General features: G+C 72.1%; 50 protein-coding genes and 3 pseudogenes (1 of these 53 only partly in view). 17 read left to right on the plus strand and 36 right to left on the minus strand.

Annotated elements, in window-relative coordinates; genetic code table 11:
* Window positions 1-45: 45 nt before the first annotated feature.
* The gene (locus tag ACIP8W_RS09595) at window positions 46-1,743 is read left to right on the plus strand and encodes a hypothetical protein (protein ID WP_402202538.1); all 1,698 of its coding nucleotides are present in this window, start codon (window positions 46-48) and stop codon (window positions 1,741-1,743) included.
* 90 nt (window positions 1,744-1,833) lie between these two features.
* On the opposite strand, the gene ACIP8W_RS09600 is transcribed toward ACIP8W_RS09595, so the two are convergent.
* The 10 genes from ACIP8W_RS09600 to ACIP8W_RS09645 form a co-directional block, all read right to left on the minus strand.
* Entirely contained in the window at window positions 1,834-4,443 is a 2,610-nt protein-coding gene (locus tag ACIP8W_RS09600) for a hypothetical protein (RefSeq protein WP_401949867.1), read from the minus strand.
* A 139-nt stretch (window positions 4,444-4,582) separates the two neighbouring features.
* Window positions 4,583-5,398 (minus strand): TrmH family RNA methyltransferase, encoded by an 816-nt coding sequence (locus ACIP8W_RS09605; protein WP_401949870.1) that lies wholly within the window; start codon window positions 5,396-5,398, stop codon window positions 4,583-4,585.
* Between the two features lie 62 nt (window positions 5,399-5,460).
* Window positions 5,461-6,693, minus strand: coding sequence for a uroporphyrinogen-III C-methyltransferase (gene cobA, locus ACIP8W_RS09610; protein WP_401949872.1), 1,233 nt, complete (start codon window positions 6,691-6,693; stop codon window positions 5,461-5,463).
* Window positions 6,694-7,034: 341 nt separating this feature from the next.
* Window positions 7,035-10,277, minus strand: coding sequence for a nicotinate-nucleotide--dimethylbenzimidazole phosphoribosyltransferase (gene cobT, locus ACIP8W_RS09615; protein WP_402202540.1), 3,243 nt, complete (start codon window positions 10,275-10,277; stop codon window positions 7,035-7,037).
* Window positions 10,278-10,481: 204 nt separating this feature from the next.
* Window positions 10,482-11,702: a precorrin-6y C5,15-methyltransferase (decarboxylating) subunit CbiE gene (gene cbiE / locus ACIP8W_RS09620; protein WP_401949878.1), complete on the minus strand. Its 1,221-nt coding sequence runs from the start codon at window positions 11,700-11,702 to the stop codon at window positions 10,482-10,484.
* Between the two features lie 56 nt (window positions 11,703-11,758).
* Window positions 11,759-12,436, minus strand: coding sequence for a GNAT family N-acetyltransferase (locus tag ACIP8W_RS09625; RefSeq protein WP_401949881.1), 678 nt, complete (start codon window positions 12,434-12,436; stop codon window positions 11,759-11,761).
* A gap of 106 nt (window positions 12,437-12,542) precedes the next feature.
* Entirely contained in the window at window positions 12,543-13,400 is an 858-nt protein-coding gene (locus ACIP8W_RS09630) for a MetQ/NlpA family ABC transporter substrate-binding protein (protein WP_401949884.1), read from the minus strand.
* Between the two features lie 65 nt (window positions 13,401-13,465).
* A complete protein-coding gene (locus ACIP8W_RS09635) occupies window positions 13,466-14,137 on the minus strand; it encodes a methionine ABC transporter permease (protein WP_401949887.1) in 672 nt (223 codons plus the stop codon).
* A complete protein-coding gene (locus tag ACIP8W_RS09640; RefSeq protein ID WP_402202543.1) occupies window positions 14,134-15,207 on the minus strand; it encodes a methionine ABC transporter ATP-binding protein in 1,074 nt (357 codons plus the stop codon). The genes ACIP8W_RS09635 and ACIP8W_RS09640 overlap by 4 nt, the downstream gene beginning before the upstream one ends.
* A 411-nt stretch (window positions 15,208-15,618) precedes the next feature.
* Window positions 15,619-16,263, minus strand: coding sequence for an HAD-IA family hydrolase (locus ACIP8W_RS09645; RefSeq protein WP_401949893.1), 645 nt, complete (start codon window positions 16,261-16,263; stop codon window positions 15,619-15,621).
* A 93-nt stretch (window positions 16,264-16,356) separates the two neighbouring features.
* On the opposite strand from ACIP8W_RS09645, the gene ACIP8W_RS09650 reads away from it, so the two are divergent.
* Together ACIP8W_RS09650 and ACIP8W_RS09655 are read left to right on the plus strand one after the other, a co-directional pair.
* A complete protein-coding gene (locus tag ACIP8W_RS09650; protein WP_401949896.1) occupies window positions 16,357-16,716 on the plus strand; it encodes a hypothetical protein in 360 nt (119 codons plus the stop codon).
* A gap of 1 nt (window position 16,717) precedes the next feature.
* Complete coding sequence (locus tag ACIP8W_RS09655; protein WP_402202545.1) at window positions 16,718-17,131, plus strand: hypothetical protein; 414 nt, start codon at window positions 16,718-16,720, stop codon at window positions 17,129-17,131.
* A gap of 37 nt (window positions 17,132-17,168) precedes the next feature.
* Here the strand turns inward: ACIP8W_RS09655 and ACIP8W_RS09660 are convergent, their stop codons facing one another.
* The 3 genes from ACIP8W_RS09660 to ACIP8W_RS09670 form a co-directional block, all read right to left on the minus strand.
* Window positions 17,169-17,669, minus strand: coding sequence for a GNAT family N-acetyltransferase (locus ACIP8W_RS09660; RefSeq protein ID WP_402152715.1), 501 nt, complete (start codon window positions 17,667-17,669; stop codon window positions 17,169-17,171).
* A 37-nt stretch (window positions 17,670-17,706) separates the two neighbouring features.
* Window positions 17,707-18,273 carry an RNA polymerase sigma factor gene (locus tag ACIP8W_RS09665; RefSeq protein WP_401949902.1) on the minus strand — a complete coding sequence of 189 codons (567 nt, stop codon included), beginning with the start codon at window positions 18,271-18,273 and terminating at the stop codon, window positions 17,707-17,709.
* Window positions 18,274-18,347: 74 nt separating this feature from the next.
* On the minus strand, window positions 18,348-19,490 hold the full coding sequence (locus tag ACIP8W_RS09670) for a glycerophosphodiester phosphodiesterase (RefSeq protein WP_401949905.1): 1,143 nt from the start codon (window positions 19,488-19,490) through the stop codon (window positions 18,348-18,350).
* A gap of 292 nt (window positions 19,491-19,782) precedes the next feature.
* On the opposite strand from ACIP8W_RS09670, the gene ACIP8W_RS09675 reads away from it, so the two are divergent.
* Window positions 19,783-20,412 carry a lysophospholipid acyltransferase family protein gene (locus ACIP8W_RS09675; protein WP_401950455.1) on the plus strand — a complete coding sequence of 210 codons (630 nt, stop codon included), beginning with the start codon at window positions 19,783-19,785 and terminating at the stop codon, window positions 20,410-20,412.
* A gap of 34 nt (window positions 20,413-20,446) precedes the next feature.
* Here the strand turns inward: ACIP8W_RS09675 and ACIP8W_RS09680 are convergent, their stop codons facing one another.
* Together ACIP8W_RS09680 and ACIP8W_RS09685 are read right to left on the minus strand one after the other, a co-directional pair.
* Window positions 20,447-21,982 (minus strand): MFS transporter, encoded by a 1,536-nt coding sequence (locus ACIP8W_RS09680; protein WP_401949908.1) that lies wholly within the window; start codon window positions 21,980-21,982, stop codon window positions 20,447-20,449.
* A complete protein-coding gene (locus tag ACIP8W_RS09685; RefSeq protein WP_402202548.1) occupies window positions 21,979-22,527 on the minus strand; it encodes a TetR/AcrR family transcriptional regulator in 549 nt (182 codons plus the stop codon). The genes ACIP8W_RS09680 and ACIP8W_RS09685 overlap by 4 nt, the downstream gene beginning before the upstream one ends.
* 124 nt (window positions 22,528-22,651) lie before the next feature.
* Here ACIP8W_RS09685 and ACIP8W_RS09690 point away from each other — a divergent pair.
* Window positions 22,652-23,157: pseudogene (locus ACIP8W_RS09690) on the plus strand (hypothetical protein).
* 6 nt (window positions 23,158-23,163) lie between these two features.
* On the opposite strand, the gene argH reads toward ACIP8W_RS09690, so the two are convergent.
* Together argH and ACIP8W_RS09700 are read right to left on the minus strand one after the other, a co-directional pair.
* Window positions 23,164-24,591, minus strand: coding sequence for an argininosuccinate lyase (argH, locus tag ACIP8W_RS09695; protein WP_401949917.1), 1,428 nt, complete (start codon window positions 24,589-24,591; stop codon window positions 23,164-23,166).
* Window positions 24,592-24,713: 122 nt separating this feature from the next.
* Window positions 24,714-25,907 (minus strand): argininosuccinate synthase, encoded by a 1,194-nt coding sequence (locus ACIP8W_RS09700; protein ID WP_401949920.1) that lies wholly within the window; start codon window positions 25,905-25,907, stop codon window positions 24,714-24,716.
* Between the two features lie 253 nt (window positions 25,908-26,160).
* Here ACIP8W_RS09700 and ACIP8W_RS09705 point away from each other — a divergent pair.
* The 6 genes and pseudogenes from ACIP8W_RS09705 to ACIP8W_RS09730 all read left to right on the plus strand — a co-directional run.
* Window positions 26,161-26,973: pseudogene (locus ACIP8W_RS09705) on the plus strand (hypothetical protein); the annotation flags it as partial.
* A 519-nt stretch (window positions 26,974-27,492) separates the two neighbouring features.
* Window positions 27,493-28,133: pseudogene (locus ACIP8W_RS09710) on the plus strand (pyridoxamine 5'-phosphate oxidase family protein).
* A complete protein-coding gene (locus ACIP8W_RS09715; protein ID WP_401949923.1) occupies window positions 28,097-28,771 on the plus strand; it encodes a L,D-transpeptidase in 675 nt (224 codons plus the stop codon). Before ACIP8W_RS09710 ends, ACIP8W_RS09715 begins: the two are co-directional and overlap by 37 nt.
* Before the next feature lie 174 nt (window positions 28,772-28,945).
* Entirely contained in the window at window positions 28,946-30,277 is a 1,332-nt protein-coding gene (locus ACIP8W_RS09720; protein ID WP_401949926.1) for a ferric reductase-like transmembrane domain-containing protein, read from the plus strand.
* A gap of 10 nt (window positions 30,278-30,287) precedes the next feature.
* A complete protein-coding gene (locus ACIP8W_RS09725) occupies window positions 30,288-31,184 on the plus strand; it encodes an FMN-binding protein (protein WP_402202551.1) in 897 nt (298 codons plus the stop codon).
* Window positions 31,184-31,960, plus strand: a complete 777-nt coding sequence (locus tag ACIP8W_RS09730; protein WP_401949931.1) for an FAD:protein FMN transferase — start codon at window positions 31,184-31,186, stop codon at window positions 31,958-31,960. Before ACIP8W_RS09725 ends, ACIP8W_RS09730 begins: the two co-directional genes overlap by 1 nt.
* A 35-nt stretch (window positions 31,961-31,995) precedes the next feature.
* On the opposite strand, the gene ACIP8W_RS09735 is transcribed toward ACIP8W_RS09730, so the two are convergent.
* The 5 genes from ACIP8W_RS09735 to argC all read right to left on the minus strand — a co-directional run bounded on the left by ACIP8W_RS09735 (window position 31,996) and on the right by argC (window position 37,062).
* Window positions 31,996-32,532 (minus strand): arginine repressor, encoded by a 537-nt coding sequence (locus ACIP8W_RS09735; RefSeq protein ID WP_401949934.1) that lies wholly within the window; start codon window positions 32,530-32,532, stop codon window positions 31,996-31,998.
* Between the two features lie 14 nt (window positions 32,533-32,546).
* A complete protein-coding gene (locus ACIP8W_RS09740; RefSeq protein WP_401949936.1) occupies window positions 32,547-33,740 on the minus strand; it encodes an acetylornithine transaminase in 1,194 nt (397 codons plus the stop codon).
* Window positions 33,737-34,642, minus strand: a complete 906-nt coding sequence (gene argB, locus ACIP8W_RS09745; RefSeq protein WP_401949939.1) for an acetylglutamate kinase — start codon at window positions 34,640-34,642, stop codon at window positions 33,737-33,739. The genes ACIP8W_RS09740 and argB overlap by 4 nt, the downstream gene beginning before the upstream one ends.
* On the minus strand, window positions 34,639-35,820 hold the full coding sequence (gene argJ / locus ACIP8W_RS09750; RefSeq protein ID WP_401949941.1) for a bifunctional glutamate N-acetyltransferase/amino-acid acetyltransferase ArgJ: 1,182 nt from the start codon (window positions 35,818-35,820) through the stop codon (window positions 34,639-34,641). The genes argB and argJ overlap by 4 nt, the downstream gene beginning before the upstream one ends.
* Before the next feature lie 204 nt (window positions 35,821-36,024).
* Window positions 36,025-37,062: an N-acetyl-gamma-glutamyl-phosphate reductase gene (argC, locus tag ACIP8W_RS09755; RefSeq protein WP_402202554.1), complete on the minus strand. Its 1,038-nt coding sequence runs from the start codon at window positions 37,060-37,062 to the stop codon at window positions 36,025-36,027.
* 113 nt (window positions 37,063-37,175) lie between these two features.
* On the opposite strand from argC, the gene ACIP8W_RS09760 reads away from it, so the two are divergent.
* The gene (locus ACIP8W_RS09760; protein WP_401950458.1) at window positions 37,176-37,643 is read left to right on the plus strand and encodes an ATP-binding protein; all 468 of its coding nucleotides are present in this window, start codon (window positions 37,176-37,178) and stop codon (window positions 37,641-37,643) included.
* A gap of 41 nt (window positions 37,644-37,684) precedes the next feature.
* Here the strand turns inward: ACIP8W_RS09760 and ACIP8W_RS09765 are convergent, their stop codons facing one another.
* Window positions 37,685-38,485, minus strand: a complete 801-nt coding sequence (locus ACIP8W_RS09765) for a LysR family substrate-binding domain-containing protein (RefSeq protein ID WP_402154530.1) — start codon at window positions 38,483-38,485, stop codon at window positions 37,685-37,687.
* A gap of 79 nt (window positions 38,486-38,564) precedes the next feature.
* On the opposite strand from ACIP8W_RS09765, the gene ACIP8W_RS09770 reads away from it, so the two are divergent.
* Together ACIP8W_RS09770 and ACIP8W_RS09775 are read left to right on the plus strand one after the other, a co-directional pair.
* A complete protein-coding gene (locus ACIP8W_RS09770; RefSeq protein ID WP_401949948.1) occupies window positions 38,565-38,960 on the plus strand; it encodes a DUF5997 family protein in 396 nt (131 codons plus the stop codon).
* Window positions 38,961-39,131: 171 nt separating this feature from the next.
* Entirely contained in the window at window positions 39,132-39,323 is a 192-nt protein-coding gene (locus ACIP8W_RS09775) for a DUF1059 domain-containing protein (protein WP_401949951.1), read from the plus strand.
* A gap of 75 nt (window positions 39,324-39,398) precedes the next feature.
* On the opposite strand, the gene ACIP8W_RS09780 is transcribed toward ACIP8W_RS09775, so the two are convergent.
* Complete coding sequence (locus ACIP8W_RS09780) at window positions 39,399-40,163, minus strand: VOC family protein (protein WP_402202557.1); 765 nt, start codon at window positions 40,161-40,163, stop codon at window positions 39,399-39,401.
* A gap of 119 nt (window positions 40,164-40,282) precedes the next feature.
* On the opposite strand from ACIP8W_RS09780, the gene recQ reads away from it, so the two are divergent.
* Entirely contained in the window at window positions 40,283-42,181 is a 1,899-nt protein-coding gene (recQ, locus tag ACIP8W_RS09785) for a DNA helicase RecQ (protein ID WP_401949956.1), read from the plus strand.
* A gap of 7 nt (window positions 42,182-42,188) precedes the next feature.
* Here the strand turns inward: recQ and ACIP8W_RS09790 are convergent, their stop codons facing one another.
* Both ACIP8W_RS09790 and ACIP8W_RS09795 read right to left on the minus strand, forming a co-directional pair.
* Window positions 42,189-42,767: a histidine phosphatase family protein gene (locus ACIP8W_RS09790; RefSeq protein WP_401949959.1), complete on the minus strand. Its 579-nt coding sequence runs from the start codon at window positions 42,765-42,767 to the stop codon at window positions 42,189-42,191.
* Window positions 42,768-42,954: 187 nt separating this feature from the next.
* The gene (locus ACIP8W_RS09795) at window positions 42,955-44,217 is read right to left on the minus strand and encodes a glycoside hydrolase family 10 protein (RefSeq protein ID WP_401949962.1); all 1,263 of its coding nucleotides are present in this window, start codon (window positions 44,215-44,217) and stop codon (window positions 42,955-42,957) included.
* A gap of 196 nt (window positions 44,218-44,413) precedes the next feature.
* Here ACIP8W_RS09795 and ACIP8W_RS09800 point away from each other — a divergent pair, with 196 nt between their 5' ends.
* Both ACIP8W_RS09800 and ACIP8W_RS09805 read left to right on the plus strand, forming a co-directional pair.
* Window positions 44,414-45,277 carry a 3-hydroxybutyryl-CoA dehydrogenase gene (locus ACIP8W_RS09800; protein WP_401950460.1) on the plus strand — a complete coding sequence of 288 codons (864 nt, stop codon included), beginning with the start codon at window positions 44,414-44,416 and terminating at the stop codon, window positions 45,275-45,277.
* Window positions 45,278-45,463: 186 nt separating this feature from the next.
* Window positions 45,464-45,721 carry a hypothetical protein gene (locus tag ACIP8W_RS09805; protein WP_401949965.1) on the plus strand — a complete coding sequence of 86 codons (258 nt, stop codon included), beginning with the start codon at window positions 45,464-45,466 and terminating at the stop codon, window positions 45,719-45,721.
* Between the two features lie 62 nt (window positions 45,722-45,783).
* Here ACIP8W_RS09805 and ACIP8W_RS09810 read toward each other — a convergent pair whose 3' ends face one another.
* The 10 genes from ACIP8W_RS09810 to infC form a co-directional block, all read right to left on the minus strand.
* The gene (locus ACIP8W_RS09810; protein WP_401949968.1) at window positions 45,784-46,314 is read right to left on the minus strand and encodes an NUDIX hydrolase; all 531 of its coding nucleotides are present in this window, start codon (window positions 46,312-46,314) and stop codon (window positions 45,784-45,786) included.
* A gap of 97 nt (window positions 46,315-46,411) precedes the next feature.
* Window positions 46,412-47,752: a transcriptional regulator gene (locus tag ACIP8W_RS09815; protein ID WP_401949971.1), complete on the minus strand. Its 1,341-nt coding sequence runs from the start codon at window positions 47,750-47,752 to the stop codon at window positions 46,412-46,414.
* A gap of 268 nt (window positions 47,753-48,020) precedes the next feature.
* A complete protein-coding gene (locus ACIP8W_RS09820) occupies window positions 48,021-49,052 on the minus strand; it encodes a PP2C family protein-serine/threonine phosphatase (RefSeq protein ID WP_402153497.1) in 1,032 nt (343 codons plus the stop codon).
* Window positions 49,053-49,450: 398 nt separating this feature from the next.
* On the minus strand, window positions 49,451-51,979 hold the full coding sequence (pheT, locus tag ACIP8W_RS09825; RefSeq protein ID WP_401949977.1) for a phenylalanine--tRNA ligase subunit beta: 2,529 nt from the start codon (window positions 51,977-51,979) through the stop codon (window positions 49,451-49,453).
* Window positions 51,979-53,106 carry a phenylalanine--tRNA ligase subunit alpha gene (gene pheS / locus ACIP8W_RS09830; protein ID WP_401949980.1) on the minus strand — a complete coding sequence of 376 codons (1,128 nt, stop codon included), beginning with the start codon at window positions 53,104-53,106 and terminating at the stop codon, window positions 51,979-51,981. The genes pheT and pheS overlap by 1 nt, the downstream gene beginning before the upstream one ends.
* A gap of 133 nt (window positions 53,107-53,239) precedes the next feature.
* Window positions 53,240-54,373, minus strand: coding sequence for an ATP-binding protein (locus ACIP8W_RS09835; protein WP_401949983.1), 1,134 nt, complete (start codon window positions 54,371-54,373; stop codon window positions 53,240-53,242).
* 84 nt (window positions 54,374-54,457) lie between these two features.
* The gene (locus ACIP8W_RS09840; protein ID WP_401949986.1) at window positions 54,458-55,297 is read right to left on the minus strand and encodes a TrmH family RNA methyltransferase; all 840 of its coding nucleotides are present in this window, start codon (window positions 55,295-55,297) and stop codon (window positions 54,458-54,460) included.
* 130 nt (window positions 55,298-55,427) lie between these two features.
* Window positions 55,428-55,814, minus strand: a complete 387-nt coding sequence (rplT, locus tag ACIP8W_RS09845) for a 50S ribosomal protein L20 (RefSeq protein WP_360772118.1) — start codon at window positions 55,812-55,814, stop codon at window positions 55,428-55,430.
* Window positions 55,815-55,905: 91 nt separating this feature from the next.
* On the minus strand, window positions 55,906-56,100 hold the full coding sequence (gene rpmI / locus ACIP8W_RS09850; protein WP_401949989.1) for a 50S ribosomal protein L35: 195 nt from the start codon (window positions 56,098-56,100) through the stop codon (window positions 55,906-55,908).
* Window positions 56,101-56,227: 127 nt separating this feature from the next.
* Window positions 56,228-56,261, minus strand: partial view of a translation initiation factor IF-3 gene (gene infC, locus ACIP8W_RS09855; RefSeq protein ID WP_401949992.1) — the 3' portion only. The gene runs 647 nt beyond the window's last position; the window shows 34 of its 681 coding nt (coding positions 648-681); its start codon lies off the right edge, out of view; the stop codon is at window positions 56,228-56,230.

Here is a 56,261-nt window from a genome sequence, read left to right on the forward strand (position 1 = left end):
CGCTGACGGGTGTGGGGACCGTTACGGGTACGGCGGGTGGGCGCTGTGAGCGGTAGTCCGCGCCTCCGCGTACCCGTCGGGCACGACGCCCATCGGTGGAGCACCTTCCACGGCGAACGGACCCTGGTCGTCGCCGCGCGCACGGTCACCTCGGTCGTACGCGTCCTCGAAGCGCTGCCCGCCCTGCTGCGCGGCGACAGCCGGGTGACCATCGTCTTCGCCCACGACCCCACCTCCGCCTTCGACGCCGGGGTCCTCGACCTCCTGTACGACGCCGGGTGCCGGGTCATGCCCTGGGCGCAGCTGGCGGACATCACCCCCGACCTCATCCTCTCCGCCAGCGAGAACATCGACGTACCGGAGGGCGGCTGCCCGGTGCTGGTGCTGCCGCACGGGGTGGGGTTCCAGAAACGCGTACCGGACTCGCGGAGTCCGCGCGACCGGCTGTCGGGGGTCGTACCGGATCCGCTGCTGGAGTCCGGGCGGGCCTGGCTGGCCGTCTCGCACCCGGCCCAGGAGGAGCAGCTGCTCGCCGCGTACCCGAAGGCCGCCGGGCGCACACTGCTGGTGGGCGACCCCTGCTTCGACGAACTCGTGGGCAGCCGACCGCTCCGGGAGGTCTACCGGGAGAGCCTGGGGCTCGCGCCGCATCAGCGGCTGGTCGTGGTCAGCTCCACCTGGGGGCCCACCTCGCTCCTCGGGCGTCACCCCGATCTTCCCGCCCGGCTGCTCGGGCAGCTTCCCTGGGACGCGTACCGGGTCGCCGCGATCGTCCATCCCAATGTGTGGTCCGCGCACGGGGCGTGGCAGCTGCGCACCCTCCAGGCCGCCGCGCTGGAGGCGGGGCTGCTGCTGATGCCCGCCGTCCATGCCTGGCGGCCCGCGCTGGTCGCGGCGGACGTCGTGATCGGCGATCACGGATCCGTGACGCTGTACGGGGCGTCGGCCGGCACACCGGTGCTGCTCGCCACCGTCGGCGACGACGCCGTACCGGGGACCGCGATCCATGACCTGGCCGGAGCAGCGCCCCGCCTCGACGTCGGCGGGTCGCTGCTCCGGCAGGTCGAGGACGTCGTACGGGACCACACCCCCGACCGGTACGCGGCCGTCGCGCGGCGTGCCTTCGCCGAACCGGGGCAGGCGCTCGCCCGGCTCCGCGCCGCCCTCTACCGGCTGCTGGCGCTCCCGGAGCCCGGCTCTCCCGCACCCGCCCCGGCGCTGCTGCCCGCTCCGGATCCGCCCGGCGCGGCGGTCACCTCCTGGCAGGTCCTCACCGGGCTCGACGGCCGGGGCGGCGGACAGCCCCTCGTCGTCGTACGGCGCTTCCCGGCCACCGTGGGGACGCACGACGGCCCGGCCCCGGCCTTCGCCCATCTCGCCTGCTCGGACGAGGAACCCGACCTCCGGCTGACCGAGAGCGCCTCCGTGATCCTCCGCCGCTCCGCCGCGCCCACCGCCGTCGGGGCACTGCGGTGGATCCGGGACACTCTCGCCCGGCTGCCGGGTTCCCTCCTGGCGGCGACGCCCGTACACGCGGGTGGCTGTCTGGTCGGGCTCCGGGACGGGCGGGTCGTGGAGGTGACGGCCACGGGCCACGGGACGGACCCCGGGGCCGCCGCCGCCGTCGTCTACACCTGCCTGCTCGCGGACCATCCGCTGGACGACGCCTGGGTGACGCTGCGGATCGCCGGTGTGCGGGACGAGGACGTCGTACTGCGGCTGCGGCCTGCGGTGACGGTCTGACCGGACGCCGCGCTGCTGCCATTGCGCCGCTGCCGCGCTGCCGCTGGGCTGCTTCTCCCGGCTGCTTCTCCGCCGCCTCTCGGTTGCCTCTCAGCCGTCGAGGTCCGTCAGCCGTGCGCGCAGCTCGTCCGCCTGTGGGCTGCCATGGGTCTCGTGGATCTCCACGGCCCGGGACAGCCACTCGCGCTCCGTGTCCCGCCCGTGGCCCGTTCGCCGCGCGATGTCGGCCAGCGCCACCAGGACCTGTGCCTCGTAGTGCGCCGCCTCCTGCTCGCGCAGGTCCTGGGCCGCCTCGCGCAGGACGCGTACCGCCTCCCCGGTGTCACCCCGATGCTCGTGTACGGCGCCGATGGCGGCCATGGCCCGGGCCGCCATGCGCCGGTCGGGTTCCGGCGCGGCGAGCAGGTCCCGGTGCGCCCCGCGCAGGGAGGCGAGTGCCTGTGCGTAGTCCCCCCGCGCGTCCAGCGCGCAGCCGAGGAAGTAGGCCGCGATGGCCGCTCCGCGCGCCTCGCCCGCACGGGTGTTGAGGTCGAGCGAGCGCCGGTACGCCTCGACCGCGCGGGGTGGGTCGAAGCGGTCCAGATACCTGCCGAGGAACTCCTGTACGGAGGCGCGCAGGACGAGGTGGCCGGTCACCTCGGCGCGGGCCACGGCCGTCTCCAGCTCCGCGCGCGCCCGGTCGTACTCACCGAGGTCCGTCAGTGGGCGCGACAGCAGGCTCCGCAGCCGCGCCTCGGCCTCCGTGGCCTCCGCGATCCCGCCCGCCGTGGTCGCCGTCGCGGCGGCGGAACGGGCCGCCTCCGCCCCCAGCTCCAGCGACTCCTTCCACGCCCCGAGGTAGCGGCGGTGCAGGAACAGAGCGGTGAACGCCTCCGCCAACTGCCAGGCCAGGGTGTGCAGTTCCTGCCGGGCTGCCGCGCGCAGTACGGCCAGGACGGCCGCGCGTTCGATGTCCAGCCACTCCAGCGGCGGCGGGCCCCCGGCGGCCGCGAAGGGGTTGTCGGCCGCCCGCAGCGACGCGGACAGGTCAGCGATCCGCAGCCGGTCCGCCCTGAGCGCCCGGTCGGCGAACGCGGTCAGGACGAGGTAGTGCGTACCCACCCGCTCCGTCAACGCCCGCTCCTCGCCGGGCTGTTCCTCCCGCGCCGCGCGTTCGCGCGCGTGCAGACGTACCAGGTCGTGCATCTGGTAGCGGCCGTCGCGGGTGGACTCCAGCAGGCTCGCCGCCACCAGGGAAGCCAGCAGTCGCCTGGTGCTCGCCGTGTCGAGACCGGCGGCCACGGCCGCCACGCCGACATCGAACGTGCCGATCGGCGCCAGCCCGAGCAGACGGTAGAGCCGGGCCGCGGCGGGAGGCAGCAGCCGGTAGGAGGTACCGAAAACCGTCGACACCGAGTACTCCTCTGCGAGTTCCGCGGGATCCTCGAAGACCGTAGGGTCCGCGAGGGCTGTCTCCTCGGGTGTGTACGGGGACTCCGGGAAGGACATTCCCGCCAGCCTCCCGGCCTCGTCGTCCAACTCCTCGGCCAGGGAGGTCATCGTCAGCCCCGGATCGGTCAGCAGCCGCGCCGCCACGATCTGCAACGCCACCGGCAGACCGCCGCACAGCTCCACCAGCCGTTCGGCGCCCGCCCGTTCGGCCGCCACGGCCTCCGGCCCGCAGCGATCCGCCAGCAACGTCAGCCCGCCCTCCGCGTCCAGCGGCTTGAGCGAGATCAACCGGGCACCGTTCAGGACCAGTTCACCGAGCCCGCCCTGACTTGTGACCAGCACCGCGCTGCCCGGTCCCTTCGGGATCAGCGGCCGGACCTGCGCGGGCCGGCTCACATCGTCGAGCACCAGCAGCATCCGCAGCCCCGCGGAGTGCGAGCGGTACAGCGCCGTACGCTCCGCGAGCGACGCCGGAATATACTCGTCGCTCACCTTCAGCGCCCTCAGCACCATGGCCAGGGCCTCCGAGACATCGGCGCCACGGGCCGCGCGTCCGGCCGCTCCGGTCGTTGCACCTGCCGCGCTGTCGCGCAGGGCCGCGAAGTCCACGTACACCTGCCCGTCCGGGAACAGCTCCCGCGCGGTGTCCGCCCACCGCCAGGCCGTCGCGCTCTTGCCCACTCCGGGGAGCCCGGCCAGTACACCCAGTCCGACGCCCTCGCGTCTCCCCTCGACGCCGAACACCTCGTTCAGCAGGGCAAGTTCGCTCGTACGATTGCTGAACTGGACCGTCAGCGAAGGGACCTGGTCCGGTCTGGCCCCGGATCCGCCCTGAACCATCGGCTGTACGTTGAAGGTGATGCCACCGTGGATGTGCGCGCCCTGGAAGGCGGGGCCGTGGTTCGCTCCCCCGCCGATGACGGTGTACGACACCATCGGGGCCAGCTCCGAGAGCAGCCCCCGCAGCTCGGCCGCGGCGTCCGGGTCGGTCCGGAGCGCGTCCAACAGCCTTAGGCGCCAGCCGTCCTCGATCCTGCTCGCGGCGGCGCCATCGCCCGCCGCCCGCGCTCTCGCCAACGCCTCGCCGTCTTCGCGGAGTTCGGCCTCTACGTCGTCCACGGCGGCCGGGTCGTCCGTCGCGTTCGCCGCGCGGCGTCGGGCCAGGAACCGGGCCAGTCCGTTCCGCCCCTGCGTCCAGAACTCCGAGACCACCAGACCCACAAAGGTCGTCGCCCCGGACGCCGCAAGCACCGCCAACTCGGCTTCCACCCAGCCCCCTTCGCCTCCGCCCGCCTCCACCGGACAGGCGAAGCCACCGTAGAACGATCCCGGGGACTTTCCCAGCCCGGCACGCGGACGGGCCGTCCGCGCGCCGGGTTCAGACGGGTTCCGCCGGGTCGGCCGGGGTTCAGGCGGGCTGCTGTGGGCGGGTTGCGTAGAAGGCCACCGCCGAGGCCGCTGCCACGTTGAGCGAGTCGACACCCGCGTCCATCGGGATACGCACGTGCTCGTCGGCCGCCGCGAGTATCCCCGGGGTGAGGCCCGCGCCCTCGGTGCCGAGGACCAGCGCGAGCTTCTCCTCGTTCCGCGCGGCAAGCTCGTCCAGGGTGATCGCCCGGTCGCTCAGACAGAGCGCCGCGACCGTGAAACCCTCGGAGCGCAGGATCCCGACATCCTCGGGCCAGGACTCCAGCCGCGTCCACGGCACCTGGAAGACGGCTCCCATCGAGACCTTCACCGACCGCCGGTAGAACGGATCGGCGCAGCGGGGGGTGAGGAGGAGGGCGTCGACGCCCAGAGCGGCGGCGTTCCTGAAGGCGGCCCCGAGGTTGGCGTGATCGACGATGTCCTCGAACACCGCGACCCTGTGGGCCGTACGGAGCACCTCGCCCACCGCGGGCAGCGGCTTGCGCGCCATCGAGGCGAGGGCGCCCCGGTGCACGTGATAGCCGGTGACCCGTTCGGCCAGCTCCGGGCTGACCACATATACCGGCGCCCGCGCCTCGTCGATGACGTCCCGCATCGTGTCGACCCACTTCGCCGAGAGCAGCATCGACCGCATCGCGTACCCGGCCTGTCCCGCCCGGCGGATGACCTTCTCCCCCTCCGCGATGAACAGCCCCTCGGCGGGCTCGCGCCTGCGCCGCAGCTCGACATCGGTCAGGTCGGTGTAGTCGCTCAGGCAGGGGTCGGCCGGGTCGTCCACGGTAATGAGTTCAGCCATGGGTGGGTGCCTTGTTCGGTGGGTGTGTGTGGCGTGGGGGGGTGTTCTGTGGGGGGCCGGGGTCAGTTGCTGCCGTCGCCCAGTGCCACTACGTCCCCGATGACGATCACCGCCGGCGGGCGTACCGCCTCCGCCCGTACGACCTGCGCCACCGTCGCGAGCGTGGCGTCCACCCGGCGCTGCGAAGCGGTGGTGCCCTCCTGGATCAGGGCCACGGGTGTCCCGGGCGCCCTGCCGTGCTCGATGAGCGCCCGTGCGATGGCGCCGATCTTGTCCACGCCCATCAGCACCACGAGCGTGCCGCGCAGCCTGGCCAGCGCCGCCCAGTCGACGAGCGAGCGCTCGTCCTCGGGGGCCACATGGCCGCTGACGACCGTGAACTCGTGCGCCACCCCCCGGTGGGTGACGGGGATACCCACCGCCCCCGGCACACTGATCGAGCTGGAGATTCCCGGCACGACCTCGCAGAGGATGCCCTCCGCCGCCAGCGCGTGGACCTCCTCCAGGCCCCGGCCGAACACGAACGGGTCGCCGCCCTTGAGGCGGACGACCGCCTTGCCCGCCTTGGCGTGCTCGATCAGCGCGTCGTTGATCGCCTCCTGGGCCATGGCGCGGCCGTACGGGATCTTCGCCGCGTCGATCACCTCGACATGCGGCGGCAGCTCGTCCAGCAGATCGCGCGGGCCGAGCCGGTCCGCGATGACGACATCCGCCTCCGCGAGGAGCCTGCGACCGCGCACCGTGATCAGATCGGGGTCGCCGGGGCCACCGCCGACCAGCGAAACCTTGGGAACGCTGGTACGGGCACGGTGGTGCGGCGCCGCGAGCGTACCGTCGCGCAGCCCTTCGACCACGGCGTCCCGTACGGCGGCGGATCTGCGCGGATCCCTGCCCGTGAGCACCGCCACGGTCACGCCCTCGCTGCGGCCCGTCGCGGGCGTCCAGGCCGTGGCCGCCTCGGCGTCGTCGCTGCGTACGCACCAGATCCTGGCCCGCTCGGCCTCGGCGGAGGCGGTCCGGTTGGCGTCCGGGTCGCTCGACGCGATGAGCGCGTACCAGGCGTCCGCGAGGTCGCCCTCCTCGTAGCGGCGCTGCTCCCAGCGGATCTCCCCCGCCGCCGCCATCGCCTCGACGGACGCCTTCGCGGACGGTGACACCAGCACGATGTCGGCGCCCGCCGCGATCAGCGCCGGAAGCCTGCGCTGCGCGACCTGACCGCCGCCCACGACGACGACGCGCCGCCCGGACAGGCGGAGTCCGACGGGGTACGCGGGGTGTTCGGCGTGCTCGGCCATGTCGGTGGGAACTCCTCGGGCGGGACGGGCTGTTGAGTGCCGCTCCGGTATCACTCCGGTGAAGCGGCTGGTGGGGCGCGGTGCGGACCCGGCGCCCAGCTTACGGGGAGGGGGCCGGGGCGGCTGCTGGCGGCGGGGTCGTCCCGGCGCGGCGCCGTTCTGTCCGTACGGGCGCCGGGGCCCGAAGGAGGCCCGTGTCCGGACGGCACGATGTACGGCGCGTGCCCCGTCAGACGTCGGAGGATCCCGGGTACGGCGCCACACATCGCGCTTCGGTGTCCGGGCACGTCACCTCCCGCGCCCCCTTCCCCCTCGCGCCGGTGAGGTCGTACCGCTTGCCGCTACTTCTCGGTCACTCCCGCCGAGTCGAACGTCGCCACCTCGCGCATCGCCCGCGCCGCGCTCTGGATCACCGGAAGCGCCAGCAGCGCGCCCGTCCCCTCGCCCAGCCGCAGGTCCAGATCGACCAGCGGGCGGAGGCCCAGCTTGTTGAGCGCCGCCACATGGCCGGGCTCGGCGCTGCGGTGGCCCGCGATGCAGGCCGCCAGCGCCTCGGGGGCGATCGCACGGGCCACGAGAGCCGCGGCGCCCGCGCTGACGCCGTCGAGGATCACCGGCGTACGCATGGACGCGCCGCCCAGCAGGAAGCCGACCAGCGCGGCGTGCTCCAGGCCACCGACCGCCGCGAGAACGCCGATCGGATCGGCGGGGTCGGGCCGGTGCAGCTCCAGGCCCCGGCGTACGACATCGATCTTGCGGGCGTGCGTCTCGTCGTTGATGCCGGTGCCGCGTCCGGTGATCTCCGCCGCGTCCTGGCCGGTGTAGACACAGATCAGCGCGGCGGACACGGTCGTGTTGGCGATGCCCATCTCACCGGTGAGCAGCGCCTTGTTGCCCGCGGTCACCAGGTCGCGGGCCGTCTCGATACCGACCTCGATCGCCGCGAGAACCTCCTCGCGGGTCAGCGCGGGGCCGGTCGTGAAGTCGGAGGTCCCGGCGCGGACCTTGCGGGGCAGCAGGCCCTGTGTCGCGGGGAGTTCGGCCGCGACACCCACGTCGACGACACAGACCTCCGCGCCCACCTGGCCGGCGAACGCGTTGCAGACCGCGCCGCCGCCCAGGAAGTTGGCCACCATCTGGGCGGTGACCTCCTGCGGCCACGGAGTGACCCCCTGCGCGTGGACGCCGTGGTCGCCCGCGAAGATCGCGACGGCGGCCGGCTCGGGGATCGGCGGTGGGCAGACCCGGGACAATCCGCTGAGCTGCGCGGAAATGATCTCCAGCATGCCGAGCGCGCCCGCGGGCTTCGTCATGCGCTTCTGCCGTTCCCACGCCTCGCCCAGCGCCTTGGCGTCCAGCGGGCGGATCCCGGCGATGGTCTCCTGGAGCAGGTTGTGCGGCTCCTCGCCCGGCAGCGCCCGGCGGCCGTACGTCTCCTCGTGGACCACCCAGGACAGCGGGCGGCGCTTGGACCAGCCCGCCTGCATCAGCTCGGGCTCCTCGGGAAACTCGTCGACGTACCCCACGCAGAGGTACGCGACGACGTCCAGGTGCTCGGGCAGACCCAGCGCCCTGACCATCTCGCGCTCGTCGAAGAAGCTGACCCAGCCGACGCCCAGCCCCTCGGCGCGGGCGGCCAGCCAGAAGTTCTCGACCGCCAGGGCGGAGGAGTACGGGGCCATCTGCGGCTGGGTGTGGCGACCCAGGGTGTGGCGGCCGCCGCGCGTCGGGTCCGCGGTGACGACGATGTTGACCGGGGTGTCGAGGATCGCCTCGATCTTCAGTTCCTTGAACTGCTTCGCCCGGCCCTTGGGCAGCGACTTGGCGTACGCCTCGCGCTGCCGCTGGGCCAGCTCGTGCATGGACCGCCGGGTCTCGGCGGAGCGGATGACGACGAAGTCCCAGGGCTGCGAGTGGCCCACGCTGGGCGCGGTGTGCGCGGCCTCCAGGACGCGCAGCAGCACCTCGTTCGGGATCGGGTCGGGCCGGAAGCCGTTACGTACGTCCCGGCGCTCGCGCATCACCCGGAAGACGGCCTCGCGCTCGGCGTCGTCGTAACCGGACGGGGCTGCCGCGCTCTCCGGTTCCTGTTCCTGTTCTGGTTCTGGGTGGTGTTGTTCCGGGTGGTGTTGCTGGTGCTCTTCCTGCTCCGGCTGCTGTTCCTGCTCCGGTTCCGGGGCCTGCTCCAGCTGCTGTGTCCGCTCCGGTTCCGGGGCAGGGGGCTCCGCGGGGGCTTCCTGGGCCGGCTGCTCGGGCTCCGGGGCCGGGGCGGGCTCCGTCGGGGCTTCCTGGGCCGGGGCGGGCTCCGCCTCCGTCTCGGGGGCCGGGGCTGGAGCCGTCTGCTCGGGCTCGGGCTCGGGTTCCGGGGCCGGGGCAACCTCCTGCTCCGGTTCCTCGGCGGGGGGCTCCTCCTGGGCCTCCTGGGTCTCCTGGGCCGGGACCGGTTCGGGTGCCTGCTCGGGCTCGGGGGCCGGTTCCGGGGCCGTCTGCTCCGGTTCCGGGGCAGACGGCTCCGCCGGGGCTTCCTGGGCCGGCTGCTCGGGCTCCGGGGCCGGGGCGGGGGCGGGCTCCGCCGGGGCTTCCTGGACCGGGGCGGGCTCCGCCTCGGGGGCCGGGGCCGGGGCCGTCTGCTCGGGCTCGGGCTCCGGGGCCGGGGGCTCTTCCGGGTCGGGGGCCGCGAACTCGCCTGTCGGGGGGACCGATACGGGGTCGGAGTACTCCGGGACCTTCACGACCGCCACCGGCTGCGGCGCGGGGGGCTGCTCGGGTTCGGGCTGCGGGTCCGGGGCGGCCGTCTCCGCCGGTGCTTCCGCCTCCGCCGCCCAGGGGGCGCCTGCCTGCGGCGGGATGTCGGCCTGCTGCGGCGGCGCCTGTGCGGCGTCCAGGTACTCCGGGCCCGCCGCCGCGGGTGCCTGGGCGCGCGCCCGGGTCCGTACGGGCTGGGCCGGGGCCTCGGCCGGGCCGCGGTCGGCGAGCGAGCGCACCACGCCGCCCGTCGGGTCCGGGACCTGCGGGCCCAGGTGGAGCGGACGGCGCGGGGCGGGGGCCGGGGCCGCCTGGGCGGCGGCGGGCGGCGGGACGCGTACGCCGTTGAGGTCCACCGAACCGGTGTCCCGGCCGCCGGTCTCGTGGGCGCCCGGCTGCTGCGCGGCGGCCTCTTCCACCGGTACGGCGGGCTGTTCCACCGGGGTCTCGGCGAGGTAGACCTCCGCGGGGTACTCCTGCGGGGGCTCGTACGCTTCCGGCGCCTGCGGCACCGGCTGTTCTATGGGCGGTGCCTGTTCCATCTGCTGCTGAACGCCCGCCTGCTCGGGGGCCGCGTAGCCCTCCGGCGCGTACCCGGCGGGGACGGCGTAGCCCTCGGGGATGGCGTAGCCCACCGGGGGGGCGTAGTCGGCCGGCACCACCTGGGGGTCGTTCCACCCGCCCTGCGCGCTCGGCATCAGCAGGATGTCCTCGTCCTCGGTGGCGGGGCGGGGGGAGTCCAGGTAGGTGTACGTGCCGGCGGCCGGGACGGCCGGCTGCTCCACCATGCCTGCGTTCTCCGGCAGTCCCTCGCCCGGGACCTGGCCGGTGTCAGTCATGCGTACCCCTCGCCCATTTCGGTTCTGCTCCTTCGACCCGGGGCGCCCGAACCGCGGCACTTTCGTCGCGCGGCCCCCGGTTGCCGCCGTACCACATCAGGGACCAAAACGGGCCCATTTTCCGGACATTGACGAACGAAGCGACAAACGCACGGCTGCGGTACAACGATCGGCCAGCCTACCTCGCGCGGCCTGGCGACGGGGTCAGGGGGCGCTCTCCCGACGCTGTCCCGAGATCAGGAAGACGACGGAGCGCTCGCGTTCCGACCAGACGGTGGTGTCCATGCCGACGGACTGGAGGAGGGCGCACTCCACCTCGTAACCGCCCTCGGCCAGGGCTCTTCCGACCGCTTCGGCCTCGTCGCGGGTGGCCGCGTGGGTGACGATGCGCTCGGGTCTGCGGTCGGCACAGGCGATGACGACGTCGATGCCGCCGCCGCCGATCCGTACGACGTCGGGTTCGGGCAGCCGCTCCAGTACGTGGGGTGCCCGGCCCTGGACGACCTGGAGCTGGACACCGGCCCGGCGGGCGGCGGCGGCCGTGCTGGCACAGGCGCCCGGCTCGTCGTCGACGGCGATGACGGCGGCGCCGAAGCGGGCCGCCTCGGCGGCGAGCGCTCCGCTGCCGGAGCCGATGTCCCAGATCAGGTCGCCGGTACGGGCGCCGATCCTGGCCAGTTGGGCGGCGCGCAGCCAGGTCGACTCGCCTTCGTCGAGGGCGATCCCGTACTCGGCGGTGGGCAGCGCCCAACCGCGCGCGGCGGGCGGGTAGCCGGGGTCGCGGCCGGCGATCCAGCCCCCGGTGGGGGAGACCGCGGTGCCGATTCCGCCGATGACGATCACCACGTTGGGGTCGCGCCAGACGTGGTCGGCGGCCTTGTCCGAGGTGAGGACGGTGACCTGTTCGCGGTCGGTGCCCAGTTCCTGGCAGATGACGAAGGTGCGGTGGACCCCTTCGAGGAGCAGCGCGAGTTCGGCGGGCCCGGCGCCCGGGGAGGTGAGGACGGCGACCTTGGTGTGCGCCCGGCAGACGTTGACGGCGCGGCGCAGCGTACGCCGGTGGGCGACGACGACCTGCGCGTCGTCCCAGGCCATGCCGGCGCGGGCGAAGGCGCCGGCCACGGCGGAGACCGCGGGGACGACTTCGACCTCCAGGCCGTGTTCGGGGGCGCGCAGGGTGCGTACGACGCCGAAGAAGCCGGGGTCCCCGTCGGCGAGGACGACGGCGCTGCCGCGGTGTCCCGCGATGCGGCGGGCGGCCAGGTCGATGGAGCCGAGCCGGATGCGTTCGGCTGTCGCGGGCACCTCGGGGAGAGCCAGATGGTGGGCGGCTCCGGCCACCAGGGTGGCGGCCGCGAGGGCGGACCTGGCGGCGGCGGTGAGGGGCGAGCCGTCCCAGCCGATCACCGTGACGCGGTCGGCCATCGTCGTCGTCTCCTGGAGTTGTGGGGGTTGTCGCAGGTGAGAGTACCTGGCGTGGATCAGTGCCAGTCGGTGTACGACCCGTAGCCGCCCGCATCGGCCATCTGTTCGGCGATTCCTTCGAGGTCCTCGGGGAGCAGGCTCCAGACGATGAGGTCGGTGCGGATGTCGGTCCAGCCGCCGTCCTCGGTCTGGGTCCGGGCTATCCAGGCGTTGCGCAGGACGCCCTCGCTGATGCAGCCGATCTTCTGGGCGACCTGCTGGGAGGCGGTGTTGTCGGCGGCCGTGCGGACCTCGATGCGTTCGAACTTCTGGTCGCGGAAGAGCCATTGGGCGACCGCGAGCACCGATTCGGTGGCGTATCCCTCGCCCCGGGCCCAGGGGGCGGTCACATAGGCCGCTTCGGTGGCGAGCGCGCGCCAGTCGGTGTTGCGCAGCCGGACGGCGCCGACGAGGCGCTGGGTGAGGAACTCGGTGACGGCGAAGGCGATCCCGTGGCCCGTGGTCCGTTCCGCGGGGGCGATCCTGGCGATCCACTCCTCGGCGTCGCGCCGGGTGTACGGGTGGGGTACGGAGGTCCACGCGGTGACCAGCTCGTCGTTCATCATCTCGATGTGCGCCGGGATGTCCGCCGACTCGAAGGGGCGCAGCACCAACCGCTCCGTGCTGATGGAAACGTCCGGAAAGGTGGTAGTCATGCGAGCTCCATGCCTCAGTCCGTCGTAAATGCACAGCATGCAGCATCGGGCGGTGGGACGCGTGGCCGGGTCCTCGCCGATGCGAGCGCCCCGCGTACGACGGGCGTACACGGGGCGCTGATCGGCAAGGGCCGTACCGCTGTGGCTACTTGACCGCGCCGAAGGCGGGGACGACGGCACCGTCGCTGTAGGTGTCCTCGATGAACTTCTTGACCTCGTCGGAGTTGAGCAGCTTGGCGAGTTTCACCACGCGCGGGTCGTTCTCGTTGCCGCGCTTGACGGCGAGGAAGTTGGCGTAGGGGTTGCCCTCGGCCTTCTCCAGGGCGATGGCGTCCTTGGAGGGGATGAGCTTGGCCTCGATGGCGTAGTTGCCGTTGATGATGGCGGCGTCGACGTCGTTGAGGGCGCGCGGCAGGGTGGCCGCCTCCAGCTCCTTGAATTCGAGGCCCTTCGCGTCCTTGATCGAGGAGAGGGTGCCGTCGGCGCCGGTGCCGTCCTTGAGGGTGATCACACCGTTGTCGGCGAGCAGCTTGAGCGCGCGGCCCTCGTTGGTGGTGTCGTTGGGGATGGCGATGGTCTGGCCGGCCTTGAGGTCCTTGACGTCCTTGATCTTCTTGGAGTAGAGGCCGAGGGGCTCCAGCTCGACGTTGACGACCGGGACGATGTCGGTCCCGTTCTTCTTGTTGAAGTCGTCGAGGTACGGCTTGTGCTGGAAGAAGTTGGCGTCGACCTCACCCGACTGGGTGGCCTTGTTGGGCAGGACGTAGTCCGTGAACTCCTTGATCTGGAGCTTGAGCCCGGCCTTCGCGGCGAGGTTCTTCTGGACGAACTCCAGGATCCGGGCGTGCGGCGTCGGGGACGCGGCGACGACCAGGGGCTTGGAGGTGTCCGCCGAGGCCCCGGAGCCCGAGGTGGTGTCCGGGTCGGAGGAGGTGCCGCAGGCGCTGAGACCGAGCGCGAGGACGACGGTGGCGGCGGCGGTGAGCTTCAGGTGGGTACGCACGAAGAGTGCCTCTTTCCGGTGGTGCGGTGGTGAGGCCCGGACAAGGAGTACGGGCCGGGGGAGGGTCAGGAAGCGGTACGGCCCCGGCGGGCCAGCAGCCGTACGACACCGTCGCCGAGCAGCTGGATGACGGTGACGAGGACGATCAGGACCACCACGGTGGCGATCATGAAGCCGTTCTCGAAGCGCTGGTATCCGTAGGTGACGGCCTTGGAGCCGAGGCCCTCGCCGCCGACCGCGCCCGCCATCGCGGAGTAGCCGATGAGCACGATGACGGTGGTGGTGACGGCGGAGATCAGCGACGGCAGGGCCTGCGGGAGCAGCACCTTGCGGACGATGGTGGGGATCGAGCCGCCCATCGCCTGGACGGCCTCGACCAGTCCGTGGTCGACCTCGCGGACCGCCGTCTCGACGAGTCGCGCGAAGAACGGGATGGCGCCGATCGCGAGCGGGACGATCATCGCGGTGGGGCCGATGAAGGTGCCGACCACGAAGGTGGTGAACGGGATCAGCGCGATCAGCAGGATCATGAACGGCAGCGAGCGGCCGACGTTCACGACCGCGCCCACGACCTTGTTCACCGGGGCGTTCTGGAGCAGTCCGCCCTTGTCGGTGAGGACGAGCAGGATGCCCAGCGGCAGTCCGCCCGCGATGGTGACGAGCGCGGACCAGAGCACCATGTAGAGGGTGTCGACGGTCCCCTGGGACAGCAGCGGCTGCATCTCCGACCAGGTCACTTGGCATCTTCCTTCACCGGGGCGTCCGCCTGCGCGGGGGTGGTTCCGTCTGCCGGGGCGTCCGTGTCGACGGCTTCGGCCTGGAGTCCCTGCTCGCGCAGGAAGCCGATGGGCACGACGTTGTCCTCGTACGTGCCGGGCAGCTCGATCCGCATCCGGCCGATCTGCCGGCCGCCGACAGTGTCCATGGCGGCGCCCAGGATCGAGATGTCGATGTTGTACATACGGGCCAGCTGGGAGATCACCGGCTGAGTGGCCCGCTCGCCCTGGAAGGTGACGTCGACGACCGTGCGACCGGGTCCGGAGGGGGCGCCGCTCACCGGGAACAGTTCCTCGGCGAGCTGGGAGCCGGGGGTGGCGAGCAGTTCGCCGACGGTGCCGGACTCGACGATACGGCCCCGGCTCATCAGCGCGGCCGAGTCGCAGATCGTCTTGACGACCTCCATCTCGTGCGTGATGAGCAGGACCGTCAGGCCGAGCTGCTGGTTGAGGTCGCGCAGCAGCTGGAGGATCGATCGGGTGGTCTCGGGGTCGAGGGCGCTGGTGGCCTCGTCGGAGAGCAGCACCTTGGGGTTTCCGGCGAGCGCGCGGGCGATGCCGACGCGCTGCTTCTGGCCGCCGGAGAGCTGGGTGGGGTACGCCCCGGCCTTGTCGGCGAGGCCGACGAGGTCGAGCAGTTCGAGGGCGCGTCCGGCGCGTTCCCGGCCGGAGACGCCGAGGATCTCCAGGGGGAGTTCGACGTTGTCCTGGACGGTGCGGGAGGACAGCAGGTTGAAGTGCTGGAAGACCATGCCGATCGAGCTGCGCGCCCGGCGCAGCTCCCGGCCGGCCCGGCGGCCCCGGCCCGCGAGTGCGGTGAGGTCCTGGCCGGCCACGGTCACGGTGCCGGAGGTGGGGCGTTCGAGGAGGTTGACGCAGCGGATGAGGGAGGATTTCCCGGCGCCGCTCTGTCCCACGACTCCGAAGACCTCGCCCTCACGGACATGCAGGTCGACGCCGTCGAGAGCGGTGATCTCGCGGCCTCGCGACGGGGACCGGTAGACCTTGGTCAGGCCCGTAGTAGTGATCACAGGGGGTTTCCGTCACTGTCGAGTGCGCGGCGAGGGGTCCGTCGGGCACGGGGCATTCGTCTTTCCGCGCCGCACGCCGGCGCGGTGGATGAAACCGGTGGAGCGGTGTGCGCGGGGGCGGTGGCGGACGGCCGGGGCCCCGAGCGTACGGATACGGCGCGGCCGCGCGGCTGTCAGGTCCCGCTTCGGGGCGCGGGACTCACGGCGGGGCCCTCAGTGGGCGTACATTCGACACAGACAACGAGCACCGGGCGTGCGGATCGCCTCGGTCGCGGGGGCGCGGTAGCTCATCGTGGTCATGGGCGAAGTAAAACAGACATCAGTACGATGCCCGGGCAGCTGTCCACATAGCGGAATGATTCGTCACACCATATGGACAGCGTGGAGCCGGGGCCGGCTCGCGCAGGACTGTCAGCCGGTGGTGCGGATCTCCATTCCCCCGGCCGTGACCTGCACGGACACATACGAGAGGTCGGGTACGACCACATCGGCGACCAGCTCGGAGCGGTCGTGCGTGGTGGTCAACGCCACGGTCCGCATGCCCGCCGCGCGGGCCGCCGCGAGACCGGCCGGGGCGTCCTCGAAGACCACGCAGCGGGCCGGGTCCACACCGAGCATCCGGGCGCCGAGCAGGAACGGTTCCGGGTCCGGCTTGCCCCGGGTGACGTCGTCGGCGGCGACCAGGGTCTTCGGCCGGATCCCGACCTGTCCGAGCCGGGCGTCGGCCAGTCTGCGGGAGGCGGAGGTGACCACGGCCCAGCGTTCGGCGGGCAGGGCGGCGAGCAGGTCGGCGGAGCCGGGCAGCAGGACGGTCCCGCCCGCGTCGTCGACCTCCAGCCGCTCGATCCGCGCCACCGCGTCCGCCACCCGGTCGGCGGGCAGCAGGTCGGCGACTATCTCGGCGGCGGGGCGGCCGTGCAGCCCGACCCGGGCGAAGTCCTCGGCCGGGATCTCGTACTCCCGCGTCCACCGGGACCAGCAGCGCGTCACCGACTCCAGGGAGGAGACGAGCGTTCCGTCGTTGTCGAACAGCAGGGCTTCGGCGTGGATCGTCATGGGAGCCGACCCTACGCGGCGGCCCCGGAGCCCCGCCATGGGTCCCCGGGGGCGCGCGACGCGCGCCTTTTGCGCCGTAATACCCTCGGGGCCATGCTTGTCGCCCTGACGGTCGCGGTCTCCGTGGCCGCGCTCGCCCTCGCCGCCTGGTGCGGTCATGCCGCCTATCGCGACCAGCCCACCAAGGACTGGCACTTCATCGGCATGGCCGTGGTGTCGGTGCTGGCACTGGTCCAGCTCGTGGTGGGGATCGTGCGGCTCGCGCGGGGCGAGCAGGCGCACGACGGCTCGGTGATCTTCGTCTCGTATCTGATCGGCGCACTGTGCGCGGTGCCCGCGGCGGGCTTCCTGTCGCTCTCCGAGCGGACCCGCTGGGGCTCGGCGACGGTGGCGGCGGGCGCGGTCGTCCTGGCCGTGCTGGAGGTCCGGCTCCATGACATCTGGGAAGGCTGACATGACGACCGAGGTGTCCGGTCCCACGGGGTCCCGGCTGGTCAAGGGTCCCGGTCTGCTGCTGGTCTGGCTGTACGGAGTGATGTCGGTCGGCGCGGTCTCGCGCTCCGCCTACCAGATCGCCACCGAGTTCGACCGCGCGCCGCTGGCCTACACGCTCTCGGGCCTGGCCGCCGTGGTCTACGCGTTCATCACGTACACGCTGGTACGGGGTGGGGAGCGGGCCCGCAGGGTGGCGCTGGCGTGCTGCGCCGCCGAGCTGGCGGGCGTGCTGGTCGTCGGGACGCTGACGCTGGCCGCGCCCTCGGCGTTCCCGGACTCCACGGTCTGGTCGGACTACGGCGTGGGCTATCTGTTCATTCCGGTGCTGCTGCCCGTCACCGGGATGCTGTGGCTGCGCCGTCGGCCGGGGTGAAGCGGAATCCCCTCGTAGGGCGGGGATTCCGCCCGCCTCACGCGCTCGCCGCGTACGCCCCCGCGGTGGCCGCCTTCTCCAGGGTGACGAACCGCAGCCGGGGACCGGCCTCCTCGGTCGCCACCGGCGCGTAGCCACGGCTGCGGTAGAGCCGCAGTCCCTCGCTCCGCCGGCCGGTGAAGAGCTGGAAGCGCCGGGCCTCGGGCTGGGCCGCGAAGTGGTCCTCTATGGCGTCGAGCAGCCGCCCGCCCAGACCGTGCCGCCGCATGCGCGGATGCACGATGAGCTTGGCGATCCGGGCGGTGCCCGACGCGTCGACACTGCCGCGCACCGAGGCCACGATCTCGTCCCCGAGGCGCGCCACCAGGCCGTGGCCGCGGTCGAGTTCGGCCCTCAGGTCGTCGAGGGTCTGGGTCAGCGGCTCGATGCTGTAGTCGCCGTACAGCTCCGCTTCGTTCTGGTAGCACAGGTATTGGAGCTTCAGGATCTGTTCCGCGTCCTGCGCACTCGCCGCTGAGATGGTCACGCTCATGCCCATGTGCGCATGCCTCCCGCTCATTTGTCCGCCGCCATGTCTAACGCTCCTTTCCCCCGACTTCATGAGCCGCAATCTCCGGCGCCAGCATTCTGCGGAGACAACCCAGACATCGGGAGCGCAACGGCCCCAAACTCCCCTGTGACATACCCAACGTGCCCGCGATCTCACGGTAGGTGGGGTCCTCCGGCGACAGCATCGCGGTCAGCACCAGCGGGCAGCGGCCCGGGGTGCGGCGCACCGCCGCGCGCAGGGTGCGGCCCCGGTCGGTGCGCAGCGCGGCCCGCTCGGGGTCGGAGTCGGGCCCGGCGGCGGGTTCGCCCGGCCCCCGGTAGGGGTGTTCACGGGCGGCGGTGCGGCGGGCCCGGCGCGCCTCGGCCCGTACGACGTCCCGTACCCACCGGGCGAGATCGCCGGGCTCCGCCGCCCCGGCCGGGCGTTCCAGCAGCCGTACCCAGACGCCCTGTTCGAGGTCGACCGCCTCGACCCCGGCGGCCGGGGCCTCCGCCGCCGCCTCCGCGCGGACGAGCGGGAGCAGCGCGCGGACGAGGTCGGGTGCGGGACCGGAGGCGGAGGGATCGGGCACGGTGGCTCGTACTGGCGTCATGCCCGGCGGGACGAGTGACGGTGACGGCGGGTTGCCTCCCCTCCGTACAAGTCACCCGTCCGTGGCACGGCGGGTCAGCGGCTGACGAAGTCCGCGCGCGCCAGCAGCCCGGTGTCCGGGTTGTCGGTGAAGACGCCGTCGATGCCCGTCGCGAAGTAGGCGGCGAACGCGCCGAAGACGTCGCCGTACGCGTCCGGGTCGGTGCCGCGCCGGAACTCCGCGGGCAGGAAGGCGTTCTCGTTGCGCATCGTGTACGGGTGGAGTATGAGCCCCCGGGCGTGCGCGTCCCGTACGAGCGTGGTCGGTTCGGTGAGCCGGCCCGTGGCGTCCTTCGGGATGACCAGGTCGAGGGTGGGGCCGATGCCGCGCGCGAAGGACGCGATCCACTTCAGGCCCGCGGGCGTGATCAGGTCGTCGACCGTGCGCGGGTCGCCCGCCGTCAGCAGGTCCCACGGCCGGGTGCCCGCGTCGGAGAGCAGGACGACGCCGGGGGTACGGACGAGCTCGGCCAGCCGCTGGATGCTGGTCGGTTCGAAGGACTGGAGGAAGAGCGCCGAGTCCGCGCGGTCGCGCCCGTACCGGCGCAGCAGCTTGGCCAGGGGTTCCTCCAGGCCGAGGCCGAGGGAGCGGAAGTAGGTGGGGTGCTTGGTCTCGGTGTAGAGCCAGACCCGGCGGCCCCGGCGGCGGCCCTCCTGGTCGGCCCAGCGGAGCACCTCCTCGAAGGTGGGGATCGTCCAGCGGCCGTCGTAGAGGGTGTTGTGCCGGCGGATGCCGGGGATCCGCTCCTTGGCGCGGAGGGTCTTCAGCTCGGCGAGGGTGAAGTCCTCGGTGAACCAGCCGGTGAGGCTGGTGCCGTCGATGCTCCTGGTCGTTCTGCGGCCCGCGAACTCGGGGTGGTCGGCGACATCGGTGGTGGCGCTGATGTCGTTCTCGTGACGGCAGACGAGATGGCCGTCCCTGGTCGGCACGAGATCCTGCTCGATCACGTGCGCGCCGAGGTCCAGGGCGTGCTGGTACGAGCCGAGGGTGTGCTCCGGACGGTAGCCGCTGGCCCCCCGGTGCCCGATGACCGTGGGTACGGGCAGATCCTCGGCGCCGCCGTGTCCACGCCCCGGTGCCGCCTGGGCGGGGGTGGGCAGCGCCACGGCCGCCGAGCCGATCACCGCCGCTCCCAGGACGCTCCGCCGGCCGGGGGTGTTCCGCCAACCCTGAGTCATGAACGCTCCTCTGTGATTGTTCCGCGTCTGTCGGCTTTCGCGGGCCGAGCGTAGGCGGCCGTACCTGCCGCACGGGGCACCCGGGGCGAACGTGGCGGAAACACATGTCAACACTGCGTATCCAGTCGGTGAACCGGTTGTGCGGACGCCCCCGGCCGCGAGTACCGTGGATATCCGTAAGGCTTCAGTAGGCCGTCCAGATGCTTTGGCAGGCCGTCCCACCACCGCATCACCGACGCCGGAGGATCTGTTGTCCCGCTTCGCGCTCATCAAGGCAGTGCTCGGACCGATCATGCGCCTGATGTTCCGCACCCGTGTGGAGGGCGCCGAGAACATTCCGGGGAGCGGTCCGGTGATCCTCGCGGGCAACCATCTGACCTTCATCGACTCGATGATCCTGGTGATGGTCTGCGACCGGCAGGCGTTCTTCATCGGCAAGGACGAGTACGTCACGGGCAAGGGCCTCAAGGGCCGGCTGATGGCCTGGTTCTTCACCGGTTCCGGCATGATCCCGGTGGACCGCGACGGCGGCCGGGGCGGGGTCGCCGCGCTGATGACCGGCCGCCGGGTGCTGGAGGACGGCAAGGTCTTCGCCATCTACCCGGAGGGCACCCGCTCCCCCGACGGCCGTCTCTACCGGGGCCGTACGGGCATCGCCCGGCTGACCCTGATGACGGGCGCGCCGGTGGTGCCGTTCGCGATGATCGGCACGGACAAGCTCCAGCCGACCGGGGCGGGCATGCCGCGCAGCGGCAAGGTGACGGTGCGCTTCGGCAAGCCGATGGAGTTCTCCCGGTACGAGGGCATGGACCGCGACCGCTATGTGCTGCGGGCCGTGACCGACTCGGTGATGACCGAGGTGATGGAGCTGTCCGGCCAGGAGTACGTGGACATGTACGCCACGAAGGCCAAGGCCGCGTAGCGCGGGAGGCGCGGGGCCTGCCGTACCGGAGCGCTCACGCCTCCGGGCTGTCCTCCAGCTTCTGGCCGCGCAGCAGGAACCAGGCCGCCAGCGAGGTGGCCAGCAGGACCGCCGCGCCCACGCCCGCCGCGAGCCGTACACCGTCCACGAACGCCTCCTGTGCCGCCGCGACCAGCTCGGGCCCGCCGGGCAGGCCCACCGCGGCCTCCACGGCGCCGCCCAGGGACTCGTGCGCGGCCGAGGCTGCTTCGGCGGGGATCCCCGGCGGGGTCGGGAAGTCCCGGTAGACCCCGGTGATGATCGTGCCCAGCAGCGCGATACCGAGGGCCGCGCCCAGTTCGTACGCCGTCTCCGAGACCGCCGAGGCGGAGCCGGCCTGTTCCTTGGGGACGCTGGAGAGGATCACGTCCGCGGTGACGGTGAAGGAGAAGCCCGCGCCGACGCCGACGACCAGCAGGACCGCGCCGAACAGCGGATAGCCGGTGTGCTGGCTGATTCCGGTCAGTACGGCGAGGGACACCCCGATCGCCCCGAGACCGCCGGCCACCACGGAGCGCACGGAGAACCGGCGCGCGGCGGTCCCGGCGAGCAGCCCCGCCGTCACCGCGCCGACCGCGGCGGGCAGTTCGGCGAGCCCGGCCTCCAGAGGGCCGCGGCCCTGGACCAGTTGCAGGTACTGGGACAGGAAGAAGACCAGCCCGGACAGTCCGAGGATGGTCAACAGGTCCGCCAGGACCGCGCCGGAGAAGCCCCGGTGGTGGAAGAGCCGCATGTCCAGCAGCGGGGACGGCAGGGTGAGCTGGCGCCGTACGAACCAGTACAGCGCGCCCGCGCCCAGCAGCCCCACCACCGCGATGTCCCAGCGGAACCCGTGGGTGGCGGCCTCCTTGATCGCGTACACCACACCGACGATCCCGATCATCGAGAGCGCCACACTGATCAGGTCCCAGGGTCCTGGGGCGGGGTCCTTCGACTCGGGAAGTGTCTTGATTCCGACGATCACCAGGACCGCCATCACGGGCAGGTTGATCAGGAAGACCGAGCCCCACCAGAAGTGCTCCAGCAGGAAGCCGCCGACGACCGGGCCGACCGCCGCGCCCGCCGAGGCCATCGCGCCCCAGATCCCGATGGCGAAGCTGCGTTCCTTGGGGTCGTGGAAGATATTGCGGATCAGGGCGAGGGTGGCGGGCATCAGGGTCGCGCCCGCGACCCCCAGCAGCGCCCTGGCCACGATCATCAGCTCCGCGCTGTTGGCGTACGCGTTGAGCACGGAGACCGCGCCGAACGCGACCGAGCCCGTCAGCAGCAGCTTCTTGCGGCCGATACGGTCGCCGAGGCTGCCCATGGAGACGAGGAGCCCGGCGATGACGAAGGAGTAGATGTCACCGATCCACAGCAGTTGGGTGCCCGTGGGCCGGAGGTCCTCGCTGAGGAACGGCGTCGCCAGGCCCAGGACCGTCGCGTCCACCGCCACCAGCAGGACGGCCAGCACCAGCACGGACAGCGCGATCCACCGCCCGGGGCGGGGGCTCGGCTCGGGCTCCGCCTCGATCCGGTGGGCACTGGTCATCTCTTCACACTCCGTCGTACTCCGCCGAGCAGCAACTCGACGATCATGTGCTGGAAGTCCTTGGGGGCGACCCGGCCGTCGTGGATGGCCCAGGCGCCGGAGCTGACGAGCCCGTAGAGGGCGTCGGTGAGCCAGGCGGGGCTGAGGTCGATACGGAAGGCCCCCTCCTCCTGACCCCGCCGGAAGAGCGCGGCGATGCGGGCGTCCATCCGCTCCCAGCCCGCGGAGACCTCGCCCTCGAAGAGCTGGCTCTCGGTGAACAGGAAGCCGAGCAGCCCGGCGGCCGGCTCCACGCTCGCGACCAGCCGTCGCAGCGCCTCGTCGGCCTCCCCCTCGTCGAGCCGCGCGGTCTCCAACGCGGCCTCCAGCTTCTGGATGCAGAGCTGTTCCAACGCTCTGACCAGCACCTCCCGCCCGGCGAAATGCCGGTGCAGCGTCGCGCGCCCTATCCCGGCGGCCCGCGCGACCTCGTCCATCGTCGCGGTGGGCCGACGGGTGAGCAGCGCGGCGGCGGTGCGCAGCACCTGTTCACGGTCGACTGTCATGAGGTGACCATAGCCCGAATGAGACATTGGCGTCTCATTCGATACGAGCTCCATGCGGTCATATTTTCGAGCACGCGGATGTCCCCGTGTGCGCGTTCCCCTACGAGCCCCTTCAGGAGCCCCGGTGAAACCCCTTCTCCTCCTCGTCGACGGCCCGCTCAACCCGTACGAGGCCCCGCCCCACGCACACCCCCCGGCGGGCTACGTCCGCCACTGGACGCGCCCTTCCGCCTGGCCGGGACCCGGGCCGCTGCCCGTACTCCTCGCCCCGGAGCACGGCGCCGAACTGCGCGCGCTCACCGGCCCGTACGACCTGGTCTGGGCCACCACCTGGACCGCCGACGCCAATGTGTGGATCGGGCCGCGGCTCGGGCTGCCGGAGCTGCCGTATGTCGACTGGCCCCCGATACGCGAAAGGCCCCTCGCGGGACCTTCTGGAAGACGCGGTACGTCCTGGAGTACGCGGCGGGGCGGCCGTTCGCGTGGGTGGACGACGAGATCACCTCGTACGACCGCGAATGGACCGCCCGGCACAGCCTCGCCGCCGCCCTGTTGGTGCGCGTCGATCCCGGGATCGGGCTGATCCGGCCGGACTTCGACGCGCTCGCGGAGTGGGCGGCGGCGCTGTAGCGGTGGTTACTTCTTGGCCGTGGCCCAGGCACGCTGTATCACCAGGTCGGCCTTGACCTCGGAGAGCTGGACGGCGACGGCCGAAGGGGCCGTACCGCCGCGCCCGTTGCGGGAGGCGAGGGCGCCGGGGACGTTGAGGACCGAGCGGACGTCGGGGGTGAGGTGCTCGGAGATCTTGGCGAACTGCGCGTCCGTCAGCTCGTTCAGCTCGATGCCGAGCGCCTCGCACTCCTTGACGCACTCCCCCGCGACCTCGTGCGCCACCCGGAACGGCACACCCTGCCGGACCAGCCACTCGGCGATGTCCGTGGCGAGCGAGAAGCCCGCCGGGGCCAGCGCCTCCATCCGCTCCCGGTGGACGGTGAGGGTCGCCATCATGCCGGTGAAGGCGGGGAGCAGGACCTCCAGCTGGTCGCAGGAGTCGAAGACCGGCTCCTTGTCCTCCTGGAGGTCGCGGTTGTACGCCAGCGGCAGCGCCTTCAGCGTGGCCAGCAGCCCCGTCAGATTGCCGATGAGCCGGCCGGACTTGCCGCGCGCCAGCTCCGCGATGTCCGGGTTCTTCTTCTGCGGCATGATCGACGAGCCGGTGGAGAACGCGTCGTGCAGGGTGACGAAGGAGAACTCCTTCGTGTTCCAGAGGATGATCTCCTCCGCGATCCGCGACAGGTTGACGCCGATCATCGCCGTGATGAAGGCGAACTCGGCGACGAAGTCGCGCGAGGCCGTGCCGTCGATGGAGTTGCCCACCGAACCGCGCTCGAAGCCGAGGTCGGCGGCGACCGCCTCCGGGTCGAGGCCGAGCGAGGAGCCGGCCAGCGCGCCGGATCCGTACGGGGAGACCGCCGTGCGCTTGTCCCACTGCCGCAGCCGCTCCGCGTCCCGGGACAGCGACTGCACATGCGCCAGCATGTGGTGGGCGAAGAGGACGGGCTGGGCGTGCTGGAGGTGCGTACGGCCCGGCATGGCGACATCGATGTGCGCCTCCGCGAGACCGACCAGCGCGTCCTGGAGGTCGGTGATCAGACCGCCGACGATCCGGGCGTGGTCGCGCAGATACATCCGGAAGAGCGTGGCGACCTGGTCGTTGCGCGACCGGCCGGCCCGGAGCTTGCCGCCGAGGTCGGCGCCGAGGCGCTCCAGCAGCCCGCGCTCCAGTGCGGTGTGGACGTCCTCGTCGGCGACGGTGCCGGTGAAGGAGCCGTCCGCGACATCCGCCTCCAGCTGGTCGAGCCCGGCCAGCATGCGGGTCAGTTCGTCGGCGGTGAGCAGCCCGGCCCTGTGCAGCACCCGGGCGTGGGCGCGGGATCCGGCGATGTCGTACGGCGCGAGCCGCCAGTCGAAGTGGACCGACGCGGAGAGCTTCGCGAGGGCCTCGGCCGGACCGTCGGCGAAACGGCCGCCCCAGAGCCGGACGTCACCGTTGTTGCTGCTCACTGCTGCTCCTTCGGAGGGATTCGGGAGTCATGGAATGCGGGGAGGGGTCATGCGGGGGAGGGGTCGTGCAACCGCCTCCCCGCCGCGGACGAACGGGGAGGCGGACCGCGGAACGAGCCGGATCAGGCGAGGTCGCGCCGGGCGGCGATCTTCGACGAGAGGCCGAAGATCTCGATGAAGCCCTGCGCCTTGGACTGGTCGAAGGTGTCGCCCGAGTCGTAGGTGGCCAGGTTGAAGTCGTACAGCGACTCGTCCGACCGGCGGCCGGTGACGACGGCGCGACCGCCGTGCAGGGTCATCCGGATATCGCCGGTGACGTGCTGGTTGGCCTCGTTGATGAAGCCGTCCAGGGCGCGCTTGAGCGGGGAGAACCACAGGCCGTCGTAGACGATCTCGCCCCAGCGCTGCTCGACCTGCCGCTTGTAGCGGGCGAGCTCGCGCTCGACGGTGACGTTCTCCAGCTCCTGGTGGGCGGTGATCAGCGCGATGGCGCCGGGCGCCTCGTAGATCTCCCGGGACTTGATGCCGACGAGACGGTCCTCGACGATGTCGATCCGGCCGATGCCCTGGGCGCCGGCCCGCTGGTTGAGCTGCTGGATCGCCTGGAGGACGGTGACGGGCCTGCCGTCGATGGCGACGGGCACGCCCTCCTTGAAGGAGATGATGACCTCGTCGGCCTCGCGCGGCGTGGCCGGGTTCGAGGTGTACTCGTACACGTCCTCGATCGGGCCGTTCCAGATGTCCTCCAGGAAGCCCGTCTCGACGGCGCGCCCGAAGACGTTCTGGTCGATGGAGTACGGGGACTTCTTGGTGGTCGCGATCGGGAGGTTCTTCTCCTCGCAGAAGGCGATCGCCTTGTCCCGGGTCATCGCGTAGTCGCGGACCGGGGCGATGCACTTCAGGTCGGGGCCGAGAGCCGTGATGCCGGCCTCGAAGCGGACCTGGTCGTTGCCCTTGCCGGTGCAGCCGTGGGCGACGATGCCGGCGTTGTGCTTCTTGGCGGCGGCGACGAGGTGCTTGACGATGGTCGGCCGGGAGAGCGCCGAGACCAGCGGGTAGCGGTCCATGTAGAGGGCGTTGGCCTTGATCGCGGGGAGGCAGTACTCCTCGGCGAACTCGTCCTTGGCGTCCGCGACCTCGGCCTCGACGGCACCGCAGGCGAGCGCGCGCTTGCGGATGACATCCAGGTCCTCGCCGCCCTGGCCGACGTCCACGGCAACGGCGATGACCTCGGCGCCCGTCTCCTCGGCGATCCAGCCGATGGCGACGGAGGTGTCCAGCCCTCCCGAGTAGGCGAGTACGACGCGCTCGGTCACGGGTTTCTCCTTACGATGCATTCACTGATGGGCATAAGTATGCATCCCTCCGTATGATTCGTCAATCTCGAAGATGTTCCGGAGATGTTCGAGAACGCGTTGAACGAAGCGCGCCGCCGTCCCGTACCTCTCCCCAGACGCAGGCGCCGCGTTAATAACACCGTTTGAACACCGTTGGTCACCGAGGGAACGCCGCCCGGTCCCGCACCGGGTCGGCCCCCTTACTTCATCTTCATTCGAGTGAGGTTTCCGCATGTCCAGGGCTCTTCCGAAGTACAACAAGCGCCGCGTCATCATCGCCGGGGGCGCCGCGGCGGTCGTACTGTCCGGAGCGGTGATCGTCGGCAACGCCATGGCCGGAGAGGACCAGGGCTCCGGAGCCGCCACGAAGGCCGGGGCTTCCACGGTGAACTGCCCGGCCGTCGCGCCGAGCCTGCCCGCGATCCCCGCCTCCGCCCAGGCCGAGGTCGACCGCAACCTCGCGCTGCTGGAGACCCAGATCGCCGAGGCCAACCAGAGACTTGCCGACACCGTCGGCCAGGGCGGCGCCAACTTCGCCCAGAACGCCATCGTCGGCCCGCTGAAGGACAAGCGCGTCGCCACCATCAACCGCATCGCCACCGCCATCGGCCGCACCGCCGAAAAGCCCGTCGGCCTCGACGCCCTCGCGGAGTGCACCCTGAACGCGGACGGCGCGGCCGCGCAGCCCGCCGCCTCCACCCCGGCCACGGACGCCCCGGCCGCCGGTGGCGAGGCGGGCGCCGGCAACGCGGGAGCCGCCGGTACGGTGAACTGCCCGGCCGTCGCGCCCAGCCTGCCCGCGATCCCCGCCTCCGCCCAGGCCGAGGTCGACCGCAACCTCGCGCTCCTCGACACCCAGATCGCCGAGGCCAACCAGCGCCTCATCGACACCGTCGGCCAGGGCGGCGCCAACTTCGCCCAGAACGCCATCGTCGGCCCGCTGAAGGACAAGCGCGTCGCCACCATCAACCGCATCGCCACCGCCATCGGCCGCACCGCCGAAAAGCCCGTCGGCCTCGACGCCCTCGCGGAGTGCACCCTGAACGCGGGCGGCGCCGCGGAGGCCCCGGCCGCCGAGGCACCCGCCGCCGAGGCTCCGGCCACCGGTGGCGACACGGGTGACGCGGGCGCCACCGGTGGCGCGGGGAACGCGGTTGGCGACACCGGCGCCGCCAACACCGTGAACTGCCCGGCCGTCGCGCCCAGCCTGCCCGCGATCCCCGCCTCCGCCCAGGCCGAGGTCGACCGCAACCTCGCGCTCCTCGACACCCAGATCGCCGAGGCCAACCAGAGACTTGCCGACACCGCCGGCCAGGGCGGCGCCAACTTCGCCCAGAACGCCATCGTCGGCCCGCTGAAGGACAAGCGCGTCGCCACCATCAACCGCATCGCCACCGCCATCGGCCGCACCGCCGAAAAGCCCGTCGGCCTCGACGCCCTCGCGGAGTGCACCCTCAACAGCTGATTTCCCGGCCGCTCAGCGACGCCGCCGTCCCCCGGAACACTCCGGGAGGCGGCGGCGTCGCCCGTTCGGCCCCCGTGGACCGGGCGGATAATCGGCGTCATGGGACAGCGCTACGAACGGATCGACGGCAGGATCAGGACCTTCATCGAGGAACAGCCCGTCTTCTTCACCGCCACCGCGCCGCCGGCGGGCGACGGCCATGTCAACCTCTCCCCAAGGGGCGGGCCGGCACCCTCGTCGTGATCGACGAGCTGACCCTCGCCTATCCCGACTTCGGCGGCAGCGGCGCCGAGACCATCGCCCCTCTGCGGGAGAACGGCCGCATCACGCTGATGTGGTGCGCGTTCGCGGGGCCGCCCAAGGTGCTGCGGGTGCACGGCCGGGGTGAGCCCGTCTTCCGTGACGATCCCCGCTGGGCGCAGTACATCCCGTACTTCGAGGACGTCGACGGGCCCGCGGCCCGCGCCGTCATCGTGATCCACGCGGAGCGTATCGGGGACGCCCGCGGGTTCGCCGTACCGTTCCTGGACTACCGCGAGGAGCGCACCCAGCACGCGGAGCACTTCGCGCGGAAGTCGGACGCCGAGTTCGCCGCGTACTGCGAGAAGAAGGATCACATCGGGGTCAGCCTGGACGGCCTTCCGGCGCTGCCGCCGCCGCTCCCGCCGCGCGCGGACCGGTCGGCGGCGGTACGTTCCGGTCCATGCGCACCGCCCTCGTCCTCGCCGCCGCCCTGCTGACCGTCGTCACCGCCACCACCGCGGCCGCCGCCCGTGACGTACCGCTGCCCGAGCGGCTGGCGGACACCGGCGGCGGCAGCCAGCTGATCACCGCCGAGGCCGCGGACCCGAAGGCCACCACCGGCCGGCTGACCTGGTGGGACCGGCGCGACGGCCGGTGGGTGGCGGCCGGGACCGCCGAGGCGCGGTTCGGGGCGGGCGGGCTGACCGACGGCGCGACGCGCGTGCAAGGCACCTCGACCACCCCGATCGGGGTGTACGACCTGCCGTACGCCTTCGGGACCGAGCCCGCGCCCGCCGGGATCGCGTACGGCTACCGCGAGGTGACGGAGACGTCCTGGTGGTGCCAGGACAACGGCTCGCGGTCGTACAACCGCTGGGTGGAGGGCCTCCCCCCGGACTGCCGGGCCGACGAGGCCGAGCATCTGACGGACTACCGGCCGCAGTACGGGCTCGCGCTGGTGATCGGCTTCAACTACCAGCGGCCGGTACGCGGCCGGGGCGCCGGGATCTTCCTGCATGTCAACGGCGCGGGCGCGACCGCCGGTTGTGTGTCCGTACCGGCCGGGGCGATGCGCTCCGTCCTCGGCTGGGCGGATCCGGCCCGCCGGCCGCATATCGCGATCGTGGTGTCGTAGCAGATCCGGCTGGTTCCAGTAGGAGGAACCACCAAAGTTTGAACTCACAGCTCCCCTCCGTCCGTTTTTTGAACCCGCCGTCACTCAAATCCGTATCGGCGGACACGGAGGAAGAGTTGAGGTGCAGTTCCCGTGTCGATGATGCACAACGGTAGGGCCGCCAGAAGACAGACCATGCGCGCGATCCGCCCGCAGCGGTCGGGCGCGATGCCCGTTCTCACGGTGTGCTGGGCGGGCGCGGCGGCCGTCATGGCGATGTGGTGGCTGAACACTCCGGTCGTCCACATGGACCTGGCCGAGTGGCTGACCGGGGCGGGCCGGCTGACCGGGCTGCTCGGCGGCTATCTGATCGCGATCGTGGTGCTGCTGATGGCCCGGGTGCCCGCGCTGGAGCGGCGTGTGGGCTCGGACCGGGTGGCGCGCTGGCACGCGATCGGCGGCCGGTACGCGGTCAGTCTGATCATCGCTCATGTCGTACTGATCGTGTGGGGTTATTCGGTCCAGGCCAACATCGGGCTCATGGAGCAGACCGTCGCCGTCGTCACCGACTTCCCCCGGATGATCGAGGCGACCATCGGGACGGTGCTCTTCCTGGTGATCGGCGGTGTCTCGGCGGGCGCGGTGCGCCGCACGCTGCGGTACGAGACCTGGTACTACATCCATCTGCTCACCTATGTCGCGGTCTATCTGACCTTCTGGCACCAGCTGGTGACCGGCGCCGAGTTCGTCGGCGACGCCACGGCCCGTACCGCGTGGTACGTGCTGTACGGCGCGGCCGGGGCGCTGCTGCTCTGGTACCGCGTCCTGGCTCCGATCCGGCTCAACCTGTTCCACCGCATGCGGGTCGACTCGACGGTGCAGGAGGCCCCGGGCGTCGTCTCCGTACTGATCACCGGCCGCAGGCTGCACCGGCTGGGCGCCGAACCCGGCCAGTTCCTCCGCTGGCGGTTCCTGACCGACGGGCTGCGCTGGAGCTCCAATCCGTACTCCCTGTCGGCGCCGCCCCGGCCCGATCTGCTGCGGATCACGGTCAAGGCCAACGGCGAGCACAGCGAGGCCCTGGCCCGGCTCGAACCGGGCACCCGGATCTGGGCGGAGGGCCCCTACGGGGCGATGACGGCGGCGCGGCGCAGCCAGGACAAGGTGCTGATGATCGCGGGCGGCGCCGGTATCACCCCGATGCGGGCCCTGTTCGAGACGCTGCCGGGCGAGCCCGGCGATCTGACGCTGCTCTACCGGGCCAGCAAGACCGAGGACCTGGCGCTCTGGCGGGAGCTGCGCGAGATCGCGTCGGCGCGCGGCGCGCGGCTGCTGTACGCGGTCAACGGCCCCGACGGGGTACGCCCCGAGATCACCCCGGAACGGCTCAAGGAGCTGCTGCCGGACATCGACGACCACGACGTCTACGTCTGCGGGCCCACGGGACTCGCCCGTCAGTCGTACGAGGCCCTGCGTGAAGCGGGCGTCCCCACCCGACGTATCCATCACGAGTCCTTCGAAATGTGAGGCACTGTCGATGAAGAGGAAGCATCCGCTCCGGCGGATCATGATCGGTGTCGCCGCGACCGCCTCGGGCGTCGTCCTGCTGCTCGCCCTGAAGCAGCCCGGCGGGACACCGGTCGCCGGGGCGGCCGCCCAGACCGGCACGGGGGTGTCCGCCGCCACGGGGGGCACCGGCGCGGCCGGGCAGAGCCTGCTGGGCGAGGCGGTGGACACCCAGTACGGCCCGGTCCAGGTGCGGATCACCCTCACCGGCGGGAAGATCACCCTGGCCGAGGCGGTGCAGGCGCCGAAGTCCGACGCGCGCAGCCAGTCGATCACCGCCGACGCCGTACCGAAGCTGAACCAGGCGGCGGTCACCGCGCAGAGCGCGCGGATCGACGCCGTCTCCGGAGCCAGCTACACCAGCAAGGGCTACCAGGACTCCCTCCAGAGCGCCCTCGACCAGGCGGGCAGCGGCGACGCGGCCACGGGCACCACCACCGGCGGCTCGGGTGCCGGCTCCGTCGAGGCGGGCGGCGCCCCGGAGAACGTCGCCACCCCCGCCCCCGACCCGAGCACGACCCCGAGCACCGGAGACTCCGGTACGGGTACGGGTACCGGTACGGGTACGGGCGCGGGCTCCGCCGCCACCGGTACGCGGACCGTCCTCGGCAGCGCCGTGGACACCCAGTACGGCCCGGTCCAGGTGCGGATCACGGTCAGCGGCGGCAGGGTCACCCAGGCCGAGGCCGTCCGGGCGCCCAGCTCCGACGCGCGCAGCCAGTCGATCACCGCCAACTCCGTACCCCAGCTGAACCAGGCGGCGGTCACCGCGCAGAGCGCGCGGATCGACGCCGTCTCCGGAGCCAGCTACACCAGCAAGGGCTACCAGGGCTCCCTCCAGAGCGCCCTCGACCAGGCCGGTATCTGATGTCGCCCGAGGAGGGCCGGCTCCGGCATGTCGAGGAGTCGATGGGCACCGTCTTCTCGTTCGACATCCGCGGGGTCGAGGACGAGGCCAGGGTCGGGGCCGGGCTCCAGGCCGCCGTGGCCTCCCTGCACCGCGCCGATGAGGTCTTCTCCACGTACCGCGAGGACAGCCAGATCACCCGGCTGGGCCGGGGGGAACTGTCCCTGGCCGACTGCGCGGCCGAGGTCCCCGAGGTGCTCGAACTGTGCGCGGAGGCGGAGCGCGAGAGCGACGGCTGGTTCACCACCCGTTACGCGGGCGGGCTCGACCCGACCGGACTGGTCAAGGGCTGGGCCGTGGAGCGCGCGGTACGGATGATCGCGTCCTCCGGGGCCGCCTCGGTGTGCCTCAACGGCGGCGGTGACGTCCAACTGGTGGGCGGACCCTGGCGGGTGGGCATCGCCGACCCGCTGAACCCCGGCGGCCTCGCCACGGTGGTCGAGACGCGGGACGGCTTCGGCGTGGCCACCTCGGGCCCGGCCGAGCGGGGCTGCCATGTCCTCGACCCGTACACGGGCCGGGCCCCGGTCGACGGGCTCGCCTCGATCACCGTGATCTGCCCGAAGGGGCTGACCACGGCCGATGTACGGGCGACCGCCGCGTACGCGATGGGCGACCGGGCCCTGGGCTGGCTGGAGGCGCTGCCGGACACCGAGGCCTTCGCCGTCACCGCGACCGGGGGCACCTGGATGACCAGCGGCTTCCACCGCCATGTCGCCGGAGTCGGCACCGCCTGAGGCCGCCCCCTCGCGAGAGCGGCCTCACCACTCCCTCAACGGTCCTTCTGCGCCAGCTTCAGCATGTGGTCCGCGAGCGACTGACCGCCCGCCGGGTCGCGGCTGATCAGCATCAGGGTGTCGTCACCCGCGATGGTGCCGAGGATGTCGCTCAACTCGGCCTGGTCGATGGCCGAGGCGAGGAACTGCGCCGCGCCCGGAGGCGTCCGCAGCACGACGAGGTTGGCCGACGCCTCGGCGGAGATGAGGAGTTCGCCCGCGAGGCGGCGCATCCGCTCCTCCTTCGCCGACTCGCCGAGCGGGGCGTGCGGGGTGCGGAAACCGCCCTCGCTGGGGACCGCGTAGATCAGTTCACCGCCGGTGTTACGGATCTTGACCGCGCCCAGTTCGTCCAGGTCCCGGGAGAGCGTCGCCTGAGTGACACTCAGCCCGTCGTCCGCCAGCAGCTTCGCCAACTGGCTCTGGGAGCGCACCGGTTGCCGGTTCAGGATGTCAACGATCCGGCGGTGGCGGGCGGTCCTGGTCTGCGGCACGGACTGCCCGCCGTGCTCGGTCCCCTGGGCCTCGGTCATCGTCGTCTCATTTCTCAGCTTCTTCCGTCCCCGTACACGCCGTCGAAGATGCCCGGCAGAGCCTCCAGCAGCGCCTCCACCTCGGTGTCGCCGATGATCAGCGGGGGCATGAGCCGCACGACATCCGGAGCGGGCGCGTTCACGAGGAACCCGGCACCCTGAGCCGCCTGTTGCGCCTGGGGCGCGAGGGGCTCGGTGAGCACGATACCCAGGAGCAGGCCCGCGCCGCGGACATGGGAGACCAGCGGATGGCCCAGCCCCTCGATCCCGTCGCGCAGCTTCTCACCGAGCCGCTTGACCTGGTCGAGGAGCCCGTCGGACGCGAGCGTGTCGAGTACGGCGAGCCCGGCGGCGCAGGCGACCGGGTTCCCGCCGAAGGTCGTGCCGTGCTGACCGGGCTTCAGCAGGTCGGCGGCGGGTCCGAAGACCAGGGTGGCGCCGAGCGGCAGTCCGCCGCCGAGTCCCTTGGCGAGGGTGACGACATCGGGCTCCACGCCCTGGTGTGCCTGGTGTTCGAACCAGCTGCCCGTCCTGCCCACGCCCGTCTGGACCTCGTCCAGCACCAGCAGGGTGCCCGTCGCCCGGGTGATCTCGCGGGCCGCCTCCAGATACCCCTTGGGCGGGACGACCACCCCGATCTCGCCCTGGATCGGCTCGATGATCACGAACGCGGTCTCCTCGGTGACCGCCGCCCGCAGCGCCTCGACATCGCCGTACGGCACATGCGTGACATCACCGGGCAGCGGCAGGAAGGGCTCGCGCTTGCCCTGCTGGCCGGTGAGGGCCAGCGAGCCCATGGTCCGGCCGTGGAAGCCGCCCTCGGTGGCGACCATATGGCGACGGCCCGTCAGCCGGCCGATCTTGAAGGCGGCTTCGTTGGCCTCGGCGCCGGAGTTGCAGAAGAAGACGCGTCCCGGCCGCCCGGCGAGCTGGATCAACCGCTCTGCCAGGGCGAGGGGCGGTTCGGCGAGGTAGAGGTTGGAGACATGGCCGAGGGAGGCGATCTGCCGGGAGACGGCCTCGACGACGGCGGGGTGCGCGTGACCGAGCGCGTTCACCGCGATCCCGCCGACAAAGTCGGTGTACGCGGTCCCGTCCGCGTCCCAGACCGTGGCCCCCGCCCCCCGGACCAGGGACAGTCGCGGCGTACCGTAGTTGTCCGTCATGACGTCCTGCCAGCGCTGGACGAGTTCCTCGTTGCCGGTCACTTCGCCGCCCCTTCCTGTCCGTCGGGCACGACCATCGTGCCGATTCCCTCGTCGGTGAAGATCTCCAGCAGGATCGAGTGCTGGACACGGCCGTCGATCACCCGGGCCGTGGTGACGCCGTTGCGCACGGCGAACAGGCAGCCTTCCATCTTCGGCACCATGCCGCTCGACAGCTCGGGCAGCAACTTCTCCAGCTGGGTGGCGGTGAGCCTGCTGATCACGTCGTCGCTGTGGGGCCAGTCCTCGTAGAGGCCCTCGACATCGGTGAGGACCATCAGCGTCTCGGCGCCGAGCGCGGCGGCGAGCGCGGCGGCGGCGGTGTCGGCGTTGACGTTGTAGACGTAGTCGTCGTCGGCGCTGCGCGCGATGGAGGAGACGACCGGGATCCGGCCGTCCGCGAGCAGCGCCTCGATGACGCCGGTCTCTATGGCGGCGATCTCGCCGACCCGGCCGATGTCGACCAGCTCGCCGTCGATCCTCGGCCGGTGCCGGGTCGCGGTGATGATGTGCGCGTCCTCGCCGGTCATTCCGACCGCGAGCGGGCCGTGCTGGTTGAGCAGCCCGACCAGCTCGCGCTGGACCTGGCCCGCCAGCACCATCCGTACGACGTCCATCGCCTCGGGCGTGGTGACCCGCAGCCCGGCCTTGAACTCACTGACCAGGCCGTGCCGGTCGAGCTCGGCGTTGATCTGGGGGCCGCCGCCGTGCACGACGACCGGCTTGAGACCGACCTGCCGCAGAAAGACGACGTCCTGGGCGAAGGCGGCCTTGAGGTCGTCGTCGACCATGGCGTTGCCACCGAACTTGATGACGACGGTCTTCCCGTTGTGCCGGGTGAGCCAGGGCAGCGCCTCGGCGAGGATCTGTGCCTTGGGCAGCGCGGTGTGCTTGCGGGCGCTCATGAGCTGTACGCGCTGTTCTCGTGGACGTACTCGGCGGTCAGGTCGTTGGCCCAGATGACGGCCGACTCCGTACCGGCGGAGAGATCCGCGGTGATGCGTACCTCGCGGTAGCGCATGTCGACCAGGTCGCGGTCCTCGCCGACCGAGCCGTTGCGGCAGACCCAGACGTCGTTGATCGCGACATTGAGCCGGTCGGGGTCGAAGACGGCGCCCGTCGTGCCGATGGCGGAGAGCACCCGGCCCCAGTTGGGGTCCTCGCCGTGGATGGCGCACTTGAGGAGGTTGTTACGGGCGATGGAGCGGCCCACCTCGACGGCGTCGTCCTCGGACGCGGCGTTGACGACCTCGATCCGGATGTCCTTGGAGGCGCCCTCGGCGTCCCCGATGAGCTGGCGCGCCAAATCGGCGCAGACCGCGCGGACCGCCTCGGCGAACTCGTCGTACGCGGGCACGGCCCCGGACGCGCCGGAGGCGAGCAGCAGCACGGTGTCGTTGGTGGACATGCAGCCGTCGGAGTCGACCCGGTCGAAGGTCGTACGGGTGGCCGCGCGCAGCGCGGTGTCCAGCGCGGGCGCCTCGACGGCGGCGTCGGTGGTGAGGACGACGAGCATGGTGGCGAGCCCGGGGGCGAGCATGCCCGCGCCCTTGGCCATCCCGCCGACGGTCCAGGCGACGCCGTCGCTCTCGCCGCCCGCGACGGCGGTCTTGTGGACGGTGTCGGTGGTCTTGATGGCGATGGCGGCCTTCTCACCGCCGTGCCCGGAGAGCCCCGCGGCGGCCTTCTCGATGCCGGGGAGCAGCTTGTCCATGGGCAGGAGCAGCCCGATCAGCCCGGTGGACGCGACGGCGATCTCACCGGCCGCGACCTCCCCCCCGTCGGCGCCACCGAGGACCTCGGCGACCTTCTCGGCGGTGGCGTGGGTGTCCTGGAAGCCCTTCGGCCCCGTACAGGCGTTGGCGCCACCGGAGTTGAGGACGACGGCGGCGACCCGCCCGCCCTTGAGGACCTGCTCGGACCAGAGGACGGGGGCGGCCTTGACGCGGTTGGAGGTGAAGACACCCGCGGCGGCGCGGCTCGGCCCCTCGTTGACCACGAGGGCCAGGTCCGGATTGCCGTTCTCCTTGATCCCGGCGGCGATACCCGCGGCCGTGAACCCCTTCGCTGCCGTGACGCTCACTGCATCTCCTCGTTCGCCCCGCTGCGGTAGCAGCTGATGTCACTGTCGCCCGCGCGGCGCAGCGGCGCGGGTTCCGTCTCCGTCTGCGACCCGGCGGCCGCGCGTGCGACGCTCACCACGTCTCCCTGTTCCCTTCTCCGCCCGCGCGGCGCAGCGGCGCGGGCCTCGTCTCCCACCGCGGCCCGGCGGCCGCGCGTGCGACGCTCACGGTGCCACTCCGATCGCGGAAAGTCCCGTTCCCTCGGGGAGTCCGAGAGCGATGTTCATACTCTGCACCGCGCCGCCGGCGGTGCCCTTCGTCAGATTGTCGATGGCGCTGATCGCGATGACGCGTCCGGCTTCCGCGTCGTACGCGACCTGGATCTGGGCGGCGTTCGAGCCGTAGACGGACGCGGTGGCGGGCCACTGCCCCTCGGGCAGGAGGTGGACGAACGGTTCGTCGGCGAGCGCCTTCTCGTACGCCTCCCGTACGTCCCGTTCCGTGGTCCCGGGCTTCGCCTTCGCCGAGCAGGTGGCGAGGATGCCGCGGGCCATCGGGGCGAGGGTCGGGGTGAAGGAGACGGTGACCCGCTCCCCCGCCGTGCCACTGAGGTTCTGGATCATCTCGGGGGTGTGCCGGTGGCCGCCGCCGACGCCGTACGGGGACATGGAGCCCATGACCTCGGAGCCCAGCAGGTGCGGCTTGGCCGCCTTGCCCGCGCCCGAAGTGCCCGACGAGGCGGTGATCACGGCCTCGGGCTCGACGAGCCCCGCCGCGTACGCCGGGAAGAGCGCGAGCGAGACGGCGGTCGGGTAGCAGCCGGGCACCGCGATCCTCCGGGTTCCCACGAGCGCGGCGCGGGCGCCCGGCAGCTCGGGCAGGCCGTACGGCCAGGTCCCGGCGTGCGCGGAGCCGTAGAACCGCTCCCAGTCGGCCGCGTCCTTCAGCCGGAAGTCGGCGCCCATGTCGACGACGAGGACCTCGTCGCCGAGCTGCTCGGCAACGGCCGCGGACTGGCCGTGCGGCAGGGCGAGGAACACCACGTCGTGCCCGGCGAGCACCTCGGCCGTCGTCTCCTGGAGCACCCGGTCCGCCAGCGGCAGCAGATGCGGCTGAAGCCCACCGAGCCGCTGGCCCGCGTTGGAGTTCCCGGTGAGGGCGCCGATCTCGATCCCGGGGTGGCCGAGGAGCAGCCGGAGCACTTCCCCGCCCGCGTATCCACTCGCCCCCGCCACCGCGGCGCGTACCGCACGTACAGCCATCGAAAACCCTCCTCAGCGATGGCATGACTATACGTTTCAGTGCAGTTTTATGCAATGAGTCAACGTTTGCTCTCTGCGCTGCGTGCCTGCCCCGGAGTGTCTGGTCGGATCGGATCCCTCTACTTGCCACCGTCGGGTCGTTCTATGTTGACGCCTGGCGGAGACATCACGCCGGGCTCCCCGGCGCCGGGGCGGACAACTCCCAGCACTGGCCGCCGTGGCGGCCCCTCGTCGTCGAGACCGCCCACCGCCTACTCGACTACGCCGGCGGCACTCTGGTGGTGCCCATGACCGTGCTGGTCGAGCAGTACTGGCACGAAATCAGCGCGGGCCTCGCCCAACACTCCATCCCCGTACGGCACTTCGTCCTCCATGCCGACCAGGAGACCCTCCGCGGGCGCATCGCGGGCGACACTGTTCTCGGCCCCAACTCCCCATTCCGCCTCAAGCACCTTGAGCCCTACGCCGAAGCGGCCCGCACCTGGCTGCACAGCGAGGCCGAGGTCATCGACACCACGCACCTCACGCCCGCCCGGGCCGCCCTGCGGATCGCGGAAGCCGTCAAGGGCGCCAAGGGCTGAGGCGCGGGTACGCGCTGGAGCGGCGGGGCGAGGCGTCGATCCTACGACCGGCGGCCGGGCTTGCCGCGCTTCGCGTTCTTGGTTCCCTTGGCGCCGCCGGAGCCCGCGCGCGCGGTGCGGCCCGCCGTCTTGCCGCCCGCCGTCTTGCCGCCCGCCGCCTTGCCACCCGCTGCCTTGCGCTGCGTGCCGCCCGTGGTGGGGCGCTTGCTCTTGGGCTGCGGCGGTGTCGGGGGGCGGCCCCGGGTGCTGTTGACCGTACGGCCCCGGACGATCCCGATGAACTCCTCCACCAGATCGGTGGTCGCGTCCTGCGGCCAGGACAGCGCGACGCGCGACTCGGGGGCGTCCGTGAGCGGCCGGTAGGTGAGGTCCCTGCGGTGGTGCAGCCGGGCGAGCGACTGCGGTACGACGAGGAGGCCCACCCCCGCCGCCACCAGCTCGATGGCGTCGACCGTCGTGGCGGGACGTTCCTTCGCGGGCTGTCCCGGCAGCCGCTCCCAGCCGAGGGTGTCGTCCAGGGGGTGCAGCACGATGTCGTCGGCGAGATCCGCGGCGGACACCTCCTCGGCCGTCGCCACCAGGTGGTCCTTCGGGACCACGACCACCGTCGTCTCGGTGTAGAGGGGGATCGCGCTCAGATCCGTGTCATCGACCGGCAGCCGTACGAAACCGGCGTCGGCGCCACCGTCCCGCAGCACGCCGAACGCCTCGGCGGCGGTCACCCCGACCAGGGTCAGCGGGGTCTGCGGCAGCCGTTCGTTCCAGATACGCACCCATTTGGTCGGCGTCACACCCGGGACGTAGGCGAGCCGGAAGGAGGGAGGTGTTTCCGAGCCTGTCACCCCGCCAGGCTATCCGGTCGGGGCGGTCGAACCGCTCCCGTGGTCGGCGGAGGCCCGCGTGCTCGATACCCTGGACCCCATGACGTCGCAGAAGACCACCCAGACCATGAAGCCCGCGACCGCGGCGAAGAAGCTGGGTGTATACCTCCAGGCCACCCCCGCCGAGTTCCAGGAGGGTGTCGTCTCACGCGACGAGCTGAGCGCCCTCCAGACCGATCCGCCCGCCTGGCTGGTGGAGCTGCGGCGCGGCGGCCCGCACCCCCGGCCGGTGGTCGCGGCCAAGCTGGGCGTCTCCATCGCGGGCCTCGCCCGGGGCGGTGTCGAGGACGCGCTCACCACCGAGCAGATCGACGCCCTGAAGGACGAGAACCCGGAGTGGCTCCAGAAGGAGCGCGCCACCCAGGCCGAGGTCCGCAAGGAAGCGGTACGCATCAAGGAGAAGAACGCGGCCCGGGAGCAGCAGCCGCGCTCCTGACCCCGACCGCGGGCCTCACCGCCCGCCGGGCGCCCGTCCCGTCGTACCCGCTCGTCCCGTACCGGCTCGCCTCGTCCCGTACCCGGCCCACCCCGTACAGCTCGCTCCGTACGGAGCCGGTGGCCCCGGGCGGGCGGGCGGTGGAGACTGGAGGGAGCAAGGAGGTGCGTCATGCGCAAAGTAGTCGACTGCCGGGATTTCCCGAGCGAGACGCAGTGCAGCCTCGCCATCACCGGTGAGGAGGACGAGGTCGTCCGTGCCGCCAGCGAGCACGCCGTGTCCGTGCACGGACATACGGACAGCCCGGAGCTGCGGCAGCAGATCAGGTCCACGTTGAAGGACGAGGCTCCGCAGCACGTCTGACAACGGCCCGCCCGTCCTCGTCCCCGAGCGCCCGGCCGCCCGGTGTGTCCCACCGGGCGGCCGGGGCACGCGCGGCTACAGGCCGCCCTCGGGCACCGCGCCCACCTCGAAGACCGTGCCGAACGGGTCGGTGAGGGTCGCCATCCGGGCGTAGAAGGTGTCGCGGGGCTCCTCCGCCGTGCCGCCCGCCGCGACGGTGCGTGCCGCGGCTGCGTCCGCGTCCTCGGTGCCGAACAACGTCCCCCAGGAGGCGGCGGCCGCGGCCGCGACGCCCATGATGCCGCCGATCTCATGGCCGTCGGGACGGCGCAGGAAGGTGAAGTCGGCGTCGGGGAGGTCGTCGTTGCCGTCCAGCGTGTAGTCGAAGACCGCCGGGTAGAAGGCGCGCGCGGGGGCCGGGTCCGGGGCGACCAGATCGTTGCGTACCAGCGTGCCCGGTTCGTACACCAGCTCGCAGCCGAGCCGCGCGCGCCCCTGCCACAGGCCGAACTCCGCGCCGGACGGGTCCACGGCAATGGCCCAGCGGCCCGGCGCCCCGATGTCCAGCGGCTCCCGGACCAGGGTGCCGCCCGCGTCGACGACGCGCTTCGCGGAGGCGTCGCAGTCGTCGGTGGCGAAGTACATACGCCACCGGCCGCTGGGCGCGGGGTCGTGGTAGAGCCCGGCGACGGGACGGCCCCGGCGCAGGCACAGGGTGTAGCCGTCCTCCGGGCCGTCCTTCGGATCGTACTCCCAGCCGAAGAGCGCGCGGTAGAACTCCCGGGCCCGCGCGACGTCGGGGACGCCCAGATCGATCCAGGTCGGGGTGCCGGTCGGGGGGTTGCTGGTCACTTCGCTCATGGTCTGCTCCTGATGTCGTGAGGACGTGGGTTCGACGCTAGAACCCATGCAGGCCAGGGGATGTCCTACATCGCCCGATCGGCCGCACCGGGATCCCCCCGGCCTCGTAGACTCGCCGGATGAGCACTGCCGATGCCGACACCCGTACCGACACACCCCCCGAACCAGTGGAGACGGCCGAACCAGCGGAGCCGAGCCCGTCGCTGGACGTGCTCCGCCGTGTCTTCGGGTACGACTCCTTCCGTGGAAGCCAGCAGGAGATCATCGACCATGTGGTCGGCGGCGGCGACGCCCTCGTCCTCATGCCGACCGGTGGCGGGAAGTCGCTCTGCTACCAGATCCCGGCGCTGGTACGGAAGGGTGTCGGCGTCGTCGTATCGCCGCTCATCGCGCTCATGCAGGACCAGGTCGACGCCCTGCGGGCGCTCGGGGTGCGGGCCGGGTTCCTCAACTCCAGCCAGGACCTCGACGAACGGCGCCTGGTCGAGAGCGAGTTCCTCGCGGGCGAGCTGGATCTGCTCTATCTGGCCCCGGAGCGGCTGCGGGTGGAGTCGACCGTACGACTGCTGGAGCGCGGCACGATCTCGCTGTTCGCCATCGACGAGGCGCACTGTGTGGCCCAGTGGGGGCACGACTTCCGCCCCGACTACCTCGCGCTGTCCTCGCTGCACGAGCGCTGGCCCGACGTCCCCCGGATCGCGCTGACCGCGACCGCCACCGAGGCCACGCACGCCGAGATCGCGTCCCGGCTGAAGCTCCAGGACGCGCGGCACTTCGTGGCGAGCTTCGACCGGCCCAACATCCAGTACCGCATCGCGCCGAAGAACGACCCCAAGCGGCAGCTGCTCCAGCTGCTGCGCGCCGAGCACCCCGGGGACGCGGGGATCGTCTACTGCCTCTCCCGGGCGTCGGTGGAGAAGACCGCCGAGTTCCTGGTACGGAACGACATCGACGCCCTGCCGTACCACGCGGGGCTCGACGCCCGGACCCGGGCCGCGAACCAGTCGCGGTTCCTGCGGGAGGACGGCATGGTGATGGTCGCGACGATCGCGTTCGGCATGGGCATCGACAAGCCGGACGTACGCTTCGTCGCCCATCTCGACCTGCCGAAGTCCGTCGAGGGCTACTACCAGGAGACCGGCCGCGCCGGGCGCGACGGGCAGCCGTCCACGGCCTGGCTGGCGTACGGGCTCCAGGACGTCGTCCAGCAGCGGAAGATGATCGAGACCTCCGAGGGCGACGACGCGCACCGCCGGCGGCTGAGCGAGCACGTCGACGCGATGCTCGCGCTGTGCGAGACGGTCGAGTGCCGCCGGGTCCAGCTCCTGGCGTACTTCGGCCAGAAGAGCACCGCGTGCGGCAACTGCGACACCTGTCTGACGCCCGCCGAGTCCTGGGACGGCACGGTCCCCGCCCAGAAGCTGCTGTCGACGGTGGTACGGCTGAAGCGCGAGCGCAACCAGAAGTTCGGCGCGGGCCAGATCACCGACATCCTGCTCGGGAAGAAGACCGCCAAGATCATCCAGTTCGACCATGACGCGCTGAGCGTGTTCGGTATCGGTACGGAGCTGACCGAGGCCGAATGGCGCAGCGTGGCGCGGCAGTTGCTGGCGCAGGGGCTGATCGCCGTCGAGGGCGACTACGGGACGCTGGTCCTGACGGACGACAGCGGCGAGGTGCTGGGCGGGCGGCGCCCCGTCATGCTGCGCCGCGAGCCGGAGAAGGCGGCCAGGCCCGCGCGCGAGAAGTCGTCCAAGGCGCGTTCGGCCCCCGTCGATCTGCCGGAGGAGGCGCTGCCGGCCTTCGAGGCGCTGCGCGCGTGGCGGGCCGCGTCGGCGAAGGAGCAGGGCGTGCCCGCGTACGTCATCTTCCACGACGCGACGCTGCGCGCCATCGCGGTGCTGGGCCCGTCGACGCCGGCGGAGCTGGGGACGGTGACCGGGGTCGGCGAGAACAAGCTCGCGAAGTACGGCGAGCAGATCCTCGCGACGCTCACCGGCGCCCCGGCCGCGGAGTAGCCGTCTCTCACGCCACCCCCGTCTCCAGGCTCAGGCTCCAGCGGCCGGGGGTGCCCGTGAGGGTGACGGTCGACAGCGGGCGGACCTCCACGGACCAGTACGTAGGGGGCGGCGCCCGGAGCGCGTGGACGAGCGCCGCCCGGACGACGGCCGGTTCCACGACCGCGACGATGGCGGCGATGTCCTGGACGGGCCGGGTGTCCAGCCAGCCGCCCACGCGGGAGATGAACGACAGCAGCGGCTCCCCGCCGTGCGGCGCGCCCCGCGGATCGGCGAGCCAGGCGTGCACGGCGTCCGGCTCCCGGGCGGCCGCCTCCGCGAGGGTGAGCCCCCGCCAGCGCCCCATCCCGCAGTCCCGCAGCGCGGGCTGCACCAGCGGCGCGAACCCGAGGGCGTCGCCGGTGGCGCGGGAGCGCCGGGTCGGGGAGCAGTAACGCAGATCGGCGGCGGACAGCGGAATCAGCGCGTGCGCGACGCGCCGCATCTCGTGCCAGCCGGTCCGGTCGAGGGGACGGTCGTCCTCGAACCGCTCGTCCCACAGGTCCGAGCTGCGCGCGGCGGCGACCATCGTGACCCGAACACCCATGGCGGAGATCGTGGATCCGAAACCCCGGCCGGTCAAGCCCCGACAGCCGGGCCGACCACCCTGTCATGACCGCGACGCCTCGCCGAGTGCGGTACGGAGCCGTACGGGACCGGTCGCCCGGCGGGCCGCCGGGTGACCGGGTGACCGGGTGACCGGGTGACCGGGTGACCGGACCGTACGGGCCTGATCAGACCCCGTAGTGGTCCGCCGCGACCCGGCTCATGGCACCGATCGGGTCCGCGGCGACCTCCTTCGCCGAGAAGAAGCAGTGGCCACGCACCCCCGCGTACCGCTTCGCCAGGGTGAGGTGGCGGGACAGCTCCGCCGGGTCCTGCCAGGCGGCGGGCTGCGCGCGGTCGCCGGCCTTGTAGAGGGCCTCGCCGATGTACAGGTCGACGCCGGTGCCCCGGACGACGCCGTCCCACCAGCTCAGCAGCTTCGCGTAGTCGCAGGCGGCGAAGCCGATGTTCCAGTACAGCTGCGGGACGATGTAGTCGATCCAGCCGTTCCTGATCCACTTGCGGGTGTCGGCGTACAGATCGTCGTACGTCTGGACGCCTCCCCTGGTGTCGGAGCCCAGCGGGTCGGTGGAGGCGTTGCGCCACACGCCGAACGGGCTGATGCCGAAGCGCACCCGTGGCTTGGCCGCCTTGATCCGGGCCGCCGTCTCCCGTACCAGCCGGTCGGTGTTGTCCCGGCGCCAGGCCGCCCTGCCGGCGAAGAGGCCACCGTGGCGCCGGTAGGCGTCGTCGTCGTCGAAGGTCTGTCCGGCGACCGGGTACGGGTAGAAGTAGTCGTCCCAGTGCACGGCGTCGATGTCGTAGCGCACGACCGCGTCCATCATGGCGTCCTGGACGAAGGCCCGGACCTCGGGCAGCCCCGGGTTGTAGTAGAGCTTCCCGCCGTACGGCACGACCCACCCCGGGTGGACCCGTGCCGGGTGGGTCGCGGCGAGCCGTGTGGGGTCGGTGTGGTTGGCGACACGGTACGGGTTGAACCAGGCGTGCAGTTCGAGCCCCCGGGCGTGCGCCTCCCGGACCGCCGTGCCCAGCGGGTCCCAGCCGGGGTCCTTGCCCTGGGTGCCGGTGAGGTACTGCGCCCAGGGCTCGTACGGCGAGGGCCACAGCGCGTCGGCGGTCGGCCGGACCTGGAGGACGACGGCGTTGAGCCCCCGGGCCACGGCGGTGTCCAGATGCCGGATCAGCTCCGTCCGCTGCTGGGCGGCGGTGAGCCCGGTCCTGGACGGCCAGTCGCGGTTGGCGACGGTGGCGATCCACATCCCGCGCAGCTGCGGACCCCGGGCGTGCCGCTGCCGCCCTGTCTCCGCGAGGGCCGGGGTCGTGTCGCCCCCCGTGATGAGCGCGGCCACCAGCGCGGTCCCCGCGGCGACGAACCCTCTTCTGCCGATCGCCCGCGCACCGTGTCCAGCGCCCTGCGTGCCGTACTTCATAGGCTGTCCTCACTCGTGCTGTACCCAACAGCCCCCCAGCCTGGCGGTCCCGCCCCTCCCCCGCCCCCCGAGTCCCGCCCCGGCACACCGTCCGCACCCCCCTGCGGAGTAACGTCCTGTCAGGGGCAGGCGCCGGAATCATATCGGGGGGCCTGCCGGAACACGGACCAGCGAGAGGCACGATGTGACCGACACCCTGACCGATATCGTCCGCGTCGGAGTGGTGGGCTGTGGCCAGATGGGCGCGGGCATCGCGGAGGTCGCGGCCCGCAGCGGCCTGGAGGTCAAGGTCGCCGAGACCACCGGCGAGGCTCTGGAGATCGGCCGTACCCGGCTGCGCAACTCGCTCTTCAAGGCGGCGGAGCGCGGCAAGATCACCGAGGCGGAGCGCGACGCGACGCTCGGCAGACTGAGCTTCACCACCGACCTCGGGGAGTTCGCCGACCGTGACCTCGTCATCGAGGCCGTGGTCGAGAACGAGCAGGTGAAGACGGAGATCTTCCAGGTCCTCGACCAGGTGGTGACGCGTCCCGACGCGATCCTCGCCTCCAACACCTCCTCCATCCCGCTGGTCAAGCTGGCCGTCGCGACCTCCCGTCCCGACCAGGTCATCGGGATCCACTTCTTCAACCCGGCCCCGGTGCAGCGGCTCGTCGAGGTGATCCCCGCGCTGACCACCTCCGAGGAGACGGTGCTGCGCGCGGAGGCCATGGTCCGGAAGGTGCTGGGCAAGCACCCCATCCGCGCCCAGGACCGCTCGGGCTTCGTGGTGAACGCGCTACTCATCCCGTATCTCCTCGCCGCCGTCAGAATGTACGAGTCGGGCATCGCGACCCGCGAGGACATCGACAACGGCATGGAGCTGGGCTGCGCCCATCCGATGGGCCCGCTCCGGCTCGCCGACCTGATCGGTCTGGACACCGTCGCCGCCATCGCGAATTCGATGTACACCGAATACAAGGAGCCGCTGTACGCCGCCTCCCCGCTGCTCCAGCGGATGGTGGACGCGGGCAGGCTCGGCCGCAAGACGGGCGCGGGCTTCTACCCGTACTCCGGCTGACCGACGCCCCGACGGCACCCCCCTCGACCAGCGGTCACCACCCTCCGTAACCCTGCTTCGCACGAGGTGTGCGGAGGGTGCTCGCATATGCCATTCGCACACCTGTTGCCGTTCGACGAACGGGAGTTGACTCGTCCCCGAAGAGGAGCACTCTCCGGAAACACTCTCCCGAACAGGAGCGGATACGTGGCCACCGATCCCGATCATTGCGTGGTCGTCGAGGGGTACGCCGAGTTACGTCGGGGCCTCGACGTCGGACTGGCGCGAACCGACGGCAGGATGGCGCTGCTGGCCCAGCGCAACGACCAGACCGACAAGGACGTGACCGATCTGGCCGCGCGCGTCGCGGCCCTGGAACACACCAGGTGGCCGCTGCCCGCCATCGCGGCGCTCTGCGCGCTGGGAGCGCTGGCGACGGCGGTCTGGCAGGCGCTCGGCCGCTGAGGCCGGGCGCCGCCCCGGGCTGGATCTAGTGCCCCTCCCGGCATGCTTTGCCAGTCACGGCACTAGCCCAGCCTCAAGTGATGGAGCATCAGCAGCCCGGCCGTCATGCTGGCGGCCGGGATCTCACCTCGGGCGATCATGTCCGGCACCAGTTTGAGCGGTACCCACTCCCGGCGCGAGGACTCGAAGTCGTCCTCGGGGTGACCGATGTACGTGGCCTCCTCCGACCAGTACAGATGGTGCCTGGCGTCGCTCAGGCCGTTGGACGGCTCGACCGTGAGCAGATGCCTCAGCGGTCCGGGGCGCCAGCCGGTCTCCTCCTCCATCTCGCGCGCCGCCGCGGTCTCGATGTCCTCGCCGTCCTCGACGACCCCCGCGGCCAGCTCCCAGCCCCAGCTGTCGGTGATGAAGCGGTGCCGCCAGAGCATCAGGACCTCGTTGGCCGGGTTGACGACGGTCGCCACGGCGACCGGGCGGAGCCGGATGAGGAAGTGGTCCAGATGCCGGCCGTCGGGGAGTTCGACATCCGCCAGATTGACGCTGAGCCAGCGGTTCTCATAGACGGTCTGCTCACTTAATTTCGTCCACTGCACGTTTCTGCCACCTTCCGACAAGTTGATGGCAATATCGCAGCAGCGGCACCCGCGCACGGCACCCCGCAGGGGGCTCACACAGGGGCTCACAGAGGATTTACAGCGGGACCCTCAGCGCCCCTTCGATCAGCTCGGCGGTCTCCTCCGCCTCACTGGAACCGCTGGCCATCAGCTGTTCCCGTACCTCCCGCAGCCGGTCCCGCAGCCGCTGGGACTCCATGCCCCGGGCGCGCTCCGCCATCTCCGCCGCCGTTCTGGCAGCTCGGTCGGGCTCCCCCTGTCGCAGCTCGATATGGCTGAGCATGGCGAGCCGGTGCACCCGGCCCCGGTCGTGCGCCGGGCTGTCCACGGCCGCCGCCGCGTGCACCCGCGCGGCGGCCAGCTCGCCGAGGCTGAGCAGCGCCTCCGCCACCTGGACATTGACCAGGCCCGGCTGGACGTAGCCCGTCTCATCGGGCTCCCGCCCCGGACGGATGCGCTCCGCCTCCGTCTCGGCCCGCCGGATGCAGCCGAGCGCCCCGGTCGCGTCACCCAGATGGGCGTACGACTTGGCCTGCATCGCGTACAGATCCGCGGCCAGCGCCGGGGTGATCTGGCGTCCGGCGGTCCGCAGCGCGGCCTCCGCGAAGGCGACGGCCTGGCGGTACTCCCCCATGTACAGCGACTGGTTGACCAGCAGAGCGATCACATACGCGCCGAGCCCCCGGTCGCCGCTGGCCTTGGCGAGGCGCAGCGCCTGGTGGAAGTAGCGCTGGGCGAGCCCGTGCGCGTCGGAGTCGTAGGCGCAGATCCCGGCCACCGCGACCAGCCCGCCGGTGGCGCGGTGCAGCTGTCGGCCCAGCGCGTCGTTGTACGCGCCGCGCAGCAGCGGCGCGGTCTCGGCGTTGAGGAAGCGGACGATCCTGGCGCGGGTGGCGACCCCGCCCGCCCTGCGGTACATCAGCTCGTAGTGCGCCCTGGCGGAGCGCAGCAGCTCGATGTCGGCGGGGCCGACCGTGGTGTACCCGGCGCGGGACACGTCGGAGTCCTCCGGCGGGTTCTCCCACTCCCAGACCGGCATCACGGCGGGGGTGCCGGTGACGGCGGGGGCGCCCACTATGTGCGGCCTGCGCTGTTCGTCGCAGCGCCACAGCGCGGTGGCCCGCTCCACGAATCCGGAGAGCGGGGTGCCGTGCTGGACGAACAGCTCCCCCGGGACGCCGAGTCCGATGGCGTCGAGGGTGAGCGGACGGCGCAGCCGGTCGCTGAGCACCGCGCAGATCAGGTCGGGCACCTGGCCGCGTGGCCGCTGGCCCTTCAGCCATCTGGACACGGCGGTGTGCTCGTACCTCAGGGTCAGTCCTCTCGCACGACCCGCCTGGTTGACCCGGGCGGCGAGACCGGCATGCGAGATGCCCGCTTCGTCGAGAAGGGAATCGAGCAGAGAATTGGGCTGCATGGTGCCCTCCGGTGGCTCGGCCGCGCATCAGCGTAGTGGAACGGGAAACACACGGGGTGTGAACGTAATGCCCGGAGCGACACCGCGCGCACCCTGCCGCACACGCCCCGGGGACGGTTGACTTCAATCGCCTCGCACACGAGGCGGGCCGGGCCGTCGGCTCCCCCTCGTACAGCGCGGCGGCCCGCCATCGCACCGTCCGCCCCGCCGGGCCTGCCCGACGCTCCGTCGGCGGGGCGGATGCCGGGCGGGCGGGGAGCAGGGCGGGTCAGCCGGGTCCGGCGAGAGCGCGGTCGTTGCGCAGGACGAGCAGCGCCATGTCGTCGGTGACCCGGCCGCCGGTGTGGTGCAGCAGGGCCGCGTGGACCTCGCGCACCACGGTGGCGGGTGTGGGCGGCGGCTGCGCCAGCGCGGCCACCGCCAGGGCGTCCCGCAGCCCGAAGAAGCGTCCTTCCGTGTCGCGGGCGTCCTCCGTGCCGTCCGTGTGCAGGACGAGCGTCTCGCCGGGCAGCAGCGGTCCGCACGGCTGCGGCAGCAGCTCCGTCGGCAGCGGTACGGCGCCGAGCGGCGGCAGCGGCTCCCCCGCCGCCAGCGGGGCGATGTCCCGGCCGAGCCGGTAGGGCCAGGGATGGCCGCAGTTGAGGGCCCGTACCTCCGCGTCCACCCCGATCTCCAGCAGCAGTACGGTCACGAACTCCTCGGCCGTGAGCGCGTCGTGCTCCTGGTCGCCCTGGGCCGGACGCTGCCGCAGATGGCGCTGGTGGGCCCGGTCCAGCCTGCGCAGCACCCCGTCGAGACCGCTCTCGTCGTGCGCGGCCTCCCGGAAACTGCCGAGGACCGCGGCGACCGCCCCGATCGCGGGGAGCCCGTGGCCGCGGACGTCCCCGATGACGACCCGGACCCCGTGGGCGGTGACGAGCGCCTCGTACAGATCGCCGCCGACATCGGCGGAGCGGGAGAACGAGATCTGCCGGGCGGCGAGCGCCAGTCCGTCGAGTCGTGACGGCAACGGCCTGATCAGCGTCTCCTGGGCGGCCCGCGCCACCGCCCGTACCTCGTCGAGCTCCAGCGCCGCGCGCCGTACCCGGGCGAGCAGATAGGCCACCACCGCGACGAAGGCCACGCAGGTCACGATGCGCGCGTCCAGCGTGTCGCGGGCGGAGCGCGGCCGGGTCAGCTCCCAGGTGATCACCAGCGAGAGCAGACCGCCCGGCACGGCGCACTCGACGAAGCCCCAGGAGACCGGCTCGTCCACGGTGCTGTCCGCGGAGGAGTCGTCCTCCGCGCTGGTCCGATTCATCCGTCGGCCCCCCTCGGCCGTCGGGCCGCTGGGGCCTGTCCGGCAAATAGCGCCGTCCACCCGTCGGGCGGGCCTGGCGGCGTCCGGTGCGTGCGACCGCCAGGCGGAGCATCGTCCTCGTACGGGAACGTACGAGGACGACTCCGACAACGCGGCGCGTGATGCGTGCCAGGCGTCGCCAGGCAGGCGAGAAGTGTCAGACATGCCCTGAGCCGCCCGGCGTACGTCGGCGGTCGTGGCCGGATCGATTGTGTCGATCACTGGTGCCCGATGGCGAACCCGGATCCCACTTCTCACTCGAACGAGTGAGGGGCACGTCCGGAGATCCGGACGCGCCCCTCACAGGCGGTCTCTCTGTCGAACAGCGCGCCGAAACGCGCAGGTAGGGCGTGTGTGCCCTAGGCTCCCCGCAGCACCGCCCCGGTGCGCTCGGCGGCGAGGGCGACCGCCGCGTCACGTGCGGCCGTCGCCTCCTCGACCGTCAGGGTGCGGTCCGTCGCGCGGAAGCGCAGGGCGTACGCGAGGGACTTGTGCCCCGCGCCGATCTGCTCACCCTCGAAGACGTCGAACAGCCGCAGCGACTCCAGGAGTTCGCCCGCGCCCTCGCGCAGCGCCCGCTCCACGTCGGCCGCCGGGACACCGGCCGGGACGACCAGCGCCACATCCTGCGTGGCGACCGGGTAGACGGAGATCCGGGGCGCCTGGAGCGCTCCGGTGGACGCCCGCTCCAGCAGATCGAGTTCGAGCTCCATGGCACAGGTGCGCTCGGGCAGTCCGAGCGCCTTGACGACCCGGGGGTGCAGCTCGCCCGCGTGGCCGACGAGGGTCTCCTCGCCGTCCACCGTGACGTACAGCTCCGCGCACCGGCCGGGGTGCCACGGCTCGTACTGTCCCGCGCGTACGGCCAGCTCGACGCCGGCCTCACGGGCGACGGTACGGGCCGCCTCGACGGCGTCCGCCCAGACGGCGGGGGTGCCCCGGCCCCACCAGCCGGCCTGCTCGCGCGTCCCGGCCAGGACGACCGCGACGCCGCGCGGCTGGCGCGGCAGCGCCGCGTCGAGCGCGGCGATCTCCGCGTCGGTCGGGCGCCGGTCGACGGGCAGGCGTACGGGTACGGACGCGTCGCCCGTGGGCCGGAAGACCAGTCCGGTCTCGAAGAGCGCCAGGTCGTGCGAGCCCCGGCCGTCGTTGCGACGGAGCGCGCCGAGGAGGCCGGGCAGCAGCGTGGTGCGCAGCGCGGGTTCCTCGTCGGAGAGCGGGTTGACGAGGGTGACCGTACGGCGGCGGTCGTCGTCGGCGGCCAGCCCGAGGGCGTCGAGCGCGGCGACGCCGGTGAACGGGTAGTTCAGCGCCTCGACATAGCCGGCCCCGGCGAGCGCGCGGCCCACGCGGCGGTGGAGCCGCTGGCGCTCGGTGAGCCCCCGGCCGGACGGCGGGGTGGGCAGCGTGGAGGGGAGGTTCTCGTACCCCTCCAGCCGGATGACCTCCTCGGCGAGGTCGTTGGGCGCGCGCAGGTCGGGGCGCCAGGAGGGCACGGTGACGATGAGCTCGTCCTGTCCGTACACGTCGCAGCCGACCTCCTGGAGCCGGCGGACGACGGTCTCCCGGCCGTAGCCGACGCCCGCGACGCGGTCGGGGTGGTCGGCGGGCATCACGACGGTGTGCGGCGCGGAGGGCGCGATGATCTCGGTGACCCCGGCCTCGGCGGAGCCGCCCGCGAGCAGCACCAGCAGGTCGACGGTCCGCTGTGCGGCGGCGGCCGTGGCCTGCGGGTCGGTGCCGCGCTCGAAGCGCTTGGACGCCTCGGAGGGCAGCTTGTGGCGGCGCGCGGTACGGGCGATGGAGATCGCGTCGAAGTGCGCGGCCTCGATGACCACCTCGGTGGTGCCGTGGACGGCGCCGGTCTCCGGGTCGGCCGTGGCGTCGGCGATCTCGGTGTTCGCCCCGCCCATCACCCCGGCGAGGCCGATCGGCCCCCGGTCGTCGGTGATGACCAGGTCCTGGGCGTCCAGGACGCGCTGGGCTCCGTCGAGTGTGGTGATCTTCTCGCCGGGGTGGGCGCGCCGGACGCCGATCGGGCCTTCCAGCCGCGCGCGGTCGTACGCGTGCAGCGGCTGGCCCAGCTCCAGCATCACGTAGTTGGTGATGTCGACCGCGAGGGAGATCGGCCGCATCCCGGCCTTCTGGAGCCGGCGCCGCAGCCAGATGGGGCTGTGCGCCTCCGGGTCGAGGCCGGTGACCGTACGGGCCGTGAAGCGGTCGCAGCCCATCGGGTCGGCGATCTTCACGGAGTGGCCGAACGCGTTGGGCGCGGGGACGTCCAGCAGCGCCGGATCGCGCAGCGGCAGCCCGTACGCGATGGCGGCCTCGCGGGCGACACCGCGCAGCGAGAGGCAGTAGCCCCGGTCGGGGGTGACGGCGATGTCGAGGACCTCGTCCACCAGCTCCAGGAGCGCGATGGCGTCAGTGCCGGGCTCGTACTCGGGCGGGAGCACGATGATGCCGCCCGAGCCGTCGTCGCCCATGCCCAGCTCGTCGCCGGAGCAGATCATGCCGTGCGAGGTCCTCCCGTACGTCTTGCGCGCGGCGATGGCGAAGTCGCCGGGCAGGACCGCGCCGGGCAGGACCACGACGACCTTGTCGCCGACCGCGAAGTTCCGCGCGCCGCAGACGATCTCCTGCGGCTCGCCGGTGCCGTTGGCCGTACCGACGTCCACCGTGCAGAAGCGGATGGGCTTCTTGAAGCCCTCCAGCTCCTCGATGGTGAGGACCTTGCCGACGGCCAGGGGGCCCTTGAGGCCTGCGCCGAGCTGCTCGACGGTCTCGACCTCCAGACCGGCGGAGACGAGCTTGGCCTGTACGTCACGGCCGGTCTCCGTCGCCGGCAGGTCGACGTACTCCCGCAGCCAGGAAAGCGGGACGCGCATCAGATCTCCATCCCGAACGGCCGGGTGAACCGGACGTCACCCTCGACCATGTCTCGCATGTCTTCGACGTTGTGGCGGAACATCAGCATCCGTTCGATGCCGAACCCGAAGGCGAATCCGCTGTACTTCTCGGGGTCGACACCGCAGGCGGTGAGGACCTTGGGGTTGACCATGCCGCAGCCGCCCAGCTCGATCCAGCCCTCGCTGCCGCAGGTGCGGCAGGGCTGGTCGGGGTTGCCGACGGAGGCGCCGCGGCAGACGTAGCAGACCATGTCCATCTCGGCGGACGGCTCGGTGAACGGGAAGAAGTTCGGCCGGAGCCGGGTCTTCATGTCCGGGCCGAAGAGCGCCTGGACCATGTGGTCCAGGGTGCCCTTGAGGTCGGCCATGGTGAGGCCCTCGTCGACGGCGAGCAGCTCGATCTGGTGGAAGACCGGGGTGTGTGTGGCGTCCAGCTCGTCCGTGCGGTAGACCCGCCCGGGGCAGACGACGTACACCGGCGGCTCACGGTCGAGCAGCGCGCGGGCCTGGACGGGCGAGGTGTGGGTACGCAGCACCACACCGGACTCGTCGTCCGCCGTCCCCTCGGGACCCCGGACGAAGAAGGTGTCCTGCATCTGGCGCGCCGGGTGGTCGGGGACGAAGTTGAGCGCGTCGAAGTTGAACCACTCGGCCTCCGCCTCGGGGCCCTCGGCGACCTCGTAGCCCATGGCCACGAAGACGTCCGCGACCCGCTCCATGAGGGTGGTCAGCGGGTGACGGGCGCCGGCGACGGTCCGGTCGTACGGCAGCGTGACATCCACCGCCTCCTCGACCAGCACCCGGGCGTCGCGCTCGGCCTCCAGCTCCGCCTGGCGGGCGGCGAGCGCCTTGCTGACGGCGCCGCGCGCCTGGCCCACGCGCTTGCCGGCCTCGGCCTTGGCCTGCGGCGGCAGCGCGCCGATCTCCCGGTTGGCGAGGGCCAGCGGCGAGGTGCCCGCGGTGTGCGCGGTCTTCGCGTGGGTGAGCGCGTCGAGGTCACCGGCGGCGGCGAAGGCGGCGAGCGCCTCGTCCCGCATCCGCTCGATGTGTTCCGGTTTCAGTGCCTCGACCTCGACCGGGTCGTATGACTTGTTGGGTGCGGACATCTCTTCCCGTACTTCCGATTGGCTGGCGAAACGACCCTGCTCGATCACTGGGGGCGCGAAGGCGCGAAGGTGCCAAAGGTCGAGTCTAAAGGTCGTACGAAGGTGGAGGAGCCCGTGGGCGTCCCGGAGCCTGTCAGCTGAGATAGGCCGGAGCGCCGACGGGCAGGATAAATCGGAACTGGGCGCCGCCGCCGGGCCCCCGGCCGACGGTGATCGTCCCGCCGTGCGCCTCGACGATGCCCTTGACGATATAGAGGCCGAGCCCGGTCCCGCCGCGCTTGCTGCCCCGCCAGAAGCGGGTGAAGACGCGGCTCATCGACTCCTCGGGGATGCCGGGGCCCTCGTCGCACACGGTGACAACCGTTCCCTTCTCGGTCTGCGCCGCGTGGCTGATGTCCGCGGCGGCCACCTCGATGGTGACGGTTCCCTCGCCGTGGCGCACCGCGTTTTCCAGCAGATTGCCGAGGACCTGGTCGATCTTGTCGGGATCCGCCCACAGATCGGGCAGCGGCTGCTGTATCCGTACGAGGAAACGGTCCGGGGACTGCCCCGAGGTGGTGTGCGACTGGACGTGCCGCGTCACGGCCGCGCCGATGTCGACGGGCTGCCTGCGCAGCTCCAGCCGCCCGGAGTCGATCCGGGAGATGTCGAGCAGTTCGGCGATCAGCCGGGTCACCCGGTTCGCGTCGGCGTCGACGGTCTCCAGCATCAGCCGCTTCTGGTCGTCGGTGAACCGCTCCCACTTGGCGAGCAGCGTCGCCGTGAACCCCTTGACGGAGGTCAGCGGGGAGCGCAGCTCGTGCGCGACGGTGGCGATCAGCTCGGAGTGGCTCAGCTCGGTGCGCCGCCGGGCCTCCGTGCCCCGTACGCAGACGACCAGCCGGTGGAGGGGGCCGGTCGGGTACGCGCGTACGTAGCGGGCGGAGACCAGCACCTCACGGCCGCCGGGCAGCAGGAGATTGCGCTCGGGCTGCCCGACCCGGGTGGCGAGCCCGCCGTACGGGTCGGTCAGGGTCCACCAGCGGCGGCCCTTGAGGTCCTCCAGCGGCAGCGCCCGCTCCAGCGGGTGGCCGAGGGCGGCGGCGCGGGGTACGGCGGTGATCCGGACGGCCGCCGCGTTGAAGCAGACGACCCGGCCGGTCTCGTCGGCGACGATCAGCCCGTCGGGGAGGTCGTCCGGGTCGATCCCGGTCCCCGTCACGCCGGTCGCCGGAGCACACGGTAAGGCTCCCTGGACAGCGGCGGACCTGCTCGCCCCGACCGTCATACGCGCATCCCACCTCTTCCGCGTAGCTCAGTGGGTACCCGGAAACACCACACTACTAGCCGTACGTGACCGGGCGAACCCCCCTCAATGTGTGCCGCGTACCCGCTGGGCGCGCGCTGAGGCATAGAGACATACGGCCGCGGCGGTCGCCAGGTTCAGACTCTCGGCCTTTCCGTGGATCGGCACCCGCACCACCGCGTCCGCCAGTGCCCGGGTCTCCGCCGGCAGTCCCCAGGCCTCGTTGCCGAAGACCCAGGCGGTCGGGGTGGCCATGGTGCCCGCGTCCAGTTCGTCGTCGAGGTCGTCCTGGCCCGCGCCGTCCGCGGCGAGGATCCGCACCCCGGCGTCCTTGAGCCCCTGGACGGCCTGTTCGACGGGGACACCGACCGTGACCGGCAGATGGAAGAGCGAGCCGGCCGAGGCCCGGACCGACTTGGGGTTGTAGAGATCGACGGAGGCGTCGGTGAGGACGACGGCGTCGGCGCCCGCCGCGTCGGCGCAGCGCAGCACCGTACCGGCGTTGCCGGGGTCGCGGACATGGGCCAGTACGGCGACGAGCCGGGGGCGGGCCCGCAGGATGTCCTCGAACGGCGCGTCGAGGAAGCGGCAGACGCCGAGCAGCCCCTGCGGGGTGACGGTCTGGGAGACCTCGGCGAGCACCGCGTCGGGCGCGTAGTGCACCCGGGCGCCGGTGTCCCGGGCCGCGTCGACGATGTCGGCGTACCGCTCGGCGGCCTCGACCGTGGTGAACAGCTCGGTCAGGGTGGGTTCCCCGCCGCTTCCGCGGTGGGCCACCGCCTCCCGTACGGCCTGCGGCCCCTCGGCGATGAACCGGCGCTCCTTGACCCGGAAGGCGCGCTTGGCGAGCCTTCTGGCGGCCGTGACGCGCGGGGAGCGCGGGGAGATCAGCTCGGGCGTGCCCATCGGCGGCGGTTCTCACTATCTGGTGGCGGCGGAAACAGGTCCGCACAGGGGAACGTACGGGTGGAACGCGCCGGACCCGCAGGCGCGATGCCTGCGGGTCCGGCGGAGAGCACATGCTGCCCGATCGTGATCAGGCGGCGGCCTTCGGAGCGTTGACGTCGCTCGGAAGGGCCTTCTGGGCGACCTCGACCAGCGCGGCGAACGCGTTGGCGTCGTTGACGGCCAGCTCGGCGAGGATCTTGCGGTCCACCTCGATGTTGGCGGCCTTCAGACCCTGGATGAAGCGGTTGTAGGTGATGCCGTTGGCGCGGGCAGCGGCGTTGATCCGCTGGATCCACAGCTGACGGAAGTCGCCCTTGCGCTTCTTGCGGTCGTTGTAGTTGTAAACGAGGGAGTGGGTGACCTGCTCCTTCGCCTTGCGGTACAGGCGCGAGCGCTGACCGCGGTAACCGCTGGCAGCCTCCAGGATCGCCCGGCGCTTCTTGTGGGCGTTTACTGCCCGCTTGACGCGTGCCACGTGTTAACTCCTTGTAGCTGGATCGCGGTGGTGACGCGACCCGAGAACGGCATGGTCCAGGTAAGTAGGGGGCCCGGGAGGGGCCGCGCTACTAGATACCGAGAAGCTTCTTGGCCTTGGCGGCGTCGCCCGGCGCGAGCTCGACCGTGCCGGCGAGGCGACGGGTCAGGGTGGAGGGCTTGTGCTCCAGGAGGTGGCGACGGCCCGCGCGCTGGCGCAGGATCTTGCCACTGCCGGTCACACGGAACCGCTTCTTCGCACCACTGTGGGTCTTGTTCTTCGGCATGACGCCGTTCTCTTCTCGTCGGTGGCGCTCCCAGCCGGTCGTTTCCGACCGGCGCACGGGAGCGTCAGATCTCTGGTGTGTGGTTTCCGTACGGAGCCGGGGCCTGCCTGGATGGCACCCCCACGGTTCACGCGTCGGAAGACGCCTCGGCCGGGGCTTCG

This window comes from Streptomyces sp. NPDC088554 (genome assembly GCF_044752945.1).
Lineage (GTDB): Bacteria > Actinomycetota > Actinomycetes > Streptomycetales > Streptomycetaceae > Streptomyces.

What these genes read in the sequence shown, in the direction of transcription:
- ACIP8W_RS09605 (WP_401949870.1), bottom strand. Translation starts at nt 5,398, where the DNA reads ATGGCTGAACTCATTACCGTGGACGACCCGGCCGACCCCTGCCTGAGC.
- cobA (WP_401949872.1), bottom strand. Translation starts at nt 6,693, where the DNA reads ATGGCCGAGCACGCCGAACACCCCGCGTACCCCGTCGGACTCCGCCTG.
- cobT (WP_402202540.1), bottom strand. Translation starts at nt 10,277, where the DNA reads ATGACTGACACCGGCCAGGTCCCGGGCGAGGGACTGCCGGAGAACGCA.
- cbiE (WP_401949878.1), bottom strand. Translation starts at nt 11,702, where the DNA reads ATGGCCGACCGCGTCACGGTGATCGGCTGGGACGGCTCGCCCCTCACC.
- ACIP8W_RS09625 (WP_401949881.1), bottom strand. Translation starts at nt 12,436, where the DNA reads ATGCTGTGCATTTACGACGGACTGAGGCATGGAGCTCGCATGACTACC.
- ACIP8W_RS09645 (WP_401949893.1), bottom strand. Translation starts at nt 16,263, where the DNA reads ATGACGATCCACGCCGAAGCCCTGCTGTTCGACAACGACGGAACGCTC.
- ACIP8W_RS09650 (WP_401949896.1), top strand. Translation starts at nt 16,357, where the DNA reads ATGCTTGTCGCCCTGACGGTCGCGGTCTCCGTGGCCGCGCTCGCCCTC.
- ACIP8W_RS09655 (WP_402202545.1), top strand. Translation starts at nt 16,718, where the DNA reads ATGACGACCGAGGTGTCCGGTCCCACGGGGTCCCGGCTGGTCAAGGGT.
- ACIP8W_RS09660 (WP_402152715.1), bottom strand. Translation starts at nt 17,669, where the DNA reads ATGGGCATGAGCGTGACCATCTCAGCGGCGAGTGCGCAGGACGCGGAA.
- ACIP8W_RS09665 (WP_401949902.1), bottom strand. Translation starts at nt 18,273, where the DNA reads ATGACGCCAGTACGAGCCACCGTGCCCGATCCCTCCGCCTCCGGTCCC.
- ACIP8W_RS09670 (WP_401949905.1), bottom strand. Translation starts at nt 19,490, where the DNA reads ATGACTCAGGGTTGGCGGAACACCCCCGGCCGGCGGAGCGTCCTGGGA.
- ACIP8W_RS09675 (WP_401950455.1), top strand. Translation starts at nt 19,783, where the DNA reads ATGCGCCTGATGTTCCGCACCCGTGTGGAGGGCGCCGAGAACATTCCG.
- ACIP8W_RS09680 (WP_401949908.1), bottom strand. Translation starts at nt 21,982, where the DNA reads ATGACCAGTGCCCACCGGATCGAGGCGGAGCCCGAGCCGAGCCCCCGC.
- ACIP8W_RS09685 (WP_402202548.1), bottom strand. Translation starts at nt 22,527, where the DNA reads ATGACAGTCGACCGTGAACAGGTGCTGCGCACCGCCGCCGCGCTGCTC.
- ACIP8W_RS09715 (WP_401949923.1), top strand. Translation starts at nt 28,097, where the DNA reads ATGCGCACCGCCCTCGTCCTCGCCGCCGCCCTGCTGACCGTCGTCACC.
- ACIP8W_RS09720 (WP_401949926.1), top strand. Translation starts at nt 28,946, where the DNA reads ATGCGCGCGATCCGCCCGCAGCGGTCGGGCGCGATGCCCGTTCTCACG.
- ACIP8W_RS09725 (WP_402202551.1), top strand. Translation starts at nt 30,288, where the DNA reads ATGAAGAGGAAGCATCCGCTCCGGCGGATCATGATCGGTGTCGCCGCG.
- ACIP8W_RS09730 (WP_401949931.1), top strand. Translation starts at nt 31,184, where the DNA reads ATGTCGCCCGAGGAGGGCCGGCTCCGGCATGTCGAGGAGTCGATGGGC.
- ACIP8W_RS09735 (WP_401949934.1), bottom strand. Translation starts at nt 32,532, where the DNA reads ATGACCGAGGCCCAGGGGACCGAGCACGGCGGGCAGTCCGTGCCGCAG.
- argB (WP_401949939.1), bottom strand. Translation starts at nt 34,642, where the DNA reads ATGAGCGCCCGCAAGCACACCGCGCTGCCCAAGGCACAGATCCTCGCC.
- argC (WP_402202554.1), bottom strand. Translation starts at nt 37,062, where the DNA reads ATGGCTGTACGTGCGGTACGCGCCGCGGTGGCGGGGGCGAGTGGATAC.
- ACIP8W_RS09770 (WP_401949948.1), top strand. Translation starts at nt 38,565, where the DNA reads ATGACGTCGCAGAAGACCACCCAGACCATGAAGCCCGCGACCGCGGCG.
- ACIP8W_RS09775 (WP_401949951.1), top strand. Translation starts at nt 39,132, where the DNA reads ATGCGCAAAGTAGTCGACTGCCGGGATTTCCCGAGCGAGACGCAGTGC.
- ACIP8W_RS09780 (WP_402202557.1), bottom strand. Translation starts at nt 40,163, where the DNA reads ATGAGCGAAGTGACCAGCAACCCCCCGACCGGCACCCCGACCTGGATC.
- recQ (WP_401949956.1), top strand. Translation starts at nt 40,283, where the DNA reads ATGAGCACTGCCGATGCCGACACCCGTACCGACACACCCCCCGAACCA.
- ACIP8W_RS09790 (WP_401949959.1), bottom strand. Translation starts at nt 42,767, where the DNA reads ATGGGTGTTCGGGTCACGATGGTCGCCGCCGCGCGCAGCTCGGACCTG.
- ACIP8W_RS09795 (WP_401949962.1), bottom strand. Translation starts at nt 44,217, where the DNA reads ATGAAGTACGGCACGCAGGGCGCTGGACACGGTGCGCGGGCGATCGGC.
- ACIP8W_RS09815 (WP_401949971.1), bottom strand. Translation starts at nt 47,752, where the DNA reads ATGCAGCCCAATTCTCTGCTCGATTCCCTTCTCGACGAAGCGGGCATC.
- ACIP8W_RS09820 (WP_402153497.1), bottom strand. Translation starts at nt 49,052, where the DNA reads ATGAATCGGACCAGCGCGGAGGACGACTCCTCCGCGGACAGCACCGTG.
- pheT (WP_401949977.1), bottom strand. Translation starts at nt 51,979, where the DNA reads ATGCGCGTCCCGCTTTCCTGGCTGCGGGAGTACGTCGACCTGCCGGCG.
- pheS (WP_401949980.1), bottom strand. Translation starts at nt 53,106, where the DNA reads ATGTCCGCACCCAACAAGTCATACGACCCGGTCGAGGTCGAGGCACTG.
- ACIP8W_RS09835 (WP_401949983.1), bottom strand. Translation starts at nt 54,373, where the DNA reads ATGACGGTCGGGGCGAGCAGGTCCGCCGCTGTCCAGGGAGCCTTACCG.
- ACIP8W_RS09840 (WP_401949986.1), bottom strand. Translation starts at nt 55,297, where the DNA reads ATGGGCACGCCCGAGCTGATCTCCCCGCGCTCCCCGCGCGTCACGGCC.
- rpmI (WP_401949989.1), bottom strand. Translation starts at nt 56,100, where the DNA reads ATGCCGAAGAACAAGACCCACAGTGGTGCGAAGAAGCGGTTCCGTGTG.